The organism is Lentilactobacillus buchneri (genome assembly GCF_018314255.1).
Classification (GTDB): Bacteria; Bacillota; Bacilli; order Lactobacillales; family Lactobacillaceae; genus Lentilactobacillus; species Lentilactobacillus buchneri.
In genome coordinates this window covers 288357-346027 of sequence record NZ_CP073066.1, presented here as the reverse complement: position 1 = coordinate 346027, position 57671 = coordinate 288357, and the positions used below count along the sequence as shown (strand labels likewise).

General features: G+C 39.2%; 56 protein-coding genes, 4 tRNA genes, 3 rRNA genes and 2 pseudogenes (2 of these 65 cut by a window edge). 56 read left to right on the top strand and 9 right to left on the bottom strand.

Going from position 1 to position 57671, the window contains the following annotated elements:
• The 7 genes from dusB to KE627_RS01810 all read left to right on the top strand — a co-directional run.
• Nucleotides 1-808, top strand: partial view of a tRNA dihydrouridine synthase DusB gene (gene dusB, locus KE627_RS01840; protein ID WP_014940228.1) — the 3' portion only. Its footprint begins 200 nt before the window's first position; only the last 808 of its 1008 coding nucleotides appear in the window; its start codon lies beyond the left edge, outside the window; it ends in the stop codon at nt 806-808.
• Nucleotides 809-867: 59 nt separating this feature from the next.
• A complete protein-coding gene (lysS, locus tag KE627_RS01835) occupies nt 868-2373 on the top strand; it encodes a lysine--tRNA ligase (RefSeq protein WP_013728339.1) in 1506 nt (501 codons plus the stop codon).
• 446 nt (nt 2374-2819) lie between these two features.
• Nucleotides 2820-4394 (top strand): 16S ribosomal RNA (locus KE627_RS01830).
• 225 nt (nt 4395-4619) lie between these two features.
• Nucleotides 4620-7540, top strand: a 23S ribosomal RNA gene (locus tag KE627_RS01825).
• A gap of 75 nt (nt 7541-7615) precedes the next feature.
• Nucleotides 7616-7732 (top strand): 5S ribosomal RNA (gene rrf / locus KE627_RS01820).
• The 16S, 23S and 5S rRNA genes sit together here with 2 tRNA genes alongside, the layout of an rRNA operon.
• A gap of 6 nt (nt 7733-7738) precedes the next feature.
• Nucleotides 7739-7811 (top strand) — tRNA-Asn (locus KE627_RS01815).
• 50 nt (nt 7812-7861) lie between these two features.
• Nucleotides 7862-7934: transfer RNA gene (locus tag KE627_RS01810), tRNA-Thr, on the top strand.
• A 189-nt stretch (nt 7935-8123) separates the two neighbouring features.
• On the opposite strand, the gene KE627_RS01805 is transcribed toward KE627_RS01810, so the two are convergent.
• Nucleotides 8124-9257 (bottom strand): site-specific integrase, encoded by a 1134-nt coding sequence (locus KE627_RS01805; RefSeq protein ID WP_014940227.1) that lies wholly within the window; start codon nt 9255-9257, stop codon nt 8124-8126.
• Between the two features lie 235 nt (nt 9258-9492).
• On the opposite strand from KE627_RS01805, the gene KE627_RS01800 reads away from it, so the two are divergent.
• A complete protein-coding gene (locus tag KE627_RS01800) occupies nt 9493-11076 on the top strand; it encodes a GW dipeptide domain-containing protein (RefSeq protein ID WP_082602332.1) in 1584 nt (527 codons plus the stop codon).
• 96 nt (nt 11077-11172) lie between these two features.
• Here KE627_RS01800 and KE627_RS01795 read toward each other — a convergent pair whose 3' ends face one another.
• The 3 genes from KE627_RS01795 to KE627_RS01785 all read right to left on the bottom strand — a co-directional run bounded on the left by KE627_RS01795 (nt 11173) and on the right by KE627_RS01785 (nt 14670).
• A complete protein-coding gene (locus KE627_RS01795; RefSeq protein ID WP_211772862.1) occupies nt 11173-12444 on the bottom strand; it encodes an ISL3 family transposase in 1272 nt (423 codons plus the stop codon).
• Nucleotides 12445-12835: 391 nt separating this feature from the next.
• Nucleotides 12836-13465 carry a hypothetical protein gene (locus KE627_RS01790; RefSeq protein WP_136861323.1) on the bottom strand — a complete coding sequence of 210 codons (630 nt, stop codon included), beginning with the start codon at nt 13463-13465 and terminating at the stop codon, nt 12836-12838.
• Nucleotides 13466-13962: 497 nt separating this feature from the next.
• A complete protein-coding gene (locus KE627_RS01785) occupies nt 13963-14670 on the bottom strand; it encodes a LexA family transcriptional regulator (protein ID WP_133286499.1) in 708 nt (235 codons plus the stop codon).
• A 189-nt stretch (nt 14671-14859) separates the two neighbouring features.
• On the opposite strand from KE627_RS01785, the gene KE627_RS01780 reads away from it, so the two are divergent.
• The 3 genes from KE627_RS01780 (at nt 14860) to KE627_RS01770 (ending at nt 16066) form a co-directional block, all read left to right on the top strand.
• Nucleotides 14860-15075, top strand: coding sequence for a helix-turn-helix transcriptional regulator (locus KE627_RS01780; protein WP_056939053.1), 216 nt, complete (start codon nt 14860-14862; stop codon nt 15073-15075).
• 553 nt (nt 15076-15628) lie between these two features.
• Entirely contained in the window at nt 15629-15829 is a 201-nt protein-coding gene (locus KE627_RS01775) for a hypothetical protein (RefSeq protein ID WP_008213892.1), read from the top strand.
• Between the two features lie 39 nt (nt 15830-15868).
• Nucleotides 15869-16066, top strand: a complete 198-nt coding sequence (locus KE627_RS01770; RefSeq protein WP_013728334.1) for a hypothetical protein — start codon at nt 15869-15871, stop codon at nt 16064-16066.
• Here the strand turns inward: KE627_RS01770 and KE627_RS01765 are convergent.
• Nucleotides 16041-16481 (bottom strand): hypothetical protein, encoded by a 441-nt coding sequence (locus KE627_RS01765; RefSeq protein WP_014940219.1) that lies wholly within the window; start codon nt 16479-16481, stop codon nt 16041-16043. The two genes, KE627_RS01770 and KE627_RS01765, sit on opposite strands and share 26 nt — an antisense overlap.
• Nucleotides 16482-16538: 57 nt before the next feature.
• Between KE627_RS01765 and KE627_RS01760 the strand changes: the two genes are divergently transcribed.
• The gene (locus KE627_RS01760) at nt 16539-16865 is read left to right on the top strand and encodes a DUF771 domain-containing protein (protein WP_056939052.1); all 327 of its coding nucleotides are present in this window, start codon (nt 16539-16541) and stop codon (nt 16863-16865) included.
• A gap of 5 nt (nt 16866-16870) precedes the next feature.
• Here KE627_RS01760 and KE627_RS01755 read toward each other — a convergent pair whose 3' ends face one another.
• Together KE627_RS01755 and KE627_RS01750 are read right to left on the bottom strand one after the other, a co-directional pair.
• On the bottom strand, nt 16871-17146 hold the full coding sequence (locus tag KE627_RS01755) for a hypothetical protein (RefSeq protein ID WP_013728332.1): 276 nt from the start codon (nt 17144-17146) through the stop codon (nt 16871-16873).
• 333 nt (nt 17147-17479) lie between these two features.
• Nucleotides 17480-17692 (bottom strand): YozE family protein, encoded by a 213-nt coding sequence (locus KE627_RS01750; RefSeq protein WP_008213902.1) that lies wholly within the window; start codon nt 17690-17692, stop codon nt 17480-17482.
• 108 nt (nt 17693-17800) lie between these two features.
• Between KE627_RS01750 and KE627_RS01745 the strand changes: the two genes are divergently transcribed.
• The 44 genes and pseudogenes from KE627_RS01745 to KE627_RS01535 all read left to right on the top strand — a co-directional run bounded on the left by KE627_RS01745 (nt 17801) and on the right by KE627_RS01535 (nt 56503).
• Nucleotides 17801-17959 carry a hypothetical protein gene (locus KE627_RS01745; protein ID WP_008213905.1) on the top strand — a complete coding sequence of 53 codons (159 nt, stop codon included), beginning with the start codon at nt 17801-17803 and terminating at the stop codon, nt 17957-17959.
• 288 nt (nt 17960-18247) lie between these two features.
• Nucleotides 18248-19105: a DUF1351 domain-containing protein gene (locus tag KE627_RS01740; protein ID WP_056939051.1), complete on the top strand. Its 858-nt coding sequence runs from the start codon at nt 18248-18250 to the stop codon at nt 19103-19105.
• Between the two features lie 2 nt (nt 19106-19107).
• On the top strand, nt 19108-19803 hold the full coding sequence (locus KE627_RS01735; protein WP_013728329.1) for an AAA family ATPase: 696 nt from the start codon (nt 19108-19110) through the stop codon (nt 19801-19803).
• A complete protein-coding gene (locus tag KE627_RS01730) occupies nt 19787-20482 on the top strand; it encodes a Pathogenesis-related transcriptional factor and ERF protein (protein ID WP_013728328.1) in 696 nt (231 codons plus the stop codon). Before KE627_RS01735 ends, KE627_RS01730 begins: the two co-directional genes overlap by 17 nt.
• The gene (locus tag KE627_RS01725; protein ID WP_146971957.1) at nt 20472-21827 is read left to right on the top strand and encodes a DEAD/DEAH box helicase; all 1356 of its coding nucleotides are present in this window, start codon (nt 20472-20474) and stop codon (nt 21825-21827) included. The genes KE627_RS01730 and KE627_RS01725 overlap by 11 nt, the downstream gene beginning before the upstream one ends.
• 16 nt (nt 21828-21843) lie before the next feature.
• The gene (locus KE627_RS01720) at nt 21844-22437 is read left to right on the top strand and encodes a DUF669 domain-containing protein (protein ID WP_056939050.1); all 594 of its coding nucleotides are present in this window, start codon (nt 21844-21846) and stop codon (nt 22435-22437) included.
• Nucleotides 22438-22448: 11 nt separating this feature from the next.
• Nucleotides 22449-24752 (top strand): annotated as a pseudogene (locus tag KE627_RS01715) (phage/plasmid primase, P4 family).
• 270 nt (nt 24753-25022) lie between these two features.
• On the top strand, nt 25023-25343 hold the full coding sequence (locus tag KE627_RS01710; RefSeq protein ID WP_056939049.1) for a VRR-NUC domain-containing protein: 321 nt from the start codon (nt 25023-25025) through the stop codon (nt 25341-25343).
• Between the two features lies 1 nt (nt 25344).
• A complete protein-coding gene (locus tag KE627_RS01705) occupies nt 25345-25758 on the top strand; it encodes a hypothetical protein (protein ID WP_056939048.1) in 414 nt (137 codons plus the stop codon).
• 93 nt (nt 25759-25851) lie between these two features.
• Nucleotides 25852-26043 carry a hypothetical protein gene (locus KE627_RS01700; protein WP_056939047.1) on the top strand — a complete coding sequence of 64 codons (192 nt, stop codon included), beginning with the start codon at nt 25852-25854 and terminating at the stop codon, nt 26041-26043.
• Between the two features lie 58 nt (nt 26044-26101).
• Nucleotides 26102-26998 (top strand): hypothetical protein, encoded by an 897-nt coding sequence (locus KE627_RS01695; RefSeq protein ID WP_056939046.1) that lies wholly within the window; start codon nt 26102-26104, stop codon nt 26996-26998.
• Nucleotides 26976-27074, top strand: a pseudogene (locus KE627_RS12530) (HNH endonuclease); the annotation flags it as partial. The gene KE627_RS01695 and the pseudogene KE627_RS12530, both read left to right, overlap by 23 nt.
• Nucleotides 27075-27110: 36 nt before the next feature.
• Nucleotides 27111-27431: an HNH endonuclease gene (locus KE627_RS01690; protein WP_225352719.1), complete on the top strand. Its 321-nt coding sequence runs from the start codon at nt 27111-27113 to the stop codon at nt 27429-27431.
• A 626-nt stretch (nt 27432-28057) separates the two neighbouring features.
• Nucleotides 28058-28576 carry a phage terminase small subunit P27 family gene (locus KE627_RS01685; RefSeq protein ID WP_003636406.1) on the top strand — a complete coding sequence of 173 codons (519 nt, stop codon included), beginning with the start codon at nt 28058-28060 and terminating at the stop codon, nt 28574-28576.
• Nucleotides 28576-30471: a terminase large subunit gene (locus KE627_RS01680; RefSeq protein WP_056939045.1), complete on the top strand. Its 1896-nt coding sequence runs from the start codon at nt 28576-28578 to the stop codon at nt 30469-30471. The genes KE627_RS01685 and KE627_RS01680 overlap by 1 nt, the downstream gene beginning before the upstream one ends.
• Nucleotides 30472-30531: 60 nt before the next feature.
• A complete protein-coding gene (locus KE627_RS01675; protein ID WP_008214368.1) occupies nt 30532-30696 on the top strand; it encodes a hypothetical protein in 165 nt (54 codons plus the stop codon).
• Nucleotides 30697-30733: 37 nt separating this feature from the next.
• Entirely contained in the window at nt 30734-31858 is a 1125-nt protein-coding gene (locus KE627_RS01670) for a phage portal protein (RefSeq protein WP_240034481.1), read from the top strand.
• Nucleotides 31839-32540: a head maturation protease, ClpP-related gene (locus KE627_RS01665; protein WP_056939043.1), complete on the top strand. Its 702-nt coding sequence runs from the start codon at nt 31839-31841 to the stop codon at nt 32538-32540. Before KE627_RS01670 ends, KE627_RS01665 begins: the two co-directional genes overlap by 20 nt.
• Nucleotides 32541-32543: 3 nt before the next feature.
• Nucleotides 32544-33785 carry a phage major capsid protein gene (locus KE627_RS01660; protein WP_056939042.1) on the top strand — a complete coding sequence of 414 codons (1242 nt, stop codon included), beginning with the start codon at nt 32544-32546 and terminating at the stop codon, nt 33783-33785.
• A gap of 63 nt (nt 33786-33848) precedes the next feature.
• Entirely contained in the window at nt 33849-34139 is a 291-nt protein-coding gene (locus KE627_RS01655; RefSeq protein ID WP_013728310.1) for a head-tail connector protein, read from the top strand.
• A complete protein-coding gene (locus KE627_RS01650; RefSeq protein ID WP_056939041.1) occupies nt 34129-34491 on the top strand; it encodes a phage head closure protein in 363 nt (120 codons plus the stop codon). Before KE627_RS01655 ends, KE627_RS01650 begins: the two co-directional genes overlap by 11 nt.
• Before the next feature lies 1 nt (nt 34492).
• Nucleotides 34493-34882, top strand: coding sequence for an HK97 gp10 family phage protein (locus KE627_RS01645; RefSeq protein WP_225430518.1), 390 nt, complete (start codon nt 34493-34495; stop codon nt 34880-34882).
• Nucleotides 34882-35271 carry a DUF806 family protein gene (locus tag KE627_RS01640; protein ID WP_056939039.1) on the top strand — a complete coding sequence of 130 codons (390 nt, stop codon included), beginning with the start codon at nt 34882-34884 and terminating at the stop codon, nt 35269-35271. The genes KE627_RS01645 and KE627_RS01640 overlap by 1 nt, the downstream gene beginning before the upstream one ends.
• On the top strand, nt 35272-35958 hold the full coding sequence (locus KE627_RS01635) for a phage tail protein (protein ID WP_056939038.1): 687 nt from the start codon (nt 35272-35274) through the stop codon (nt 35956-35958). It abuts the gene before it with no gap.
• Nucleotides 35959-36016: 58 nt separating this feature from the next.
• Complete coding sequence (locus KE627_RS01630; RefSeq protein ID WP_056939037.1) at nt 36017-36394, top strand: phage tail assembly chaperone; 378 nt, start codon at nt 36017-36019, stop codon at nt 36392-36394.
• A gap of 65 nt (nt 36395-36459) precedes the next feature.
• A complete protein-coding gene (locus KE627_RS01625) occupies nt 36460-36603 on the top strand; it encodes a hypothetical protein (RefSeq protein ID WP_169300818.1) in 144 nt (47 codons plus the stop codon).
• Nucleotides 36603-42179 carry a phage tail tape measure protein gene (locus tag KE627_RS01620; protein WP_146971955.1) on the top strand — a complete coding sequence of 1859 codons (5577 nt, stop codon included), beginning with the start codon at nt 36603-36605 and terminating at the stop codon, nt 42177-42179. The genes KE627_RS01625 and KE627_RS01620 overlap by 1 nt, the downstream gene beginning before the upstream one ends.
• A complete protein-coding gene (locus KE627_RS01615) occupies nt 42172-43401 on the top strand; it encodes a distal tail protein Dit (RefSeq protein ID WP_056939034.1) in 1230 nt (409 codons plus the stop codon). Before KE627_RS01620 ends, KE627_RS01615 begins: the two co-directional genes overlap by 8 nt.
• Before the next feature lie 77 nt (nt 43402-43478).
• A complete protein-coding gene (locus KE627_RS01610; protein ID WP_240034482.1) occupies nt 43479-44156 on the top strand; it encodes a phage tail family protein in 678 nt (225 codons plus the stop codon).
• A gap of 48 nt (nt 44157-44204) precedes the next feature.
• Nucleotides 44205-46787 carry a phage tail spike protein gene (locus KE627_RS01605; RefSeq protein WP_056939032.1) on the top strand — a complete coding sequence of 861 codons (2583 nt, stop codon included), beginning with the start codon at nt 44205-44207 and terminating at the stop codon, nt 46785-46787.
• On the top strand, nt 46784-47617 hold the full coding sequence (locus tag KE627_RS01600; protein WP_056939031.1) for a hypothetical protein: 834 nt from the start codon (nt 46784-46786) through the stop codon (nt 47615-47617). Before KE627_RS01605 ends, KE627_RS01600 begins: the two co-directional genes overlap by 4 nt.
• Nucleotides 47618-47626: 9 nt before the next feature.
• A complete protein-coding gene (locus KE627_RS01595) occupies nt 47627-47767 on the top strand; it encodes a hypothetical protein (RefSeq protein ID WP_008214398.1) in 141 nt (46 codons plus the stop codon).
• Nucleotides 47760-49724 (top strand): hypothetical protein, encoded by a 1965-nt coding sequence (locus tag KE627_RS01590; protein WP_056939030.1) that lies wholly within the window; start codon nt 47760-47762, stop codon nt 49722-49724. The genes KE627_RS01595 and KE627_RS01590 overlap by 8 nt, the downstream gene beginning before the upstream one ends.
• Nucleotides 49725-49958: 234 nt before the next feature.
• Nucleotides 49959-50369: a hypothetical protein gene (locus tag KE627_RS01585; RefSeq protein ID WP_056939029.1), complete on the top strand. Its 411-nt coding sequence runs from the start codon at nt 49959-49961 to the stop codon at nt 50367-50369.
• A 17-nt stretch (nt 50370-50386) separates the two neighbouring features.
• Complete coding sequence (locus KE627_RS01580; RefSeq protein ID WP_008857027.1) at nt 50387-50560, top strand: XkdX family protein; 174 nt, start codon at nt 50387-50389, stop codon at nt 50558-50560.
• Nucleotides 50561-50953: 393 nt separating this feature from the next.
• Nucleotides 50954-51421, top strand: coding sequence for a hypothetical protein (locus KE627_RS01575; protein WP_056939028.1), 468 nt, complete (start codon nt 50954-50956; stop codon nt 51419-51421).
• Between the two features lie 12 nt (nt 51422-51433).
• Nucleotides 51434-52258 carry a GH25 family lysozyme gene (locus KE627_RS01570; RefSeq protein ID WP_056939027.1) on the top strand — a complete coding sequence of 275 codons (825 nt, stop codon included), beginning with the start codon at nt 51434-51436 and terminating at the stop codon, nt 52256-52258.
• Nucleotides 52258-52509 carry a hemolysin XhlA family protein gene (locus KE627_RS01565; RefSeq protein WP_056939026.1) on the top strand — a complete coding sequence of 84 codons (252 nt, stop codon included), beginning with the start codon at nt 52258-52260 and terminating at the stop codon, nt 52507-52509. The genes KE627_RS01570 and KE627_RS01565 overlap by 1 nt, the downstream gene beginning before the upstream one ends.
• A 511-nt stretch (nt 52510-53020) precedes the next feature.
• The gene (locus KE627_RS01560) at nt 53021-53338 is read left to right on the top strand and encodes a PTS sugar transporter subunit IIB (RefSeq protein ID WP_136861308.1); all 318 of its coding nucleotides are present in this window, start codon (nt 53021-53023) and stop codon (nt 53336-53338) included.
• A gap of 1 nt (nt 53339) precedes the next feature.
• Nucleotides 53340-53648, top strand: a complete 309-nt coding sequence (locus KE627_RS01555; RefSeq protein ID WP_013728295.1) for a PTS sugar transporter subunit IIA — start codon at nt 53340-53342, stop codon at nt 53646-53648.
• A gap of 239 nt (nt 53649-53887) precedes the next feature.
• Nucleotides 53888-55381: a peptide MFS transporter gene (locus KE627_RS01550; protein WP_056939024.1), complete on the top strand. Its 1494-nt coding sequence runs from the start codon at nt 53888-53890 to the stop codon at nt 55379-55381.
• A gap of 67 nt (nt 55382-55448) precedes the next feature.
• Nucleotides 55449-56270: a metallophosphoesterase gene (locus tag KE627_RS01545; protein ID WP_056939023.1), complete on the top strand. Its 822-nt coding sequence runs from the start codon at nt 55449-55451 to the stop codon at nt 56268-56270.
• 70 nt (nt 56271-56340) lie between these two features.
• Nucleotides 56341-56423: transfer RNA gene (locus tag KE627_RS01540), tRNA-Tyr, on the top strand.
• A gap of 8 nt (nt 56424-56431) precedes the next feature.
• A tRNA-Gln gene (locus KE627_RS01535) sits at nt 56432-56503 on the top strand.
• A gap of 171 nt (nt 56504-56674) precedes the next feature.
• Here the strand turns inward: KE627_RS01535 and KE627_RS01530 are convergent.
• Entirely contained in the window at nt 56675-56950 is a 276-nt protein-coding gene (locus KE627_RS01530; protein WP_225424231.1) for a tyrosine-type recombinase/integrase, read from the bottom strand.
• Nucleotides 56951-56986: 36 nt separating this feature from the next.
• Nucleotides 56987-57671 carry the 3' portion of an IS30-like element ISLpl1 family transposase gene (locus KE627_RS01525; protein ID WP_146971951.1) on the bottom strand. It continues 245 nt past the right edge of the window, so 685 of the gene's 930 nt are visible here — the last part of the coding sequence; its start codon lies off the right edge, out of view — the gene reads right to left on this strand; the stop codon is at nt 56987-56989.

The window sequence follows — 57671 nt, the reverse complement described above, 5'->3', positions numbered from 1 at the left end:
CCCGATGAGTATCCAAATTTTTGGCGGAACCAAGGAAACGTTGGTTCAGGCCGCTAAATTTGTCGATCAAAATACTGCTGCCGATATCATTGATATCAACATGGGATGCCCTGTGAATAAGGTTGTCAAAACTGATGCCGGTGCTCGTTGGCTGCTGGACCCAAAGAAAGTCTACGAGATGGTTTCTTATGTAACTGATGCCGTTAAAAAGCCGGTGACCGTTAAGATGAGAACCGGTTGGGATGAAGATCATATTTATGCGGTTGAGAACGCTTTAGCGGCTGAAAGAGCCGGTGCTTCAGCTTTGGCGATGCATGGGCGAACCCGGAAACAAATGTATGAGGGGCATGCGGACTGGGGCATTTTGAAGCAGGTTGCGCAGGAGATTCACATCCCATTTATGGGAAATGGCGATGTCAGAACACCGCAAGATGCCAAAAAGATGTTAACTGAAGTTGGCACCGATGCTGTTATGATGGGCCGTGCGGTCGAAGGTAATCCGTGGATCTTAAAGCAGACGCAGCATTATTTGGAAACCGGCGAGCTGTTAGCTGAGCCGACACCTGAGGAAAAGGTGGTTACTGCCAAGGAACATTTGCATCGTTTGGTAGAATTGAAAGGTGATTATATCGGTTCCCACGAATTTCGCGGTCAAGCCGGCTATTACTTAAAGGGAATTCCTCATTCAGCTCGAACCAAGGTTGCCTTGACGAACGCATCCGGCGAATCAGCGATGGATGATATTTTTGATGAATTTTTGGAGAAAAACGAACAGCGAAAAGCACGTCAGCACCGGATAGCACAATAAATTCGGCGCTTTTTGTGTTATGATTATTAATAGTAAATTTTCATTTAGGAGGTTTCACAGTGGCCAAAGACAAAGAAATGAATGACCAAATGATCGTCCGTCGCCAGAAGATGGACGAATTACGCAAGGAAGGAATCGATCCATTTGGACATCGATTCGTGCGTACATATCTTGCTGAACAACTGCATCATGATTTTGATGATGAAGATAAAGATGAATTAATGGAAAAGGACAAGAAAGTTACCATTGCCGGCAGAATGATTGCTAAGCGGGGTAAAGGTAAGGTCGGTTTTGCCGATTTAAAGGATCGAACTGGAAAAATCCAGATATATGTTCGTAAGGATATTGTCGGTGATGACATTTACCATATTTTTAAACGATCCGACATTGGTGATCACCTCGGAATTTCCGGCCAAATTATCAAAACAGACATGGGTGAACTGACTGTTCGTGCAGAGTCAGTTACTTTCCTGTCAAAGGCGCTGCGGCCGCTACCAGATAAATTTCATGGCTTAAAGGACAAGGAACAGCGTTATCGTCAGCGCTACCTTGATCTCATTTCCAACCAGGACAGCTTCGATCGTTTTGTTAAGCGCACGAAGATTGTTTCTGCTGTCCGTAAGTATTTGGATTCAAACGATTATCAAGAAGTAGAAACCCCAGTTCTGCATAATTCTGCGGGTGGTGCGAATGCCCGTCCCTTTATTACCCATCACAATGCTTTGAATATCGACTTGTATTTAAGAATTGCGCTTGAACTGCATTTGAAGCGATTGATTGTGGGTGGACTGGAACGGGTCTATGAAATTGGCCGGGTCTTCAGAAATGAAGGAATGGATACCCGTCATAATCCGGAGTTCACGATGCTTGAATCCTATGTTGCCTATTATGACTTCCATGATGTGATGGATGAAACTGAGGGCATCTTTAAGGCAGCAGCAGCTGCTGTTACGGATGATAATGTTGTGACTTATCAAGGCCACACCGTTGACTTGAACAAACCGTTTAAACGACAGCATATGGTTGATGCAATTAAGGAATATACCGGAATTGATTTTTGGCAACCAATGTCTGATGATGACGCTAAAAAATTGGCTGATGAACACCATATTCATTACGAACCATGGTGGAAGACCGGCCATATTATTAATGCATTTTTTGAGGAGCTCGTTCAACCTAAGCTGGAGCAGCCAACATTTATTTATGGGCATCCGGTTGAGATTTCACCACTGGCCAAGAAGAACCATGATGATCCAAGATTTACCGATCGTTTTGAGTTATACATTTTGACTAACGAGTTCGCCAATGCATTTTCTGAATTGAATGACCCAATTGATCAGCGTCAACGATTTGAGGCTCAAGTTGCTGAACGTAAAGCTGGTAACGAAGAGGCTGAAGGAATTGATGAAGACTACATTGAAGCCCTTGAGTATGGCATGCCGCCAACGGGTGGACTTGGAATCGGCATTGATCGACTGGTTATGTTATTGACCGATGCACCATCTATTCGTGACGTGATTCTGTTCCCAACAATGCGTCCCGAGGATAATACGAATAACGATTAATTTTTTTAAAGCAATCCAACTTGGATTGCTTTTTGTTTTGGTGATTTTTTTGAAGAAGCTTCAAACTTTTTAGTCGTAACCTTCACGTAGACCACTTTGAATTGTGATTGCAAATTAACTTTCGATTTTTACTTGACGAATCGGTGAGAATCAGATATATTTATATATGCTGATTTGAACGGAATACACAACAAAGCGTGTTAATCAAAAAAGTTTTTGTTGACTCTGAGCAATCAGCGTGGTATATTTAAATAGTTGTCGCGAGAGATGATTCATCTCACCCGCAACCAAGTAGACCTTTGAAAACTGAACAAAATTTTCGACAAACAAATGTGCAGGGCGTTTCAATTCTTCGGAATTGGAACCAAACATTTGCGAAGTCAATTCGTAAAACAAATAATAAATTTAAATCATGAGCTATCACAGGCTTATCATTTTAAACAATTTAAGATGAGAGTTTGATCCTGGCTCAGGACGAACGCTGGCGGCGTGCCTAATACATGCAAGTCGAACGCGTCTCCGTTGATGATTTCAGGTGCTTGCACCTGAAAGATTTAACATTGAGACGAGTGGCGAACTGGTGAGTAACACGTGGGTAACCTGCCCTTGAAGTAGGGGATAACACTTGGAAACAGGTGCTAATACCGTATAACAACCAAAACCACCTGGTTTTGGTTTAAAAGACGGCTTCGGCTGTCACTTTAGGATGGACCCGCGGCGTATTAGCTTGTTGGTAAGGTAACGGCTTACCAAGGCGATGATACGTAGCCGACCTGAGAGGGTAATCGGCCACATTGGGACTGAGACACGGCCCAAACTCCTACGGGAGGCAGCAGTAGGGAATCTTCCACAATGGACGAAAGTCTGATGGAGCAACGCCGCGTGAGTGATGAAGGGTTTCGGCTCGTAAAACTCTGTTGTTGGAGAAGAACAGGTGTCAGAGTAACTGTTGACATCTTGACGGTATCCAACCAGAAAGCCACGGCTAACTACGTGCCAGCAGCCGCGGTAATACGTAGGTGGCAAGCGTTGTCCGGATTTATTGGGCGTAAAGCGAGCGCAGGCGGTTTTTTAGGTCTGATGTGAAAGCCTTCGGCTTAACCGGAGAAGTGCATCGGAAACCGGGAGACTTGAGTGCAGAAGAGGACAGTGGAACTCCATGTGTAGCGGTGAAATGCGTAGATATATGGAAGAACACCAGTGGCGAAGGCGGCTGTCTGGTCTGTAACTGACGCTGAGGCTCGAAAGCATGGGTAGCGAACAGGATTAGATACCCTGGTAGTCCATGCCGTAAACGATGAGTGCTAAGTGTTGGAGGGTTTCCGCCCTTCAGTGCTGCAGCTAACGCATTAAGCACTCCGCCTGGGGAGTACGACCGCAAGGTTGAAACTCAAAGGAATTGACGGGGGCCCGCACAAGCGGTGGAGCATGTGGTTTAATTCGATGCTACGCGAAGAACCTTACCAGGTCTTGACATCTTCTGCCAACCTAAGAGATTAGGCGTTCCCTTCGGGGACAGAATGACAGGTGGTGCATGGTTGTCGTCAGCTCGTGTCGTGAGATGTTGGGTTAAGTCCCGCAACGAGCGCAACCCTTATTGTTAGTTGCCAGCATTCAGTTGGGCACTCTAGCAAGACTGCCGGTGACAAACCGGAGGAAGGTGGGGATGACGTCAAATCATCATGCCCCTTATGACCTGGGCTACACACGTGCTACAATGGACGGTACAACGAGTCGCGAAACCGCGAGGTCAAGCTAATCTCTTAAAGCCGTTCTCAGTTCGGATTGTAGGCTGCAACTCGCCTACATGAAGTTGGAATCGCTAGTAATCGTGGATCAGCATGCCACGGTGAATACGTTCCCGGGCCTTGTACACACCGCCCGTCACACCATGAGAGTTTGTAACACCCAAAGCCGGTGAGGTAACCTTCGGGGACCAGCCGTCTAAGGTGGGACAGATGATTAGGGTGAAGTCGTAACAAGGTAGCCGTAGGAGAACCTGCGGCTGGATCACCTCCTTTCTAAGGAAAAACGGAATCCTGCACATTGTCGAAAGTTTTGTTTAGTTTTGAGAGGTCTACTCTCAATTCGTTCTTTGAAAACTAGATAATATTAATTTTCTGTAATAATTTTTTTGAAATTGTATTTTATATAATTTCAACCGAGAACACCGCGTTATTTTGAGTTTGTTAACTAGAAAAAAATCGCAAATACTCAATTAACTTTGCATCACGTCGTGATGTACAGGTTAAGTTAAAAAGGGCGCATGGTGGATGCCTTGGCACTGGAAGCCGATGAAGGACGGGACTAACACCGATATGCTTCGGGGAGCTGTACGTAAGCTTTGATCCGGAGATTTCCGAATGGGGAAACCCAGCAGTTTTAATCGACTGTTACTATATAGTGAATTCATAGCTGTATAGAGGTAGACGTGGGGAACTGAAACATCTCAGTACCCACAGGAGCAGAAAGAAATTTTCGATTCCCTCAGTAGCGGCGAGCGAACGGGGAACAGCCCAAACCAATGAGCTTGCTCATTGGGGTTGTAGGACTGAACATTTGAGTTACCAAAGTTGTTGATAATCGAACAATCTGGGAAGGTTGGCGAAACAGGGTGATAGCCCCGTAGGTGAAATCAATGACCCTCAGTTCAGGATCCTGAGTACGGCGACACACGTGAAACGTCGTCGGAATCCGGGAGGACCATCTCCCAAGGCTAAATACTCTCTAGTGACCGATAGTGAACCAGTACCGTGAGGGAAAGGTGAAAAGCACCCCGGAAGGGGAGTGAAATAGTTCCTGAAACCATGTGCCTACAAGCAGTTAGAGCCCGTTAATGGGTGATAGCGTGCCTCTTGTAGAATGAACCGGCGAGTTACGGTAACATGCCAGGTTAAGGTTTAAAAGCCGGAGCCGCAGCGAAAGCGAGTCTGAAATGGGCGTTTTAGTATGTTGCTGTAGACCCGAAACCAGGTGATCTACCCATGTCCAGGGTGAAGGTGCGGTAAAACGCACTGGAGGCCCGAACCCGTGTACGTTGAAAAGTGCTGGGATGAGGTGTGGGTAGCGGTGAAATTCCAAACGAACTTGGAGATAGCTGGTTCTCTCCGAAATAGCTTTAGGGCTAGCCTCGGACGTAGAATCATGGAGGTAGAGCCACTGTTTGGATGAGGGGCCCGTCATGGGTTACTAAGTTCAGATAAACTCCGAATACCATTGATTTTTATCCGGGAGTCAGACGGTGAGTGATAAGATCCATCGTCAAAAGGGGAACAGCCCAGACCACCAGTTAAGGTCCCTAAATATATGCTAAGTGGAAAAGGATGTGGAGTTGCATAGACAACTAGGATGTTGGCTCAGAAGCAGCCATCATTTAAAGAGTGCGTAATAGCTCACTAGTCGAGTGATTCCGCGCCGAAAATTTACCGGGGCTAAGCATATTACCGAGACTGTGGACTTGACCTTTGGTCAAGTGATAGGAGAGCGTTCTAAGGGCAATGAAGCTAGACCGTAAGGACTGGTGGAGCGCTTAGAAGTGAGAATGCCGGTATGAGTAGCGAAAGATCAGTGAGAATCTGATCCACCGAATGACTAAGGTTTCCTGGGGAAGGCTCGTCCTCCCAGGGTTAGTCGGGACCTAAGCCGAGGCCGAAAGGCGTAGGCGATGGATAACAGGTTGAGATTCCTGTACTAGTTGATGATGTTTGAGCGATGGAGGGACGCAGGAGGCTAAGTTGTGCATCCAGTTGGAAAGGGATGTTCAAGCCACAAGTCAGTCAAAGAGTCAAATGCTTTTTGGCGGGTTGACAAGTGGTGATGAGGACCGAAATTTAAGTAGGGAAGCAACCAACGTCACACTGCCGAGAAAAGCTTCTAGTGAGTCATCAACTACCCGTACCGCAAACCGACACAGGTAGTCGAGGAGAGAATCCTCAGGTGAGCGAGTGAACTCTCGTTAAGGAACTCGGCAAAATGACCCCGTAACTTCGGGAGAAGGGGTGCTGTGCGCAAGCACAGCCGCAGTGAAAAGGCCCAGGCGACTGTTTATCAAAAACACAGGTTTCTGCAAAATCGTAAGATGACGTATAGGGGCTGACGCCTGCCCGGTGCTGGAAGGTTAAGTGGATGAGTTAGCTTCGGCGAAGCCCAGAAATGAAGCCCCAGTAAACGGCGGCCGTAACTATAACGGTCCTAAGGTAGCGAAATTCCTTGTCGGGTAAGTTCCGACCCGCACGAAAGGCGTAACGATCTGGGCACTGTCTCAACGAGAGACTCGGTGAAATTAAGATACCTGTGAAGAAGCAGGTTACCCGCGACAGGACGGAAAGACCCCATGGAGCTTTACTGTAGCTTGATATTGGGTGTTGACACAGCTTGTACAGGATAGGTAGGAGCCATTGAAGCCGGAACGCTAGTTTCGGCAGAGGCGTTGGTGGGATACTACCCTCGCTGTGTGAACACTCTAACCCGCGCCACTTAGCGTGGCGGGAGACAGTGTCAGGTAGGCAGTTTGACTGGGGCGGTCGCCTCCCAAACAGTAACGGAGGCGCCCAAAGGTTCCCTCAGAATGGTTGGAAATCATTCAACGAGTGTAAAGGCAGAAGGGAGCTTGACTGCGAGACAGACAGGTCGAGCAGGGACGAAAGTCGGGCTTAGTGATCCGGTGGTACCGTATGGAAGGGCCATCGCTCAACGGATAAAAGCTACCCTGGGGATAACAGGCTTATCTCCCCCAAGAGTCCACATCGACGGGGAGGTTTGGCACCTCGATGTCGGCTCATCGCATCCTGGGGCTGTAGTCGGTCCCAAGGGTTGGGCTGTTCGCCCATTAAAGCGGTACGCGAGCTGGGTTCAGAACGTCGTGAGACAGTTCGGTCCCTATCCGTCGCGGGCGTAGGAAATTTGAGAGGAGCTGTCCTTAGTACGAGAGGACCGGGATGGACATACCGCTGGTGTACCAGTTGCGCCGCCAGGCGCACCGCTGGGTAGCTACGTATGGATGAGATAAACGCTGAAAGCATCTAAGTGTGAAACTCACCTCAAGATGAGATTTCCCATTCCTATATGGAAGTAAGACCCCTGAGAGATGATCAGGTAGATAGGTTGGAAGTGGAAGTGCAGTGATGTACGGAGCGGACCAATACTAATCGGTCGAGGACTTAACCAAGTAGAAATGGTGTTCAAGGGCAGAAAATTAATATTAGCTAGTTTTGAGAGAACGAAGTTCTTTCAAGGAAAATAGTGTGGTGGCGATAGCCAGAAGGATACACCTGTTCCCATGCCGAACACAGAAGTTAAGCTTCTGCACGCCAAGAGTAGTTGGGGGATCGCCCCCTGCGAGGGTAGGACGTTGCCACGCGATTATTCCGGCATAGCTCAGTTGGTAGAGCACCTGACTGTTAATCAGGTTGTCGACGGTTCGAGCCCGCCTGCCGGAGCTTTGTCGAAATGCTAACTTAATTGTTAGCATTTTTTGTACAATGGATTTGCCGACTTAGCTCAGTTGGTAGAGCATCGGTATCGTAAACCGAGGGTCACAGGTTCGACTCCTGCAGTCGGCATAATTATACAAATTAGAAGAAATATTAAAATTAGGAATGCTGTTAAATAGGCATTCTTAATTTTTTTAATTTATAAAAGCGTACTAGAAAGTATTAAAATATAAATAATAACGGGCAAATAACGGCCAAACGGGCAGAAAAAGTTTAACCTGATACAGAGTAAAATAACCAAATAAAAACGGAACCTTATTAAAGGTTCCGCTTGATTGGTATAGTTTCATCATGAGAGGAAAGGTTATCTAACTCTTCACGAATCTGTTGATCGTTTTTTGCTTTATATTCATCCATTAAATAGGAATAAATCTTTGTTGTTGTGGATACGTCAGCATGGCCTAAACGCTTAGAAATGATGTAAATGTCAATTCCTCGAGATAGTAGGTAAGCTACATGTGAGTGTCGTAAAGAATGAAAGTGAAAGCCTTGCTTTTTAATTCCTAAGTCTTTTAGTATAGAACGCAACTTTTTATTAACGGCAGAGGATGATGGAATGGATTTATATTGATTAACAAAAATTAGTTCTCCATTATTGTGATCCTTCAAGATCTTTAATGATTTCAGCAATTCGTCATTAACTGCAATGATTCGATTTGAACCAGCCGTCTTGGTATCTTTGAATCCACCGCCTTCGGATGAATTCCAAGATTTAGTAATGCTAATCGTTTTAAAATTAAAATTAACGTCATTCCAAGTTAATGCTTGAATTTCCCCCAAGCGAGCACCAGTTAAAACGGCCGTCAGGATCATAAAAGTGGAGGTAAAGTGATAGTTTAAGTGATTCTCCAAATAAGCGATGAGACGCTTAATCTCAGCCACGTTGAGGTATTCCACATGCTTATCACGTGACTTGTCATAAATAAGACTGACTCGCTGGGTGAAATCTTTATGAATCAGATCGTCAAGAATGGCATTTTGAACGGTTGCTCTAATCAGTGAATTAACTTTATAAACAGTATCTTTTGCATGAGAATGACCATAGAAGTTAATAAATGCTTGATATTGTGGTCGGTCAATACTTTTTAAAGTAACATCACCGAAATAATTATGTAATACTCGACTAGTTATTTTATAGCGATTCTTAGTCTGATTCTCAATTTTGGGTTCTTTGTACGTGTGATAAAAATAGTCAAAATAGTCAGCAAACTTAGGATCTTTAGGAACGAGATCCAAACCATTGTGGATATCGATTTCCAATTGACTCGCAAATAGCTTTGCAGCTGATTTAGTTCTAAAGCCGCTCTTAGTTTTCTCGTGTTCCTGACCATTGGCATCATAATAGTAGTATCTTACTTGGTATCCATGACCATGCTTACGTATTGATGGCATTATTATTCTCCTTTGGGTAATATACTAACACATAGTGGGGAATCTACTTAATAGAGCGATCATTTATTAATTATCATGGCATATAGATTACAAAAAAATGTTAAAGCCTTTACAACTCCTGTTTTCTTTTGCATTCAACCTTGATTATGTTATACTATTTACAGCAAGTTAATTGAAGCATGTTTTTGCATGTCTAGGTAACTTGAAAAAACAATTTTTTGGGAGGAAATTACACATGAAAAAGTCATTGAAAAAGACTCTTTTTGCTGGCGTAGCTGCATTATCATTTGTAGCTGTTGCCGGTGTATCTAGCACAAATGCTAGTGCAAAATCATATGCCAAAGTTACATCAAATAAGGCATTAACTTCTGACGCTACTACTCGTAACGTTACATTTAATGGTACTAACGCTCTTTATACAAAGGCTGGTACTTTGAAGGGTGCCAAGACCGTTGCAACTAAGACTACTACCAAAGCATTAGCTAATGCACAAACTGGCAAGGCTAATTTACGTGCTTACCGTGTTGCTACTACTAACCGTGGCTCAGTTTACTACAAGGTTGTATCATTCGATAAACAATATCGTGGCTGGATTTATGGTGGTAAGAGTGCCTCAGCATTTGCTGGTGGTGTAGCTTCATACGCTACTACTAAGGATGCTACTGCTCCTGCATCAACTAACACTTATAAGTTAAGCTCAACTAGCACAACTGCTAATACTACTTTATTCAAAGCTCCAGCATGGACTCAATATAAAGTTGGCCGTGCTAAGGATGCAAGTGGTAAGGTAATTACTTCTACTGACGCTTATAAAAATGCAACATTTACTGTAAGCAAGGCTGTTACTACTTCACGTGAGGGTGACCTTTGGTATCAAATTAGTTCATCAAACTCCGACCTTAATGGCGCTTGGGTAAAGGCATCTGATGTCACTGTTGCTAATCCAATTGCAGATAATGCAGTTCGTATTGTATTAGTAGATCCTAGTGGAAATACTGTAAAGACTCTTGATTATACTAAGTCGGGTGCTCAGAAAGATGCAACCTTAGGCACTCTTTCAGCTAACGGAAATGTTTATTCTTGGACTTTAGCTGGTTCTGATACTGATGCATTGAATTCACAAATTGCATCGGCATTAAAAGGAACTGGCTATCCATTTAGTAACTTAACTGATGCACAAAAGGCTACTTTAGCTCAGGCTAAGTTTGGATCATCAGTTAGTCTTGTAGTTAATAAGGGAAATGTAGTTTACACGACATTTAAAGCTAATTCACGAGATTCAGAACAAGCTTCAAGTGCTGCTCAACCTATGACGTCGCAACCAACAACTAGTACTAATGGGGTTCCGGCAAATGCTTTGACTGGAGTAGTTAGCCCACTTACAGATGATTTAAGTGCTTTATTTGGGGACAAGAAGTCTGATTTGGTAAGTCAGGTTACGAAATTGAGTTCCGATGAACTTTCAACACTTAATAATGACATTTCTAAAGCCGCTGCAAAAACTTTCATTCAACCTAAGTCTATTGCAATCACAGATTTGTTTAGCGGGGCTCAAGATGCCACGTTTACTTCTGATCAGGCTTTGAACTATCTTAAGGGTAACAGTGAGTTGAATTCACTTAAATCAGCTGTTTATCCACAATTTGATACAAATGGCAATGTTACTTGGAAACAATTGACATATACTCCATCTTCAGCCGATGCAGGTACTTTTGGTACTCAAGTCAATGCTGTATTCTCATATAACTTGAGCGATGCTGCGACTGTTTCTGCACCTACTACGGGTGAAAATGGTGGTCAAGTTTCTCCTCTTGCTTAAATTAAGTAATATCCATTTTAATTGGGTATTATGAACTAATGTGTTATTGGGGTTCTTCGTCAACTGTTGTTGGTGAACAAAATATTGGAGTTCTAATCACTTGGTGATTAGAGCTCTTTTTGTATGAACTCGAAAAGCGAACAGCACTCTTAGCAGGAATCTGAAGAAGTTTTGGTAACCAAATCCAGTGCGTTTAATGACTTTAATCTTGTTGTTTGAACCTTCTAAGGGCCCGTTGGTGTAATGGTGAGTAAAGGTATTGCCAATTTCATCATGATGAGTCGCTAGGGTCTGGAGGGTTGCCAACATCTCTTCCGAGCAGCCCTCTAAGTGATGGAATACTTGATTATAGTTGGGCCAATCACGGTTTTTGATGGTTTCACGTAACCGATTCATCACGTCGTAAGTTTGCTTGAGCTCGGGATCAATGTCCAATAAAGCATCAACCACATCAGTGGCAGTCGCTGGATAAGGGAAGTTTGTCCACTTACGGAAAGCTTCGTAGTTGAGGTGATTTTCCGGCGTTAATAATAGTTTCCAATAGCGTTTTAGGGCGTGATACTCGCGTGAGGAAGTCGCCAGGGTTTTCATGAGGCGCACCCGCGTCTTATTAAAAGCTCGATTTAAAGCGTTAACCAAGTGGAACGGATCGATGACAACGATGGCGTTCGGAAAGATCTGCCCCACCAATTTGGGATAGGTATAGTTCATATCGGTGACGATAATTTTCACATTTTCTCGCGCAGCCTGGTCGTAATGCTGGAAATACTTTTGAAGCTGATAGATGGTCCTAAAGGGTAACAGGTCGATCAATTCGTGGGTTTCCGCATCCATAAATTCAAAGCTCATCGCGTCGGTGGCGCTCTTAGTGCTTTTAACTTCGTCCATGAGGAGAACTTTTGGTAAATAGTGCCAGTTGGTTTGAAAGTCCCGTTCAGCGCGCAAGAGCTGCCGACCAACGAATGAATCCGAAGTGGATAACTCATCGGCAATGTGTTTGAGCGAAACCGGTTCGGTCAGTTTTTCTAAGCATTGTTTGCGGGTCGTATTTGAAATCGTGCAGTGTTTCGGCACCGCATTCGTCTGCGCCAGGAAATTGGTATGACAAGCCTTACAGTGAAAGTTTCGCCGATTGAGACACAGGATAACGGTGCTGCCCAATGTTTTTGCGAATCTAATGGTGGTCTTCCGCCAACCATAGCCAATAATTTGGTGATCATTGATAATCCCACAATTGCGGCATGCCTTGGGGGTGTAGTTTAGGGACCCCACCAATCGAATCACTCCATCATCACCCACTTGTCCTTCCTCAATTATTAAGTGTTCATCATCTATTCCTAACAACATTTTCGTAGTATCATTTGACATAGGGCATTTCCTTTCTTGACTTAATTCTGTGGTGGGAGCAAGTTAACGGACGGGAGATGTCCGCTTTTTTATTCTAATGATAAACAAAAAATCTGTCATCAGTAATAGATAAAAATCTATTACCAACAACAGATATTGTAGAACCGTTATTGGTATTTTTGGGCAAACCCCCTACGGGTTTGCTTTTTCTTTTACATTCATTAAGTTCGGTAATTAATGCAATTTAAAACCTAGTTCGATAAAAAATTTAGATAACTGTAAAAGTTTTTGTATGCAAAAAAGGTTAATACCGTAAGGTATCAACCTCAAAAATTTTACATTCTCATTTTTTGCTAAATATCTTAAGCGAACTTTCTATGTGGTGAATCTGAAACATTTTAAACACATTATTCTAGAGTTGAACTTTACCATTATATTGTTGCATTGATTTATAAATATAAGCTTGGCGCTGATAGTAGAGTAATCCTAAAGGATTAGAATCGGCCTTTATTTGAGCTTTTAGATTATTATATTGATCTTCATAAGCTTCAGCATTTCCATTAGCTTGCTGCAAAGCAGTTTGGTAATCTGATGAAGTAGGATCATCATTCTCTAAAGCATTGATAAAGGGCTCCATGGCTTGCACTTGTTGTCTTAATGGCTTTACTTGATTTTTAATAGCCTTTATTTGGTTAGTAATCTGTTTTATCTTAGCATCATAATCGATTCTTTTAACAATAATTTTAAGGTTGATTTTTTTAGATGTATAACCCTTTTTGGTTGCTAAAAGGTGATATTTGTTTTTAAAATTAAGCGGTTTGGTAACTTTTATGGAAAAGTTACCGCTGCTTTTTTTCTTAGCAATAGTTTTTCGACCTTCATAAAGTGTTACCTTTGTTCCCTTAGTCGTCTTACCAGTAATAGTTTTAGCTTGATCATTAATAGGGTTAATTTTAACGGTTAATTTGTGTGAAGAAGCATTCGCTGACGATAAAAACATAAATGGTAATGATAAGCCTAAAATGAGATTAATTTTTTTCACAATAAATTCCTCCTATATATTAAAGGGTACATTAATTGAAAGTTGTGTTCAATGCATAATGTTGATTTTCTCACATGTTTGAAAAAAGCTTTTTTGTAAAATGTGAAATTCGTTTAATTTTGACGAATGCTTGCATATAAAATTCTCCCCTTTATAGTATTCACTTTGCTTATTCAAATTCTATCTCAACAACAGATTCTTCCAATTGATCAAGCATTTCGTTAACTGAAATAAAGTGTCGCCATTTATTAGGATCATGTTTAGCAAGTCCTTTAAAATTGCTACTGATTTTATCGTGGATGTTTACTAGAAATTTGTAATACATATTAGCTGCTTCACGATCGATTCTTTCCTGTGGCCAACGTTTATCCAGAGAACGTTGGTTATTTTTTTCGGTTAAATATTGACTATTTAGGACTCGAACCTAAGCAAACCACCTGGTTAGTCGAAACATATGTTCTTTTAAAACTTTAAATGAAGCCCCCACATTTGGGAGCTCATAAGATCACTTTACCGATTACATTAACTTCATCACAATCAAACACCATGTCATCGTATGCCTTGTTAATTGATTTTAAGGTAACGGTATTATCCTCATTTACATAAAACTTTTTACAAGTAACACCAACATCACGAATGTGGACGATCGCAATTTCACCATTCTCAACTTCTGGCTGATAGTGAATGAACACCTGACTACCCTTTTTTAGCAATGGTTCCATTGAGTCACCATCCACAGTAACTAATTCATCAGCACCAGCGGGGACCTTCTCACCAGCAATAAGCTTGTGGATTAATTGGGTATCTTGATCCTCACCATTAATAGGGGAACCGGCAGCAGTTGAACGACCAGCAGGAATTTCAATCATTGGCTTGTGGTCAAACATTGAAGATATTTTTTCATTATTCTGTTCGTCTAATTGGTCACTAGCATAATTGTAAACTTTCTCTTGGCGTGAAGGGTGGAGCTGAAGCATTATTTTATTGGTATCACTAACGACTGAACTTTCTAACTTGACAATGTCTTCTGGTTTGATTCCCAATCCATCACATATTTTTATTATATTTTCCATTTTAGCATTCATAATGCCGCGATCCAGAATAGATCGGATAGTTGTATAAGCCATGCCTATAGAATCGGCAAAAGCTTTAACGTTACCAGATTTTATTTCTATTAAATCTTTTAAATAATCTTCCTTGTTCATGCTTACTTCCTCCTTTAACATGTTTTATTATATCATGCGAAAAATCGTATGTAAATGAACGAATTTAAAGAAATACGAATTTTGGTATTGACTAAATACGAAAATTCGTATATTATAAAAATGTGCTCATGAAGAGCCATTATTTTTTAAACTAATATACGAAAATTCGTATTAGGAAGGAGTCATATTATGTTAAATAATTTAGAAGAAATTCGAAAGAAGAAAAATGTAACTTTAGTTGATATGGCAGATCTATTGAATGTTCGTTACCAGACTATCGCTGACAAAATTAATGGAACGTCATCATTCAAATTCAGTGAAGCTTTAAAAATTCAAGAAAGCTTTTTTCCTGAATATGAACTCAAGTTTTTATTTACTCCAGATACGTACACACAGCCAGCATAGAAAGGAGGTGAGTTAAATGGAAAAAGGCAAACTGCATCAGTACTTTGATAGTAATATTCAGCCTATTTTAAATATGGCGATAGGAGTTCTATTTATGACAATTGGTTACTTACTTGGTCATATGTTCTAGAAAGAAGCCAAGTGATCGTCAATGAATAGTTGAAAGGAGGTGAATAAAGTGAACCAAGACGCAGAAAAAACACCCCGAGCCATTTGTGGTAGCAAGGAGTGCAATAAGGAAAAAATCGTGCCAATGACAAAAGAATCGCGTAAAAGAGCATTTAATCTTTTATCAAAAATTCTTTCAGAGCTATACGAACCAAATTGTTAGTTCGTTCATTCTCATACTGCTGAATAAATTTAAACATTTTGTTTGTCCAGTCGTCATTGGGATTGCCATTTTTGGCATCTTCACGTATCCGCTCAATGTTCTCTTCATCATCAAACATGTCGTCAAACTTGTTTAAAATTCATCGCTTGTCACAATTTTCACCTCGATTAATTGAATTAATTAAATTATACGTCAGTAAATAATAGAAGGAAGTAATAAAAAATGGCAAAACCACGTTTAGTTTTAGAAAAGAAAGCACCAGAACCACGAGTATCACGATTGATTAGCATTAACACTGATTTGTATAACCAGTTAATGGACATTAAGCACGAAACTGGATTAACTGTCACAGCGGTAGTTAATAAGTTTATCGCTTATGGAGTGAAGAATGTAGAAATTGAAGACAACAAAAACGACGATTAATTAATCCACGTCAGATCTTATCAAAAGGAAGTGAGAAAGATGATCGATAAGAACACCAGTTTTGAATTAAAACAAATTGATTTATTAGATCAGGCAAAAAGCACAAATATTTCTCTCATCTTGGAGAATGGAAGTATTCTTCTTTCAGAAATAAAAAAAGCTCAGCAGCTAAGTGCTGAGCTAGGAGATGTGCTGAATCATATCAAGCACTTTAATCCCGAGTTTCGGATGAAGTGATTGATACAATCTTAAAATCTGCATCTTTAGGGAAAAGATAAAAATCTAAGTTATCTATGTTTTTCCCAAGAAATGAAACGTTTTTAGCCAGAAAAAAATCAGTCAAAGTATATTGAGAATTATCAAGATCGACAACGAACGTTGATAACGTGTTAATTAATAACGGAAAATTTCGTTGAAATTTACCAAGTGAATCCCCATGAGAAGTATTGAGCTTTAGAGCATCTTCTTTCAATCGGTCGTTGAAAAGTTGCTTGCTAAATTCATCTCCACTAAATAGAGTACTGTCGTGAAAAGTAGCGGTCAATAACTGCCCATTAAATTCCCATATACATTTTTTGGCTTCTGCATTGTGAATCTTACTCAAGAAATATTCAAAGCTATATTCAAATAGGGCTGCTTGTTTTAAATTCATATTTATCATCTCGATTAATTGGAATAAATAAATTATACAACTAAAGGAAGTGACAAAATGTCTCAAGTCATTAGTGCTAAAGTATCAATTCAAATTCCTGATAATTTTGAATTGATAAATAAGGAAGATTACCAAAAGTTAAAACGGGAATCAACCTTTGGACGGACTTGGAATTTAAACGATCTTCGTAAATGGTGTGGGAACAAATCACCACAATGGTTAAGAGAAAATTTCTTGGAGAATCCAAAATATTCACGGGAAATGCAAGCCTTAATGGATGATAGGTATTTAGTTCATCGTGGCAGTAAAGGTAGTCCCTGGTTGTTTAAAGCTACCAAAATGCAGCAGTTCCTGGAGGATCATTGGAGTGAATTCAATTGGTAAAAACATTAAATTCTTGGCAAATCTAATAATCGATCGTGACGATTTGAGGAATTCTTGGTTTTAATATATAAAGCATTGTCATGATTGTAATCATAAGTGATTTCATAGGTACCATTACCGAGAATGTAAAAGTAGTGATCACCACGAATAATATTGGCTGCTGTGGCTTGAATAAGTTCAATTTTCCCACTGGCCTGTTTTATTAAATCAATATTTTCTGGTGATGCTTGCTTTCCCTTGGAATAAGTTCGTAATCGAATAGCAACAATTTGATGAATCATACGACTTAGCCTCCTTAATGGGTTGAATTCAAAATTCTACAAATATTAAAAAGGAGTGATTTGATTAATGGAATCATTGGAAGTACTAGTTTTATTGTTCTTAGCAGCCCTGGTCATTGAATACTTTATACCAACTGGGCGTCACTAAAAAATAGAAAGGAATCATATCGATGAATAAATTGCAAAAGTATTCGACATCTGAATTAATAGGTGAATTAAGAAAAAGAAAGGAAGCCCAACTGTTCCATGGTGGCCTTTATGCCAATACTGAAATACGAGGCAAATATGGCCAAGAAAATATGAAGCTTCCAAATGATTACTGGATTTTATTAATTAGCGACTTTTCTCCGCTAAATAATAGTTGAAGACGTTTTTAACAATTTCTAATTTGGAATCTGAAAAACCAATTGACTTAAGATATTCTTTTAAATGTTTCCAATCTAAATTTCCCTTAGGAAACGATCTATCAGATCTTATTTCTCTTGCTACATCACCAACTGGTAAGCTAACGTCTTTAAAGCGCATTAACCAATTGTAAAAATCCATAAGAATTCACCACCTTAATTATATGCACTAAATAGCCCACTACAGCAAATGGGTGGGCCAGCTAACAACTATAACTACTAATATTATAACACCTGGAGGGTCATCAGAATGAAAACATTAACAATACAGAACCGTATCAAACGTTTGAATATGATTATTGGACGCACACCCGTGGAAAACGATCATAGCTTGTTGGCATATTTCTTTGTCCTAGATAAAGAAAAGCAACGACTATCTGAATATATTTTACATCACGAGGTGGAATAATGACTAAATTTTGGAAAGCAGTTGGTGTAATGGACTCCCAAATATTAGAAACTGGTGTCTCTCGTGCCGACGTTATGCGAAAGCTCAGCATAAAGTATCCGACTTACGTCGTAACTGGGACCGACAAGGATTTTATGAAGAAGCGGAAAGAACGAGTCCCAATTTATCCCGAACCAATTAGATTGATCTGCGGTAGAATCACAAAATCTAAAAGAAAAGAGATTGCAGAAATGAAGAATTCAATTGATCAACGACACTATTTACATTAAAAGATGGAGGTAAATATAAATGGCAAATGAATTATCCCTACCAGAATACACGATTGACTATCGGCCAACCGTTATTACAATTAATAATTTTGATCGATTAAAGGCAGCTGTAGAAGCATATGCCAATAAATATCAAGGAATGGCAGTAACAGCTTCCACAGAAAAAGAATCAAAGTCTAGCCGGGCAGAGCTTCGGAAATTGAAGCAAGCTCTTGATGATAAACGTAAGGAAATTAGAAAAAAATATGCTGAACCATATCAACGGTTTGCAGCTCAAATTAAAGACTTGGAAATGACCCTGGATAGTTCGATTAACCCAATTGACGCTGGGCTAAAAGAATTGGAAGAGCAGCAGCGTCAGCTTCGTTTGAAGCATGTTAATGCTTTGATTGCTGAAATGGCACCTAATTACCATGTGGAACCAGGTGAGGTTGAAATTGATCCTACTTGGTTAAATAAAACCACCACCAAGAAGAAAGTAACCGAAGGAATTGCTGATGTGATGGGTTACATTAAAAAGCAACATGATGATTTAAAAACCGGTATCAGTACTATTACCAAATATGCTCAAGCTTATCACATTGATCCAGCTGGTTGGATCGACCAGTTGAAGCAAGGCCAAGATGTTAATTATTTGCTTCAAGCAATTGATAATCAGGTCAAACTAAATAAACAAAAACAGCAGACTCTGGAAGCACAAGCAGCGGAAGCACAAACACATCAAATTCAGCAGAAAGATAAAACGATTGATACTAATACTGGCGAAGTTGTTTCCCATTCAGTGTCTTTAAAAATAACGGCAACAATTCCACAAATGAAACTGTTGAGGGCTTTCATGGATAGTAACCAAATTCGTTATCAAAGAGTGGGTGCTTAATCATGAAGACGATTGAAGCTAAAGATTTGCAGCGAACCTTGAATTGGCGAGTCATTCTATATGCTAAACCCGGAACTGGGAAAACAACTTGTGTTAAATATTTACCTGGTAAAACTAGAATTTTTGATTTGGATAACTCCGCTAAAGTATTAGCTGGCATTAGCAACGTTACAGTCGATGAAATGGATCGAACTCACCCCGAAGAAGACATGAAGCAGTATCTTGAACAGGCATCAGAATTGATTGTTGGTTACGACAATTTAGTTATTGATAATGTATCAAGTTTTGAAAAAGATTGGTTTGTGGAAAAGGGGAAGGGTAGTCATAACGGCATCTCAAATGAATTGCAGGATTATTCACAGTGGACTAATTATTTTTCTAGAGTAATGACTGCTATCTACGCGTTGCCAGTTAATGTGCTAACCACAGCTTGGGAGACACAACGCCAAATTACTACTGAAAATGGTCAGCAATTTAATCAATATGCACCCGAAATTCGTCAAAGCGTGATGGATGGAATGCTGGGATTATGTGATGTGGTTGGTCGGTTGATTATTAATCCGAAGACTAACGGTCGTGGCGTTATGCTGCAAGGAAATGACTCGATTTATGCCAAAAATCGTTTGGACAATCGAACCATGTGTGCTGCTAAGGATCTGTTTAAGTTTGGGAGTGGCAACGATGACAAAACTAATTGATATTACGGGTAAGAAATTCGGAAGGCTGACAGCAGTTTGCATTGATAATTCTCAACGTCCTAAAGGATCTACCCGTGCTTATTGGAGATTTAAATGTGACTGCGGAAATGTCACTTATGCTTCAGGAATCGATGTTCGAAAGGGGAAAATACAATCTTGTGGTTGTCTACACGATGAACTCGCTAGTAAAAGGTTTAGAAAACACGGTCATTCAAATACGAAACTTTATTTTGTTTGGGAGTCTATGAAGCAAAGATGTTTCAACCCGAATAATAAAAGCTTTTCCGATTATGGTGGTCGAGGTGTATCTATCTGTAATCAATGGAAAAATAGTTTTTATGCTTTTGAAAGATGGTCTATTCAAAATGGATATGAAAGTGGAAAATCCATTGATCGAATTGATGTAGATGGTAATTATTGCCCATCTAATTGCCGTTGGACTGATTGGAAAACCCAGGCCAACAATAGGCGTAAACGAAACTCTCCAGTGACTAATAGATTGCGGGCAGACAATATCAGCGGTGTACGTGGTGTTTCTTTTGATAAAAGCAAAAATAAATGGGTCGCTAAAATGATGTATCGAAACCGAATCATATTGGATAGGTCATTTACAAGCTATGAGGAAGCAGTAAAAGAACGTCACCTTGCAGAAATCCGGTGTCAAAAAAATGCCATTTAAATTATTTGATTATCAACAACGAATTGTGGATGAAACTCGCCAAAAAATTGGCCAAGGCAATAATGGGGTACTAATTGTTTCCCCACCAGGTAGTGGGAAATCAGTTATTATAGCTGAAATTGCGAGATTAACAGTTTCAAAGGGTGGTAGAATTTTGTTCTTCGTTCACCGTCAAGAATTAGTTAACCAGATCGTAAAATCATTTCAAAAGCAAGATGTTGATTTGATGAATTGCACAATCATGACAGTGGGCAAAGTTGCTAATCGATTAGATCACTTGCCTAAACCAAACTTAATTATTTGCGATGAATCGCAACATAGTCGGGCAAAAACATATTTAAAAATTTTTAAATACTATTCGGATGTTCCTAGGCTTGGATTCTCAGGCAGTCCGTGGCGAATGAACGGAGCAGGGTTTGACGATATTTATTCTGCTATGGTCAAAGGCCCCACGGTTAAGTGGTTAATTGAACACAAAAAGCTAAGCCCATATAAATACTACAGTGTGACATTGTTTAATGACGAAAAGCTAAAGAAATCAAGCACTGGCGATTATACCAATCAATCTGTTAGTGATTCAGCAAAGCCCACTCTGTATGGCGATATTGTTAAAACTTGGATGGATAAAGCATTTGGACAGCGAACCATTGTTTATGCTCATGATACTCAACATAGCAAACAAATTGCGGCTGAATTTAGAAAAGCGGGTATCAGTGCAAAACATTGTGATTCTAAAACTCCTAGTGACGAAAGAAAACGTATTATGAGTGATTTTAGAAAGGGAAAGATCACTGTTCTATGTAACTTTGGATTGGTTGATGAAGGATATGACGTCAAAGAGTGTACGTGTTGTGTAATCGCACGGCCAACTGAAAGCTTGGTATTTGATATTCAAGCAACAATGCGTTGTATGCGATATTTGCCAAATAAAATGGCCACTATCATTGATCATGCAGCTAACTATACCCGTTTTGGTCTGCCTGATACTCCACGACAATGGAGCCTTGAAGGACGACCTAAGAAAAAACGGCAGAATAACACAAAATCAATTCCGGTCAAAACTTGTCCAAATTGTTTTGCTGTGGTACCGACACAATGCCGTGTTTGCCCACAGTGTGGTAATGAGATTAAATATGACGCTGACGGAATGGAAATTGATGAAACGGCCAGTATTGAAAAAAATGGGGAATTTAAACTGACTACTGATTATTCAAAAATCCAGACGGCAAGAAAAAAGCCGGAAGATGCACAAAGTTACAAAGAGTTACTAGAAATCGCTAAAGCCCGTGGGTATAAAGCTGGTTGGGCCTATGTACAAGCTAAACGACTAAAAATGGTTAACTAATGGAGGAATTTTAAAAATGGCATTTATGCAAGCAAATTACAAGAACAATGAACACAAAGATTTTTCAGCTTTACCAAGTGGAAATTACGAGATGATTATTAAATCTGCCCAGGAGAAGGCAACTAAGAACGGGGCAGAATCACTGCAATTGGATTTAGTGGTTCGAAATGACTTAGATGGGGTTACTGGATTAAAAAATACCAATGCCAAGTATCATAATCGCCATGTCTTTATGGACAATTGGAAACGCAAAACTACTAATCAGTACGATTTGGATAGTTTCCAATATATTCTTGAAGCTGTTCAAATTCCGGAAGGAACACCATTGAATACAATTAATGATTTTACTAAAGCAGTTGCTAACAAGCCAGCCAAAGTGTATGTCAAAAAAACGGTTGATGATTATGGCGGTGAAAAGAAAGACATCAATCAGATTGCCCCTTGGAATTTTAGCAAGAGCGATTATCCACAAGTGCAGCATGTATGGAAAGACCAAAAGGACGGTAAAAACCCATTTACTGGTAATCAACCAGCATCAGCACCGGCCGATGATCCATTTGCCAATTCTGGAGATTCAATTGATATTTCAGACGATCAGTTACCGTTCTAGGAGGGTAAACAGTGGCATATGAGAACATTCCAAATGAATTACGGGCCTTAAAACAATGGGGACTGTTTCAGAAAATCTGGCAACCTGAACGAAATAAGTACACCAAAATACCACACAATGCACTTGATGGTGGGGCTGGACGCACGAACGATCCAAGCACCTGGACTGATTATCAAACAGCCTTAGAAGCACTCAAAACGTATAAAATGGACGGTCTCGCGTTTTACTTTGCTAATGGTTATGTCGGTTTAGACATTGATCATATTGGAGACGAGCTGGAAAGATACGCCGCACAGGATTATCAATAAAATGAAGTTCAAGATGTATTAACGATGACTAAATCTTATGTGGAAATTAGTTTATCCGGTAAAGGGATTCATGCCATTTTTAAGGGCAAGATTCCTGGTGATCGACGCCGTAAAGGTAACGTTGAAATGTATGAGTCCGGACGTTTCTTCGCGTTAACTGGGAAAACCATTGGTCCATATAGTGATCGAATAAACACACCACAACCGCAAGTAATGAAACTTATTTATAAACACTATTTTGGTGAAAGTAATGTGGTAAAACTTCCCAATCAGGCACCAATCAGGCCTAATGATTTAAGTGTTGATGAGATTGTTAAACGCGCGGAACTTTCAAGGACCGGTAAACGTTTCAAGATGTTTATGCGCGGTGGTTGGGAGGGCTTCTACACTTCACATTCAGAAGCTGATCTAGCCTTTTCCAATGATTTGGCTTTTTGGACGGGCCGTGATTTCAATAAAATGGATGAAATATTTCGAAAATCTAGCCTTATGCGACCGAAATATGATGAAAAACATGGGAAAACCACTTATGGAGTTTCACTTCTTAACAAATCTATCAACGAAACACGGGAAACCTTTAATCCACAGCAGCATCCCTTGCATAAATATAATCTTAAATTCCTACAATCTAAGCCTAAAAAGAAATTACCACCTAGAAGTTGGGATGACACTGGGAATGCTGATCGATTTATTGATGTTTTTGGAAATTTAGTTAAATATTCCTATGTTGATAAGTCCTGGTATTTCTATAATGGCAGTTATTGGGAAATGGACGATCAGGGAAAAGCAGCTCAATTCGTTGATATGACTGTGGATAATATGAAGAATGAGAAGTTGCATGTTGCTGCCGGCGTGGATCCTGAAAAGGCTAAAGTAGCTTGGGAAAAGTTTTTGAAGAAGTCGCGTAGTCATGCTGCCAAGCAAGCCATGATAAGTGAAGTGCAACATCGGGTTCCAGTATTGCATGGGCAGTTTGATCAAGACAAAACTTTATTGAACACGGTTAATGGTTATATTGATTTAACTTCGGGTATCTTAAAAGACCACGATATTAAGAAAATGTTCAGTCATCAGACAAGCGTGGAATATACCGACAAAATTGATTGTCCAGAATGGGATGAATTTTTAAATCAAATTTTTGCTGGTGATCAGGAATTAATCCATTACATTCAAAAAGCGGTTGGATACTCTGCCACAGGAAGTATTAAGGAACAAGTGATGTTTATTCTGTATGGAAATGGTCGCAATGGTAAATCAATTTTCATCGATACAATTTCTGATATTCTGGGAACTTATGCCAAGTCAATGCAGGCCGATTCAATTATGGTACGACAAAACAAATCGGGAGCCAACTCAGATATTGCCCGGTTGGAAAGTGCCCGATTAGTTACCTCAAGCGAACCTAATGAGGGTGTGAGATTGGACGAGGGATTGGTTAAACAATTAACCGGTGGCGATAAAGTAACCGCAAGGTATTTATATGGTAAGGAATTTGAGTTTAAACCACAGTTTAAGCTGTGGTTAGCCACTAACCACAAGCCAATCATTCGTGGTACTGACGACGGAATTTGGCGACGGCTGATGCTAGTTCCTTTTAAAGTAAAAATACCAGATGGTCAAGTTGATAAAAACTTAAAGGATAAATTAAAACGTGAATCCGTGGGAATCCTTAATTGGATCGTTGAAGGTTCTTTATTATGGCAACGAGAAGGTTTGAATCCACCAATAAGCGTTACTCGTGCTAGTCGACAATATCGTGAGGAAATGGATGTTATTAGTTTATTCGTGGATGATTGTTGCGAAGTGGGTGATAGTTACCGAGCACCTGCAGGAGAACTTTTTAAGAAATATCAATCCTGGGCAAAAGATAATTCCGAATACTCTATGAGTAAGCAAAAGTTTAGTCGCGAAATGAAGCAGAAGTATGAATTTAAAAAAACAATGAAAGGACGTTTTTACGAAGGATTAAAAATAAAAACGGATCCTAGATTGAATTGGGTTAAATAATATGACGGATAAATGACGGATAAATGACGGATAAAAAAATCGCTCAATCCCTTGGTACCATTAGTATTATTACTCTTTATTATCTATATGACGGATAAATTAATAAAAGTATATAAGATAAAAGAGTAAAAAAGATGTATAAATAAAGGTTTGTTGAAAAGATCCGTCATATTAGCAAAAAATGTAGCTTGTTCTTAGAGCGACAAGGAATACAGAAGCTTAATCATCCGTCATGTTATCCGTCATATCCGTCATAATTAATGGAGGCGTATGACAATTAAATCAGAACATGAAATTCAAACAGAAATTCTTTTAGCATTATCTCGACATGATTGCACCGTTTGTCGCAGTAATGCTGGCAAGATTAAAACTGATGATGGCAGACGAATTATGTTATTTCCGAGAGGTTGGCCGGATATTACCGGTTTTGAACATCATAGTGGAAAAATGATTTTGATTGAAGTTAAAAATGAACGAGGCAAGTTACGTGAAGATCAGAAGCGGTTTGCCAAATTTATTAAGCAATATCCAGTGTTATATGGTGTTTGTCGTTCTGTAGATGACGCGTTAAAAATTATTGGAGGGAAATAAAATGACAGTAAAAATTGCTGACGAAGAATTATTTGATGAGTATCAAACTGTAATGGCGGAAAATATTTCTGATTGGAAGCGAATAGCTAAATTCGCCAAATTCATTGATAAATATGCCGATGATGAAACTATTTCTAACCGTGATGATTTAGCCAGTGTTATAGATGCAATTTTAAATCATGAAACAGTGAAATTGTCTGTACCTATGTATCGGTTGAAGATGAATGGCATGGTTGGTAGTGATGGGCAACAGTATGTATCTCGACGAGTAGATGATCGTGGTGGGTATTTCATCTGTGGAGTACGTAACCCACACGTTGATCGAGGCAAAATCACACAACAATTTACACGTGATGAAGCTGAATTTCTGAAGGATTTATTAAATAACTCAAGTATCCAAAGTGTGGAGGAGTGAAATTAAAACCATAAGACTTATGAAAGCTTGCCAATTAGCTGTTAAATGTGCACAATAAGTATATGTAATATTATTTGATTAGAGGAATTTTATATGACGTATGTGATAACAAAGCGAGGGAAAGTTCATAAACTGAAAGAGTTTCGCAGCATTCAAGCAGTTTTGAAAGCAGAAACCGGTTTGCCAATCAAAACCTGGATGGTTGAAAAATCTGTTCAGCATCATCAAACCATCTGTGGATGGACAATTTCTGAAATAAACGCAAAGAAATCCGTTAATAATTAGTTTCTCCTTATCGTCAATGTCTAGCTGTAAGTAAACCAAGTTTAAAGGCGGTGAAAAAATGGGAAATGAAAACTTAGTAAAAGCAATTACTGAGAGCCGGAATTTTGAAAATGGCATTAACCGTATTCATTATTCAATTCATTGTTCAAAAGACGATGCTTTTAGTCTATTAATTGAGCAAGTATTAAGACGAATTCATTTTTGGAATTCTAACAATGCTAATACCTTGATTAAGGCATTCAGCGATCATAGCAATCCAGATTTTAAGAATAAGCAATGGGCAATTACCTATGCTGCTAAAGATGTGGTTGAAGATTATTATGGTCACAAGACGTTATTGGTAGAGAATTTTGATAAATCTGATGAACTTGGACAATTGGCGCCTATAAATTGTAAAAGTTCAGTGTCGGTTGAGAATTCATTAGTGAATAAAGTTATTTCATTATTCCCGACTGATAAAACCAAACTGTTTGTAAAAAGCCTGCTTAAATATGGAAAAATAGCTACAATGGATATTTTTTCAATGACTGATAAAAAGTTTGAACATGCATTGTATGATCGTATAGCTTACGTTAAATCAAATGCACAAATGTTTACTGAACAGTTAAGTGGTTTCGATCATCAGGATACGTTAGATAAGCTAAAGGTATTAGGTGATTTTGAATATTGCCTTAATAAATACGCTGATCCAATGACGTTAAACAGTGAAGTTCACACCTTATTTATCAGCAATAGCGACTTGTTCAATGATATATTCGATTACGCAACTAAAGTATATGGAATGAAATATCAAGGCATTGTTTGGAAATCGTTTGGTTTAATTAATGATCATCAATTGAAACTGGATGAATACAAATTAATTGATTCAATCATTGATTTACAGCAGGAATTAAGTAAACAGTTCGTACCGAAAGAAGGACAGGTGAGCTTATATGAAGCTACATATCTGTCATGAGGTTGGCTGTCAAGCATTGATACCAATGGGACAAAGGTATTGCAGTGAGCACGTTACACAGCACCAGAAGCCCAACCATGCAGTCAGTTCTGCACGAAACCGAGAGTACAATATGTACTATCGTGATCAAACAGCGAATCAGTTTTATCACTCAAAGGAATGGAAAAAGATTCGGCAATTTGTTGCTGCACGAGATTATTATTTAGATGCAGTCACTGGCTTGCCAGTCTCAAACGATAAGATTATTGTTGACCACATTGTGCCTAGACGTGTACTATCTGTTGATAAATGGTTAGACATGGATAACTTATGGTGCTTGTCACCGACTACGCATAATACGAAAACCAAGATTGAACAATCACTCAATCAAAACCAACTCAAACACTGCAGCAAACGTTGGTGGATTAAAGTATTATCTGAACGCACGAAATAAACATCCCTGATGTAGGAAACTCCTGCCAGCTTGGATGGTAATAATTTCAGGGGTAGGTACCGTTTCTTGGATGGTGGGGATCTTCATCAACAAAATTAAAAAAAGATGTCTTTGTGAAACGACAAAGTGTTTTTCAGGTGGTATCATGTAGGTAATCGGAATAAATATTTCTGATGAGGTTTACTTATTAAAAACAATTTTTTCAACCTCCTCTGGGTGATATAGATATAAAGAAAAAATTGTTTAAAGCTTACTGTTTGAATCTTACAAAAAAATATACAATTTAGGTGAATGTTTAAACACCCCCGGGGTGGTGAAAGCCTAGGGGAGCGCACGCCCAGCAGTAGCGCACGTTAAAAGTTGTAAATTCAAAACTTTTTTATGGGCTTACTATAACTGGGTGCACGCAATTTCACAAATTGCTTATATGAATAACCCTACTATAATGACTATGTATATTTACCTCCTAAAAGTTAATATAATTAGACGTTTTTTTCACGATTGTAGGGTGTATACGTTCGAACAGTGTGTTTAATGATTTTTTTGTGATTCATTAGTCTAAATGAATCAGATTGAAAGAGTCCCTATTGGGGGCTCTTTTTTATTGCTTGGAGGTGAACTAAAAAATGCCAAAACAAATGAAACTAACTACAGACAAGCATGCTCGCAAGGATCAGCGAGTTAGAACTCAAAAACTAATAACGGAAACTTCTGGAATGGATTTGATTCAAAAGAGTTGTCCAAAATATCTGTCAAGTTATGCGCGAGCAATGTGGACGAAACTTGTACCAATTTTGCAAGCATCAGGATATGTTAAACAGGCCGACAAGGGAACAATTGAAGCGTTTTGTATTAACTATCAATTATTGCGGAAAGGCTATGACTCAATTAAAACAGATGGTGTTGTCACCAAGGTTTCTAAGACTGTGGTCAATCAACGAACTGGAGAAACATATGAAGACAACGCAGGCTGGAAACGTAATCCGGCATCACAAATTATTGATTCTGCTACGGCAAAATTAAACAGCTTAGCACACGAATTAGGCTTAACACCATCTGCACGAGCCTCATTACTGCAACTCTCAGATGACAACGATGAGGAACCCAATATTAAAGAGATGTTAAATGGGGGAAGTGAGTTTTAGTGGTACAGGAATTTGATTTTACTCAAAGAAATATTGACTTGGATAAAATCTTTCAGCGACTTGATGGTGAAGGTTATTTTGATGAAATTAAAAGGAAATACCGTGATCCGGCCACTGTTTATTGTTACCGGGTATTAACTGGTCAACAGTTAGCCTGCAAAACAATTAAACTAGCAGCGTTTAGACATTTGAATGATTTAAAGCGATCCACGGAAGGTAATTTTCCGTATTACTATGATTTGGATAAATGCCGAAATATCTGTAACTTCGCACGCATGTGCCCTGATGTTTCTCAAAACAAGCCAATACCACTGATGATTTGGCAACAAGCAATCTTGTGCCTTTCTCAGGGATGGCGAACAAAGGAAGACAAGCAAAAGCGATTTGAGCGATGTATGGTTTCAGTGGCTCGGACTAATGGCAAGTCATATTTATTGAATATCTTGATACTTTACGCTTACTTGGTCGAGGCTAGTGACCAGTTTAACGCTGATTTGTGTTACTTGGCACCAGTTGATAAGCAGTCTAAGAAGTCTTGGCGTTACATTAAACAGACTTTTAACAGCTTACAAGAAATGCCTGGCTTTCGTAAATTAATCAAGGATCAGAATATTGCGATTAATGATGATGTTTTGAAATCCACGAAGACTCAAAACCAGATATTACGAATGACAGCTGGTAGTGCACAATTAGATGCCTTTCATTTCCTCTTTGCTACTGTGGATGAATACGGGGATGAAAACTTTAATTCAGATGTGATTTCTAAGGTCACTTCTGGACAAGTTCAAACCAGTAACCGACAAACATTTTTTATCAGTACGGCATACAGTAACCCTAAAGTCCCGATGTATAGTGATGTTAGACGACTCACTAAGGTAATGGAAAAAGATTCTAACCGAACGGAAGATTCAACGTTGGCATTAATTTGGCAGCAGGATGATCAAGATGAAGTTGAGAACCCCGAAACATGGGTGAAAAGTAATCCATTACTAGATTTACCGGCTAAGCATGATACCCTACTGAAAGGGTTAATTAGTGAACGTGATTCTAAGCTAGAAGACGGCACATTAAATGATTTCATTAACCGTAACCTCAATATGTGGTTGCAGACTGCTAAAGATAAATATTTGAAATTAGAGGATATACAAAAGTCAGTTGTTTCTGATTTCGAAATTGATAATCAAGATTGCTATGTGGGTTTTGATTTATCACATGCTTCAGATGATACGGCTTATAGTTTTGTTTTCCCACATTTGAATGGCGAACAAAAGAAATATTTCATCTTGCAGCATTCATTTGTTCCGTTAGCCCGAGCAGATAATTCCATTATTGTGAAAGAAAAACAAGATGGAATTAATTACTCAAACGCAGAAAAGCTAGGCTTTTGTGATATTTCGCAAAATTCTTATGGCTTAATTGATGAAGATTTTGTTGGGCGCTGGTTCCTGGATTTTGTTAACGATCATCATTTGAGAGTCAAAGCGTTTATTTATGATCCTTATCAAGCTAGCGCAATTACTGATTGGTTGGATAATAATATGCCAGAAGTGCCTTTTATTACTTTAAAGCAAGGGACGGTTAGTTTGAGCTCGCCCACAGTATTTTTGAGAAATCAGTTTATTGCGGGAAATATTGAGATGCTGGCTGATCCGATTTTGCAGACCTGCTTGGCTAACGCTGTAACAGTGGCTAATCCATATGGTATTAAAATTGATCGAACGGCGTTGACTTCGAAAATTGATTGTGCCGATGCCACTATCGATGCCATGTCTCAAGCCCTTTTTTATTTTGAAAATCCTAATCATGGCCTTAAAGAAGATAAAAAGAATCCATTTAATGGAATGAGTAATGAGGAGGTCAACGAATTCTTTACCAGTGATCATTTTAGTTTTTAATATTTTCAACACTTGTTGGGTGATATATGTAGTGAATAAATTATTAGGGAGGCAGATTAGTTGAATCTGAAACAACTATGGACAGGTTTAATCACTAACCTGTCTTTTATATTATTTTTATTTGGGTTAATTGCATTTGTGGTTGCCGCAAGCCTTATTAATTTTATTGTAGGTTGGGTAGTGGCCGGGATTGCTTTAATCGTTTTAGCCTATGTCATTTCGTGAAAGGAGGCGTTGAATGCTGAACCCCTTTAAAAATTTTATGTCAAAACAAACACAAACAATTAGTACCACCGGGTATTCACCATTTATGTTAAATGGTACATTGTTATCCACTAACACTGTGGATGCAGACGGAGCACTGCAAAACAGTGATATTTATGCGGTGATTAATCGAATTGCAGGTGATGTGGCCAGCTGTGAATTTAAAACAGACCAATATAGCAACATGCTAAATCAGCCCAGCACATTATTGAGTGCTTATAATTTTTGGCAAGCAGTTAGTGCTCAAATGATGTTAACTGGCAACGCCTTTGCTCTAATTCAGCGAAATGGCAATGGAAGTCCAGCAGGGTTGACCTTAATCCCGTTCTACCAGGTCAGCATTACTTTAGATAATCAACAAAATGTTCTTTATTACACAGTTAATTACGGTGATGACCGAGGGCAGGTGACATATTTAGCTGCCGATATTTTACATTTTCGCTTGTTTGTTTCTGGTCAAGTTGCCACTGAACTAGTGGGGAGCAGTCCGCTAAACAGTTTAGCTAAAGAAATTAACATCCAGAACTATAGTAATCAATTGTCACTGAGCAGTTTAAAGAATGCAATTGCGCCTAGTTATACGATTACGGTTCCGGCGGCCAAATTGGAACCGGAAGCTAAAGAAAATATTAGAAAATCGTTTGAGAATCAGAATTCTGGTTCGAATGCTGGTCGACCAATTGTTTTGGATCAATCTGCTCAGCTTGATTCCTTACAGATTAATCCGGATATAGCTAAATTATTAAATAATGCCACGTTTAGTCAGACCCAGATTGCCAAGGCTTTTTGTGTTCCAGATAGTTATTTAAATGGTCAAGGTGACGAACAATCATCAATTGAGATGATTCGTTCTTTGTATCAAAATAGTTTGAGCCTATATATTCGGCCAATTGAATCAGAATTGTCTTTAAAGTTGGGAATCGACATTAAAATGGATATTAATTCGGCTATTGATGTTGATCATCAGCAATTAATTAGTAATATTACTAAATTAAGTACTGGTCAGTCACCAGCATTAACGCCGCAACAAGCGCAAACAATTCTGAAACAAGCGGGAGTTTTTCCTGATTTGAAAGTTTCAGCAGTGGAAGGAGGTGATGATAATGACAACAGTACCAATTAAAGGTGTTGTATCTAGTGATGATGATGCTGAAGTATATGAATTCTTTGGCTATTCAACAGTTACTCCTTCCGCAGTTAAAGATGCGTTAAACACTGCAAATGGTCAAAATATTGTTGCCGAAATTAATTCACCTGGTGGCGATGTGTTTGCGGGTTCTGAAATATATACCGCATTCAAGAATTATACTGGCAATGTGGAGGTTGATATTGTCGGACTAGCTGCCAGCGCAGCAAGCGTCATTGCAATGGCGGGTGATACGATTAAGATTTCACCAACTGCTCAATTAATGATTCATCGGGCTTCCACCGTATCTCAAGGCAATGCAGACAATTTATCCAGCGATTTGCAGGGGTTGAACTCGACTGATCAATCAATTGCAAATGTTTATGTGCAACGAACGGGTTTGGATCCGCAAACAGTCATGCAAATGATGGCCAAGGAAACTTATATCAATGCAAAAGATGCCGTTGAACAAGGATTTGCAGATGAAATTATGTTTGACGATCAACCAGCCAAAGTTACTAATATGCTCTCGCCGGTTATGTTGAGTAATCAGGCAATTAGTAAAATTAAATCATTGTTAACCAAAGTAAAAGAAAAGCCTAAAGAAACTAATAGCCAAACTAGTGACCAATTGCGATCACATAAGTTGGCTATTTTATTTAAGAAAGAAGGAAATTAAATTATGGATTTAAATAAGCTGCACGATGCTTGGCTTGAAGCTGGTCAAAAAGTAACGGACCTTCAAGAAAAGCGTAATCAAATGGCAGTTGAACTGAACGATTCTCCTGAAAAATATTCAGATGAGGATCTAACTAAAATTGCTGATTCAATTGATAAAGCAAAGAAGACCCGAGATTTTGCTAAAGGTGCATATGATGATGCCCTGGCAACTGCTAAATTAGTAAAGCCTGATAAACCAGCTGCAGGTGGTCAAAAAGATGTTACGCCAAAAGACAAGCCTAAGTTTATTAATATTGTCAAGGGAGCCTTAAAGGGTGATCCAAAGTTTTTGAATTTGATGTCTAGTGGACTTGATGCCAACGGAAATGGTGTTGGTTTAACTATTCCGGCAGATATTCAAACAGCCATCAACACTTTAAAACAAACCTTTACATCATTGGAGCCACTAGTAACTGTGGAAGGAGTTAGCGCACCATCTGGTTCACGAGTTATTGAACCACGTCAGTCAGTAACTCCATTTGCTAATTTGGACGATGAAACAGCGCAAATTGGTAATAACGATGAGCCGGCAGCCTTTAAGCCATTAACTTACAAAATCCATCGATATGCAGGAATTTCCAGTATTACCAACACTTTGATGAATGACAGTGATGCAAACCTCTTAGCATATTTGGAAAATTGGATTGCTAAGAAGGATGTTATTACCCGAAACAGTGAAATTTTGCAAGCATTGGCTAAGTTACCAAGCGCACAAAAGACCACAGTTGATAGTTTTGACGCCATTAAGGATATTTACAACAAGGAATTGGATCCACTGATTTGGAATGAATCTGCATTTGTTACTAACCAATCAGGCTTTGCTGTTCTGGATAAAGTCAAGGATAATAACGGACAATACGTCATTCAACCTAACCCGCTTAATCCATCACAAAAAATGTTGGCTGGTAAGACAATTACAGTTATTGCCGATGCCTTTCTGCCCAATGATGGAAACAGTTTCCCACTTTACATTGGTGCTTTGACGGAAGCTGTTCGTCTATTCGACCTTCAGCAGATGTCTTTGTTGGCCACCAACATTGGCGCCGGTTCTTTCGAAAATGACTTGACTAAGATTCGTGCCATTGATCGCTTTGACGTCGAGTTGTGGGATACTGAATCGGTCATTTATGCACCATTTACCGGATTAGCAGATTTAACTCCTGCTGCAAAGACTAGTGGGACTACTAGTTCAACTGGCAAGTAATTTAAATAAGTCGCCAATGAAATAAACAATACAGTGATGGGCGGCTGTTAGGAGGGGTGTCATGTGACGGTTAATCCGACAGAATTAATGGATGAGTTGCATATTGACCAAAGTCCGACTGAATTAACGACTGTTACCAATTTGATTAATGAGGCAACTGAGATTGTCAATCATTCAGTCAGTTCAACTGAAACCCAATATCAAGCCTCATCAATTTACGACCTAGCAATAAAAACACTGGCAACTCAATTATATTATGATCGGGAATTATCTAAAGGGATGTCAGCTGGTTTGTTGATGATGCTAGATCAACTCCAAGGAATGGTTTCAGGAAGTGATCCGGATGGCACTTAATAAATTTAGTCCGGAGCAGTTTAATCGGCAAGCCCAGTTTGGAACGGCTTTACCAACAATTAATCCTAATACTGGTGCATCAGGAACGCAATTTAAACCACAGTTCGTGTTATGGTGCATGCCTTATACGCGAACTAACACACAGAACGTTTCGCTTTTGGGAACAGATTTTGAAGATACTATTCAAATTGTTATTCGACACAATCCGTTAATTGACAAAGGTCTGCTAGTTCAATATCAAGACCAACTATATCAAATCGTTAATTTGAGTTTAGATGATAGCAATCAAATTGTGACTTATGACATTTTGACTCTACAGATTAATGAGAGGGTTGGTAAAAAACATGGTTAGTATGGCCGAACAATTAGACGATTATTTAGCGAAAATAAAGCGATTGGTTCCCAAACGCACGGAAACAATTTTAATTACTAAAGCAGGCGCTGATGTTTTACAAAAGAAATTGACTAATAAAACTAAGCAGCTACATTACACTAATCGAATTGCCTCAGAAAAGGATCCACATTTAGCTGATAGTGTGCTAGTTAGTATGACAAACGTTGATGGTGATGTGGATGGGACTTCCACAGTTGGTTGGGTAAAGAAAAAAGCGGTGATTGCCCGCTGGTTAAATGATGGTACTGTTTATATCACTGGGGATCACTTTGTAGAAAAGGCACGTGAAGAAACCCACTCTGATATATTAAAAGCTGAATATATTAAATGGAAGGAGTTGGGGCACTAATGGAATTACCAGTTATGACTGTTTATCAGTTAATTCAATCTTTGCACTATGGTTGGATTGACCAGCTTTATTCCATGAACATTCCTCCTGGGGCTGATACTTCTGGAAAGCAGACCATTGTATTAGTTACTTCAGTTAATGAACCGTTGGGTGGATATAGAAACGATCGATTTAGTAATTTACAGGCTAACATTCAGATTCAAATATTTTGGAAAAAAGAAACACAAGAAAATATTTTTAACAATGAAGTTGCCCTAATGAATGATTTGGAAAATCAGGATTGGCTGGTTAGCTCACATGAGCCTAACACTGTGGATCCAGACACCGATCAAGTTACGGCAACTTTTTCAGTTACTAAAACAATTATAGTAAAGAAAGAAGGACTTTAAATGTCAACACATGGTATTAAAGATGTCACCTTTGGTTTGGTTGATGCGACTGGCAAATTGCTCACTGGTGATGCAGGAGTAGGAACTAACGGCATCTATTTAGTCGATGGTGACGAAAAAGGTGCTACGACAGCTACAGTTTCTGGCTTGGAAGCCGCGGGTACTGTCGCCTATGCTAATGATGAAGCAAAACGAGTTTCAAATGGTCAGGCACAACCAGAGGTCGCATTGGAATTCTTGGATATTGATTTTGACGAGTTGCAAAAACTCAAAGGATATATTCAAGATACAGTCAATAGTGGTTGGACACGTCAATTGCCCAAACCACATGTAGCAATGTTGTTACATTTTCGTTCATACACGAATATTGATATGTACGAAGGCTTTGCTAATGGTCAACTAATTGAAACTGGTAGTTCTCATGCAACGGATAATAATGCCGAAACTGATGCCAATACGGCGTTAACTTACCAAGCATTAACACCAGCTGACAATACCATCTTCAATGGAGAACCGTACAAGATTTGGATGTCTCAAGATACTGGATTTGATAAAGCTAAAATGTTGGCCGAAGTCTTTGGTGGTTATTCAGCTACTACCGGTAGTAGCACGACTGGTTCAACCACTGGATCGACTACGGGTAGCACAACTGGCTCAACGACTGGCGGTACAACACCAGGAAAATAAATTAAGGCGGGGATTGTTCCCCGTATACATAACTAAATAAAATAAAGGAGTTTTGATCATGAAAATTAATATTACTCGATTAGGTTTACGTAAAAAGTCAGCTGAAGTTAAAACCACTGTGGGTGTTATTGAGAAAGCCCAAAATTTACAAATTCAATTGTTGAAATCAGATGCAGTTGATTTTACTAATGATGACCCACTAGCAGTTTTGGAAACGCAAAAGAAAATGGTTCAAGGATTATTGCAATTTATGATTGATATTTTTAAGCTATCCGACAAAGAAGTTGAAAAGATTAAATCCACTTTGGATTTTACGGATTTTCAAAATTTCATGGCCTATGTATTATTCCGGTTTCAAGGTATGAGCGATGAAGATTGGGAGACTGTTACTAAACAACAAACTGAGGAATCAGCAGACCCAAAAGAAAGCAATTAAGATTAGCCAAATTAATTAATGACTTAAGCATATCCCAACAAGATATGCTTTTTTTTAAACAACAAATGATGAAGCAGGGAATCTTACCAGATGAATTAAATCGACAAGATTACTTTGAGTTTATGGCAGTCTTAAATGCTAAAGATAAGAAGAAACAAGTAACAGATCCGGTTGTCGAGTTATTAAATAAACGAAAGGGGACTGACTAATGGCTACTATTAATGATGTAATGAGTACTTCAATTCGCTTGGATGCAGTACAACCAGCACGGTCATTAAAGACTTTAACCAATTACATTAAAGCTAATACCAATGCATGGCGTTCTCAGGAGGTGGCTTTAAAGTCTTCTGGAGATAAACTAGATGCTTTAAAAACTAGGTATCAAGGAATATCAGAAGAAATTAAAGGTTATAACTTAAAAATTGATGAGTTGAAGCGTCGACAGTCAGGCCTCGATCAAACGACCAATCAAGGTTCAGAAAAATATGCCAAATATGCTAATCAGATTGCTAAAGCACAAGAGAAGATTGCTGGATTAAATGATCAACAGTCTAAGGCGGAAAAGCAATTTGAATACCTTAATTCAGGACTATCTGGATTACAGCGCAACTATCATAACCTTAATCAGGTAACTAATTCTTATGTGGATGCGCTAAAGGCTCAAGGAAAGATTAACCAGGCTGGTCAAGTAAAGCTTAAAGGCCTTAAGGAAGGATTGAATAGCTTATCTGATCAGTACAGATTACAAAATAGTGAACTCAGTAAAAACTCACAGGCTTATAAACAAGCCCAGTTGGCCTATGAAAAACAACAAAATGTTGTTAACCGCCTCGCCAATGATACCCACAAGAATGCGGATGAATATGTTCAAGAAAAGGAAAAACTTAATCAATTAAAAGGTAGCTTGGACATTGCTAACGAAGCTTTTAACACCCAACAAGTACGAGTCAACAAAACAGCCACTTCACTGGCCAATGTGCGTTCTGATGTGGTCAAGTACGATTTACAAGTCGGTCACATGAGTGATGCCATGGCTCGGATGGGTGACAAAGCCAACGTTGCTAAGAATAAGATTAAGAATTCATTTGGATCAATTAAAGGTAGTTTACTAGGTGCTAGCGTAGCGATGGGGACATTGGGAGCAGCTGCATTTTCTGGTGCTAAAAAAGCGACTGAACTTCAAAATGTTTATAAAGTAAACCGGAACTTGTTAGTTACGGGTGGTGATAAGACTAAAACTGCCATTAAGACCGTCACCGAAATGCAAAAAGATGGGACTAAGTACGCTCTCAAATATGGGGTTAGTCAAAAAGAAATTGCTGATCAATACCAGGATTTAATCAAGCGTGGTCATACAGGAGCTGAGTCGTTAGCGGTTATGAAAACTGAGCTACAGGCCAGTGTGGCTTCAGGTGACGACTTTAAAGATGTGGTTAAAGTATCAAGCCAGGCGATTGAAGCATTTGGCATGAAAACCAATAATACGGCAAAAATGATGCACAACACCAGGCGTGTAGTTAATGCATTGGCTTATTCTGCTGATATGACCGCCACTGACTTTCACAGTCTAGGCAAAGGTATGGAGTATGTAGGTGATTCAGCTAATAATGCGGGGTTTAGTATCGAGCAAACTTCTGCTGCTTTAGGTGAATTAAGTAACCACGGTTTGGAAGCTGATAAAGCCGGAACGGGTCTACGAAAAATTATTACTAGTTTAGCAGCACCAACTAATTCAGCTATGGGTGCTTTGAATGACATTGGGATTAAATCAACTAAAATATTCCAGACTGCCAATGGTAATTTCAAAACATTGCCTGCAATTTTTAAAATTATCGAAGAACATACTAAAAAACTTGGTGGAGCTGATACAGCACGCATCTTTAAAAATGTTTTTGGTCCAACCGGCATGCAAGCAGCTCAAATCTTAGCTAAATATAATGGCCAATTGGCTGATTTAACCAACAATGTTTCTAAAGCAAGCAAAGCTGGGACTTACGTTCAAAGATTAGCTAACAAAAATGCTCAAACTGCCCAAATGTCTCAGAAACGATTTAAGCAAGCCTGGGATCAATTATCAATTATGTTTGGGTCTAAGTTGTTGCCGTATATGACAAAAGCAGCTAATCAAATGACCAAGCTTTTTGGTGAAAAAGGATTTCAGAAAGATATTGGTAAAACGGCTACTTTAACTGCACATGTGGCAGGAGGAATTGCCAATATTGGTATTTTTGCTGTTAAGCATTATGAAGGCGTCAAACATTTTGGTGAAGCATTAGCTGCAATTTGGGCAGTTGGTAAAGTTTATAAATATTTTAAAATATTTAGTGATATTACCTCTGTCTTTGGCGGTCAAAAGCTAAAGGTGAACCGATTGACATCAGCATATGATGATCAAACTCTAGCTATTGAACGTAACACTAAGGCTAAAGAAGCTAATGTGGATGCCGGAAATGGTACCAGTGCAATTGATGATATTGCTGATAACTCTGGTGGCGAAGGTAAGGTTGCCGAAGGTGCCGAAAAAGATGGTAAAACGGCCATCCACGATATAGATGATACAAGTAAAGTTGCCGAAGACTCCGGAAAAGTTGGCCGATTAGCTAAATTAGCTGATAAGTTTAAAGGCGTTAGTAAATTTGGCAAGGTTGCGGCTGGTTCTGTCGGTGTCTTAGATGTCTTAAATTCGGCAACTGATTTAATTGGCATGAAAAAGAAGACTGCCGGTTCACACATCGGCGCTGCTACTGGATCTCTAGGTGGTACTGCAGCAGGTGCAGCAATCGGGACAGCTATTCTTCCTGGAATTGGCACAGCTGTTGGCGCTGGATTGGGTGGCTTGGTTGGTGAAGGTGTTGGTCGTAAGTTTGGTAAAGCTATTCAAAAAGGACTTTCAGCACAAAAAATCCATACACCTAAATTATCTACTAAGTCTTCTTTCAAGAAACTTTCTGATGAAGCGACAAGCTATTATAAAAACCGTGAAGCTCAGGACAAGAAGAACTTACAATTACTTTATAAAAACGGGGACATTACTAAAAAAGAGTACGAAAAACGCCTACAAATTATTAAGGGTGAAGGATCTAAAGCCAACCGATTAACTCTGATGAGTCAGAAAGATCAGCAAGCAATTGCCAAATATTATGCACAATCACGTCAACGATTAACCGAATCGTGGAATAAAAAGATTCTAAAAGCTGAGAATAAATACGGTAAAGGGTCCGTTCAAGTTAAAAAAATGCAGAAGGAAAAGAAAGAAGCACTTGAGAAACAACATCTTAAATTTGCTACTCAAGTGACTGCTAAAGAAGCCAAACTGCATACAACCTTAGCTGGTCAGATTAAACTGTCTACTAATAAGATTGCTAAAGATTATAAAACGCTCACTGAAAAGAGTAAAAAATATTCCAAAGAAAAAATGATTAAATTGGTGGCAAACGCTGATGAAGAACAAAAGTCTGTCAGCAAAAAAGCTAACGATGAATATCATAGTGTTTATAAAGCGGCTTGGAAGAAATATAAAAATACAGTTAAAGCAGCAGACGAAGAGTATAAGGGAAATAGTTCAGCTGCCAAAGCTCAACGCCAAAAGATTATTGAAGAAGCTCGTAAACAAAGAATTGGTGTTATTCATCACGCTGATAAGCAAAAAAATGATTCAATCACCAAAGCAAAGCAGCAGTCTGATAAGGTGTACGATTATGCACATAATCAAAATCATAAAGTAACGGATCAAGCTGTTTCTCAATATGAGAACATCAAGAAAAACAATTCCAAAACTAAATATAATTACAGTCTTTCCTGGCATGGAATTTGGAAGTCAGTTGGTAATTGGATTGGCAAATTAGTCAACGGGATGAATAAAAATGCCATTTCAGCTCAGAACAAAGTCTTTAAACAATACGGTGGTTCACAAACTTTAGATCCGATACCAACAGTAGCGTGGGCAACAGGTACCGGATTGTTGAAAAATGGCTTATTAACCAAACCAGTTTTGGCTAAGCTTAATGATGGCCACGATTCACCAGAAACACATAATAAGGAAATCATTGTCCACGCAGATGGACAATTAGAACCAGTTGAAGGTAAAGATACTCACCGGGTTCTAGAAGCTGGTTCCGGAGTTTTAAATGCTACAGAGTCTAAGATGTTAATGGCTTTAAATGGCATGCAGCACTTTGCGTCAGGTACTGGTTTATTTGGTGGTATCGGGAAACTCTTTAAAGGCATTTGGGGTTCTTTAAAACAGAAGTTGTCGGCACTATCACACATTGCTAATCATTCTGATGCAACTTTCAAACAAGTTTTTCAACCTAATTTTGGCGATATAAAGGGAACAGTTGGAGAGAACTTTGCCAATATGTTTGGCAAACGCGACAAGCAACAGGGTTCGGTTTGGTGGGATACTGCCTGGAATATGCTACATGGCATGGTTTCCGAAGGCGGCGGTCAGACTGATTCAGCATTTTTGAATGAAGCTAAGAAATTGGCAAATCGTGCCCATCACCGATATTCTGAAGGCTCTAATGTCCGCTTAGGACCGAATTATTATGATTGTTCTGGCTTAGTTTATGAGACTTTGAAACACATGGGAATTACAGTTCCTGGTGGCTCGACTACTGTCCCTGAATACAACTTTTCTAAGCCTGTATCTTGGAAGAATGCGAAGACTGGTGATTTAGCGTTCTTCGGTCGTGGAGGAAGCCAACACGTTGGTATTGTGGTCGATAACAGTGGTTCTGGACATATGTTCAGTGCCGAAAATCCAAAGGACGGGATTAAATATTCTACCATCAAGGGATTCGGTGATTTTGTTGGGATCCGAAGAGTACCTGGATTAATTGACAAAGTTAAAAAGTCAACTAAATCTCATAAACAAAGCTCCGGATTACAAGCACTAGTAAAGTCACAATTAAAGAATTCTGGAGTTTGGGGTTGGGTATCAAAAAACTTAAAACCATTATGGCAAAAACTGTTTGGTAGTTTAAGTAGTTTTGGATTAAGTGGCGATGTGGCGGCTAGAGCCAAAACCTTAGAAAAAGCGTTGAAAAAACTAGATCCACGCGCAACCAAGGCAGGAATTGCTGCAATCCTTGGCAATTGGGAATTTGAGTCGGGATTAAATCCTAATGCAAGAAATTCATCTGGTGGAGCCTCCGGTCTTGGACAGTGGTTGGGTGGTAGATTGAATCATTTGAAATCATATGCTCATCGTCATGGTGAAAACTGGCGCAATGCAGCTACCCAATTAAAGTTTGCGTTAAGCGATGACAGTTCTGATTCTTCTGTATTTAAACGAATCCTGGAAGGCCACGGTTCGATCGCTTCGTTAGCCAGTCAGTTTTCTGAAGATTGGGAACGTGGCGGTTATACGGGGCAGCATGTTAATGGTGCGAAGAAAGTTGCTAATTATTTAGGATATGCGAATGGTGGCTTAGTTGATCAAGAACAGTTAATTAAAGTGGCCGAACGTAATAAACCAGAAACCATCATTCCGTGGGATATTAACAAACGGGGACGAGCCTATGAATTGTTAGCCGATACCATGGCTCATTTTAAGCAAACAGATCAGCATACCAACCAATCAAGCAATTCGGATGGTCAGGCTGTCAAAAGACTTGAAGCAAAGTTTGATACAATGATTAAACTTATGAGTCAATTGGTCGATGGCCAAAACAATCCGATTCCGGCAGTAGTGACTGACAAGCAAGTTGTTCAGGCAGTCAATAAGCATAACAAACGAACAACGGCTAAGAATAATTGGGGAAGAGGTGTAACCTTTGGCTAACAATGATAATTATGATGTGAACACGTTTGATTTTGCGTTTGATGAAAACGGAAATGATGGCTTTAATTCACAAGATGATTTAGGAATCTTTTTGAATCATGTATCGAAACCGTTAGCACCTAGCATTACTGAGTCGTTTCAAGATGTTCCTAAACGTTATGGTGGTGTGTACTTGGGAACAGACTACGGTGAAAAAGAATTTGACATTCCAATTACCTGTTTCTGTACTACTCGTGACGAATATAATGAGCGCATTAAAACATTGACTAACGTTTTAGTTAATACCAGCAGTGATGCGGATACTGAATATCCGCTGAGGTTTAATGACGATCCAGATGTAACTTATTATGGACACTTTACGAGCATTCCAACACCGACGTTTATTAATGAAGGTGTCCAGGACTTTCAAACTACGTTAGTCTTCATGCTGGCAGATCCACGTGGATTTCTACCACAGAAGGAAATAAAAATTACAGACAATGATCAGCAAATTATTCCTGAAGGAAATACTGAAGTTGATCCAATTATTCATATTATTCCGAAAACCGATCTTTATTATGTGGGTTATGAAACAAATGATGATTATGTAGCAGTTGGATATAATGTTGATGACGGTGATACGACTACGGATAGTGATGGCAACATTACAGTCATGGGACAATCCCAAACTCAACAGGTTGACGACCCATGTAACTCATTAGCAACGTGGATTCAATGTAGTGAAAATACGCAAGCCTTTCCAATTTATAAAGGCGATATAGATGGAAACTCAGCAGCCACTGGTACTTCAATTATGGTGGCTAAAGATAAAGATGATCATTACGAATGGGGATCTCGTGGGAAACACAAGAATTTTTACGGACCAGCGGTTATGCATAATGGTCTACCGAAAATTACTCCCTATTGGAAAGTTTCGGTACGCTTACATCATGTTAAACGAATGAAAAATGAGCGGGCGATGGGAAAAATCGAAGCTTATTTATTGGACAATAACGGTAATGTTTGTGGCAGGATGGGCATTGAAGATTATTCGATGGGCCGTTACCCACGGGCGTTTATTCAATTAGGTAATAATTTTGATAGTAGTAACTCTGATAGTTATTTGACATTGCTATTTGATGAAGGTAATGGACAACAGAAGCAAAACGAGGCTACAAAACATGTTAAAGTAGCATACACCAAAACGGTCACCGTTAAGAAGAAGACTAAAAAGAAGAAGTGATATAAATGAATCTACAATTCTTTGCGCGGAAGAAACGAAAAACTCGTAAGAAGACTAAGACTAAAAAGAAACGAGTTGTGAAATCTAAAAAGGGTGGCAAGAAGAGTAGTAGTAAAGGGGGTAAAAAAACATCAGCTCCCAAAGCTACAACGAAAAAGAAAAAGGAAAAAGAATATGTAACTGAAACTTCGTATATGAATAGGGATGCTTACTCGAATTTTTATGGTGAATTTATTCTTGAACGACAGAAGAAATCGGATAAGTCTGGTAATGTTTACGATAACTGGGTAGCAGAAATTAACCAGTGGGATCCTAAAACTGGTGAACCATATAGTGTTAATAATACCCATAAAACTCATATGCATAAGGAAAAATTGGATAAGTCCGGTAAGTTTGGCTTCGCCTTGGCAAATTTAGGCGTTTTCTTTGGCAAACATGATATTAAAGAGGACTTGGTTAATCCGCTGGTAGCATACAAATCAGATTATGAAGCCTTAACCAATTATGAGGAGTGGCGCAGTGATGGCTCTACAGATCCAGATGACACTCCACATATTATCGCCAAGGCTGGTCAAGAAATTATTATTGATACGGCTAACAATAAAGTTACCATTGATGGGAAATCGGCCGATAAATACGTTTCGTGGTTATCGACTTTTCCTAAATTAACTGGTGGAGTTCCACAAACTCTACACTTTTTCCCGGATCCCAAAAATGCTGATGTAACAATTGAATATCGACCAGCAATTAAGTAGTCACGAAAGCGACTACTTTTTTTATACATAAATAAGGAGGTTAGAGATTTGTATATTATCCTGGATAAAAATTTAAAGCGAGTTGCCACGTTATCGACTAATTCAGACGCCAACCCGTTTTGGGGTGAAGTAGTTGAACGCCAAATTGCCGATGATAACAGTAACTCGGATGATGGCATTACTGGCGTTAGCACTTTTAATAGTACGGATCCGAATGCTAACTCCAAAAGTTGGAATGATACATTAACAGGACTAACGATGTTACAAAGTGCTCCTGCAGCTCAATACTTAACGGTTGGTAATAGCGTTGCGGTGTATGATGATGTGCATAATCATTGGCGTATTTATCGAATCTATCAGGTTGATGAAACTATTGATGCCACTAGCGGAGCTCATTTAGTAACGGTGGATGCTATTAACCTAGCAATCTATAAACTTAATAAGACCATTCCACCACAAAAAGAAATTAAAGATTGTAAATTAGATCAAGCCATGCAGTGGATCATGGCTGATACCGGTTGGGATTTACAAAATAATTGTTCTTCGGGCTTGTTTGCTGATATTAACTTTGATGGTACGGCTTCTAGTCAATCTGTCTTGCAGACGGTTCTATCAACTTACGATGCGGAAGCTGATGCTTATTGCCATATTGACTCCAACGGTATTGTGACTGATCTAATTTTAGAATTAGCTGATCAATTGGGAGAAGATGAAGGTAAGTCAATTACCTATGGGCAAAACATGTTATCTGTCCAACGAGAAACAGTTGATACTAATTTAGTAACCAAGCTTTACATTGTGGGCGCAAATAATGCTTCAATTGCCTCGGTTAATAACGGCAAGAATTATATTACTGACGTTTCAGCAAATTCTCTTTATAACAATGATAGCAATACCTGGCTAGAAGGGACCATCACGAGTGATACCATTACTGAACCTAAAGCATTACTTGATTGGGGATTACGTGAATTAAGATTGTACAATCATCCACGAATTAACTATGCCGTGGAGGTAACTCAAGATTTTCAAGCTAACTTGGGCGATACTATTAAGGTGATTGATTTATCTATGAACCCGATTTTAACCACGGAGGCAAGAGTCATTCAGCAAACTACCTCAGAAAGTGACCCAAGTCAAAATAAAGTTGTATTAGGTGAGTTCAGTACAGTTAAAGTAATTACGCCGGCATTTATTCGCAATATGGAACAGCGTTGGAATGATCACGTTAAGAAACTATTTGAAGAAGCCCGAGAGAATGCCAATGCAGCCACAGTCAGTTTGATTACGCCGTTAGGTTCAACTTGGTATAACACGGATACTTCCAAACGGGTGATTGCAAGACTATTTATTGAAGGTGAGAATGTAACCTCTTATCTGTCACCACAAGCGTTTAATTGGCAAAAAATTAATATGGACGGCACCCGTGATATTGGGTGGGAAGCTGATCATGCAAAAGATGGTTATCAGGTTACTATCGAACCACCATTTGTCGGGACACTATTAGTCACCATTGATGATACTTATGTGAAAGATGAGGCAGAGATGTGGATTGATACCAGCAATTCAGCTGATGGTTCCTGGAATAAACTTTGGGAAACTAAAGATGCCGCCAACAAAGATTTTAATGGCGATCAGCATATTGGGGCCTTACAATTTTCATATTTATTGAGTGATGGTTCGGTGTTGTCTAGTTATCACTATTCTAAAGACAAAAACCATTCAGATTGTGAATTTATTAAATGGAACGCTGATGGAACATTACAGAGCATGATGTTTGTAACTGGTGGTGGCCATTGTGGATCGTTCGGCTATGATGAAAGTTCCAATACGATTTATACAGAAATAAAAGATCCAATTGATGGGAAATATTATTTGGTAACAATGGCATACCAAGCCAATACAAGTGCTAGTAATATAACTAAGTGGTGCCAAGTAAAACAATATTTTCGAGTTGCAGTTGATTTGAAAAATAATCTATGGCTGGGAAGCACGACGAGTGGGAAAGTGTATGTTTGTCAGATAAGCGATTTACAGACAGGAAACTTCAAACCAATCATTGAATTTAAATTGCAAGATTTTAAATGGAAGCCATTACCAGCTGGAACCACTAATAATGGCGCTTATAACACTCTTCAGGCAAATGGGATTAGTTATCCATTTGCTTTTTTTACGGCGGGTGATGCTAACAATGCTGATGACAAACATGTTATGTGTATTAACTTAATTACACAGTCAATGGTATTTGATTATGTGGTGGAACCAATGCAGGATATTAAGTTAACAGTGCCGTTGGAAAATGGCGGTCATTTGGAGCCGGAGGGCATATATGAAGATGTTAATAATTCTAGGTTAATTGTTGGCTTTAACGTTTCTGAATATAGGGATGATGCACACACTGTGTCTATTGCTCATAGTGCATTATATACGGCTCCACTTAAAATCCGTGATGATTCTAAAGACTTAGTTGTTGAATATCCTGAACAAGATGAAGGCGAGAATGATGAAGCTGAACAACCAGTAATTACCGGAAATGATAATGCTGATGATTCAGATGATAGTTCTGATAGTGATGAAGATGGGGATGAATCAACTGGTGAAGGAACCGAAATTGAGGATGGTGATAGCAATTGATTATTGCAACGGGAACATTGAATATTGATGAAAATGCTAAGCTTGCTCAACAAGCCTCTGACGATGCAAAAAATGCTGTAAATTCTGCGGCTGATGAAGCGGGTAAGATTAAAACATCGTTGGATGGGAAAATTACTGTTTCATCGCAAGAGCCTTTTGATGATGGGAAAAGTCATGATGAAGGTGATATTTGGTACGTCCAAGACAGTAACCATATAACTAGTGAAATGTACACCTATGATGGATCTGATTGGGTTAAGACTAAGATGTCCCAAACAGCCTTGTCAGTTGGCCAACTTTCAGCGTTATCTGCTGATTTAGGAACCATTGAAGCCGGATATTTGAACTCTGTAGAAATTGATTCATCAACCATTAAAGCTGCCAAAATTGATGCAACTTCGACAATTACAGGGGCATCAATTGAAGAAGATGGCAGTAATGGCAAAATAACATTAGACACAAACGGTTTTTGCGCCATTAGCAATGGGAAATATCTTCAATTTGTATCTGGAAATAGTAATGGATATACTCAAATTCGCGGTGGCTTGGATGTTGATTCAATTAACGTTGGGTCCTCAATCATTGAAGGACAAACTTTTCAAGCATATGGCGGCAACAATACTCATATTGGTAGTGAAAATGCATGGACCTATTTGGCAGAAGGAATTAAATGTGGTCCTGGAGGTTATATTTCATCAGTTTCAGGAACTGATATTTATTTCCACAATGAAGCTGGATCGACAATTGATCTTCATGCTGGTGATGTCATTTCACATGGAACTAATTTACTTGATGAAATTAATGGGATTAAAAAGAAATTGAAGATGTAAGGTGATCTGATGAATGATATTAACGCACAAGATTTAATTAACCAATTGGTTAATGAGTACAGTCAAGATATGGCAGCAAAAAATCAACAAATTGCGTTATTAAAAATTGAAAATAATCAGCTTAGAAAGAAGGTGAAAACTAATGAGTAAGGAACTCGCATTCACGGATGATAATGATGTGGTTAAATATTTAGATACAACCACTGCTTTTAATCTGGCACTCACGGCCGACGGGGTGGCCTTTGATTTAACTAATGCTAAGTCAATTCTGGTAAAAATAGCTAATGACGATGGATATATCATGCAAGAAGCTATTGATTTAACCACTGTAACTAGTCCGCTTGGTGGAACACTAAGCTTTCCAATTAATCAGGATATCATGAACACATTGGTTCCAGATGATTATGATATTGAAGTTTGGGTTACTATGAATGATGGTACGCAGGCTATTTTTCCAAGTGATGGAACGTTAGGATTTTCAATTGAAGAGAACCTCATGAGTGATACTGGTGAAGTAATTCCGACAGTCACTTTGAATGATTTTCAGCAACAATTTGATGATTTGAGTAATCAAATGGAGAATGCGGTTCATAATGTACAGAAGGGTGACCAAGGTGACCCTGGTAATGGTATTAAGTCTGCCAACAATCAGTATCAGTTAAGTGATTCACCAGTTACAGTTCCCACAGGGGGCTGGTCAGATACTATTTTGGCGACAACCGATCAGCTTCCCTATCTGTGGACTAAAATTATTTTTACCTACGATGACGGAACAACTAAAGAAACTAATTTTGTTTCTAGCCGAGGTGACACCGGTAGCCAAGGTCCAATTGGCCCGGAAGGGCCGCAAGGGAAACAAGGAAATGGCTTGGTGGTTAGAGGGAAAGCTGATAAAGAGGAAAATTTACCCACAACGGGTAACAACCAGGGTGATGGCTACTTAGTCGGAACGGACTTATATATCTGGATAGATGGTTCATGGCAAAATATGGGAAGCATTACGCCTGATTTAGCTGATTATGTAAAAGTGGTTGATATGAACAATGCTTTAAACACTAAAGTTAATATTGCTGATATGCGTAAACCTGCTAGTGATGTAGCTGGAATTGAAGAGGTTAACGCCAAACAAGATAAAATTGGGTATACGCCTGCTGACGATAGTAAAGTTGTTCATGATAATCATGATGGAACGATAACTGCTAATGGAACTGTCTTCAACCTTTTAAAATCTTTAAGTGCTTCCTCAATCCCTCAAGACCCAACTAAAGACTACAATACTCTTCCACAAGGACTTGCTTTGATGTCGGAAGTTAACGGAGAACCGGCTAATATGCCTCCGGTTAAATCAACCTATTTAACGCTGACAATTGCTTCCAGCTTTGCAACTGGACGTAAGCGTCAAATGGCGTGGTTAGACGCAGGTGCTAATTCGTCTAACAACAATTTCACCTACATTAGATATTGTGTTGGAAGTACTTGGTCATCATGGGATTCAATTCCAACAAGTACTCAAATAAGTAGTTTGATTCCGGCTACCATCGCAGATACGACTAAGGATGCCAATTTTACAGGAAAACTTCAAAAGTCTGGAATTGATGTGGCAACTACAACTGATGTTAAAAATGCTGTTAATACAGCTACTGCAAACATGGTTGATTCCAGCAAGCCTACTAACTTTACAGCAGGCTTGCAGTCAGGAGGTGTTTCAGTCGCTACTAGCGACGATTTGAAAAGCGTTGAAAACTCGGCTTGGCATCAGCTAGATGAGAAAAAAATACCCATAGGAGGCACTCTTCTCTACAAGATTGATGAAAACTCAAAAATAATATATATGTCATACTCACACTCATTACAATATGCTTACTTTATAAGTAGTGGCGATACCGCTACTGTAGCTGATTTTTCATCAATAGTAAAAAACATTAAAACTGTTTCAGGGAAAATCTATTGCAAAAATATAGGCAATTCAGATAGTTCAATTCAAGGGTCAGCCGTTGATTTGTCAATTAGTAGTCCTGCATCTATTGTGTTTGGTGGCACTAGTGGTGGTATTGATTATTTTAGCTTTTATGAAGGAGCTTACTTCACTTATGATTCTCTCCAGTAATTAGAAAGATGGATATTTTTACGACTTATTATGTAACACTGATATAGCCAATTAAATTTGGTGGTTTCAGTTGTATCACGTTTTTAAACTTGTACTACAAGAGTGTTACGGGCGATAACTTCCTTCCGAAGTTTATCAATTGTGTCCTAGAAATATATTTTGTTCGAGGTATATCCACACCCAATTATGATTATTTATATACCCCATAAACGATAAAAAAGGAGATAATAAACAATGTTTATTTATGTTAAGTTTGATTCAAATGGTTTTGTCACCGATTATAAAAAAGTCGAGACCGATGGTTATACAAAGGTGTTCGTCTTAGATTCATGGATTAATCAGTTCGCTCAATATCCAGATAAATTCCGATATGATGCAACAAATCAAAAATTGCTTAATCCAGGTAACTTACCGAGTGTTTCATTGAACCAAGTAAGTACAGATGTAACAACCTTACAAACTCAGTTACAATCTTTGCAATCAACAGGTACGCAAACTGATTCACAATTGGGAGCTTTGGTAAGTAACATTTCAGTGGTTCAAGGACAAATCCTCGGAGAACTACAAAATATTCAAACTCAATTAAATGCTTCTGAAAAAGCAACTGCTGTACCGGCAGCAAATACAACTAATTCACCAGCTTAATAAAAGGAGGTAATACAATGTTTAATATTGATTGGCACGGAATGCTTAAAATTGAATATGATAACGGTTGGTTATCTTATGATAAATTGAAACTGTTCGTTGGTTGGAATGAATTAACAAAAGATCAGTTTACTGATATTACTGGTAAGAATTATGACACAGGGGTGGAAAATTCATCAACTGCTTCTTAATTGACGGTCAGTTGAGTACACTCACATGTAGACGTTTTTTGGAATGCAAGTTTAATTAAATTAAAGTCCGTCACTTTTTTGAAACAGTGGTATAATCATTTTCGTAGGCATTAACCCCTTTGGTGCCTACGCATTCGAATATTCATCTGAGCATTTATGAATGCCCCATGCTCATACATTCCCCTCAATGTATGTGATGTATACACGCCCGTCATAAGATGGGCGTGTTTGTTTTTAATAATTAGTTGTTACGACTATATAATCGTGATACAATGCGTTTGTGGAATTCCATTCCTCCAAGAAGGAATTTCATGTTCTTCAATATGATATGAATTGAGGACGCCCTTTAAAGCGGGGCGTTTTCTTTTACACAAATTTTATGGAGGTTGTCTTATGTATACACAAATATTAAATGTTTTAAATTCCTTTAAAGCAACCGGATTGGTTGCTTTTTTAATTGCTGTAATTCCAGCAACTTACAAATTGGTTAAACCGTTGATTGAAGCTAAAATTAAAACTGAAAAGAATACCCATATTAAGCAAGGAATGGAATTAGGCTTGAAGTTTGCTAATGCATTTGTTCCACTGGTGGCAAGTATGCCAGCTTTAAGTAATTCTGATCGTAAAAAAGTGGTCAATCAATTTGTTGATTCTGGCTTAAAAGAGTCCGGCTTTAATTTTAAAGCAGAAACAATTGAAGGATTAGCAGAACAAGCTTACCAGTATTATAAACACACTCTAAAGGGAGATAATCACAAAGCACCTGTTACTCCGGCGCCTACAAATGACGTTACACCCGACGTTCCAGTCGATGACGATCCGGAAGTATTTAACGAACCCCAATCATCTGAACAAAAGTAGGAAGTGACGAAAATGACAAAAAAGGTTGCTGATTTATCTGCTTACCAAGGCAGTTCTGAGACCTACATGAAATTTTTAAAAAGTCACGGAATTGATACCACGGTGGTTAAATTGACGGAAGGCACTGGATACATTAACCCTAAAGCTAGAGAACAAGTGGCTAACGGATTCAAAGTATTTGGTACTGTGAGTGTTTATCATTTCTTTCATGGTCATGGTTCATCAGAAGCTAAGTATTTCTTAGCTTGGGTAAAAAGCTTTGGGTTGGATAAATCCACAGTCTTGGCCCTAGATGTGGAAGCACAAGACCTTCCTTGGAAGACCACAGCTGAAGTAAATGCCTTTTTAAAGGAGTTAAAAGCCAACGGATTTACCAACGTTATTACTTATGGATCCGGTTCATGGTTTGCTGAAAAGCGAATTGATCGAGCGAAACTTATTGATAAGCATATTTGGGTAGCGGCGTATGGTGTTAGTCAACCGGGAATTGATAATGTGAATGCCTGGCAATATACCGATAACTATGATGGATTAAAGGTTGACGCCAGCTTAGATTTTGATGGTTCACTGTCCGGAAGTGGGGTAGTTATTAAACCTGCTAAACCGGAATATTATCAAACTCCAGGCCTATACGAAGCAACACAAAGCGTAATTCACCAATTTAACGATGCTGAATTCAAGTCTAAACGGCATACTCGTCTGATTAAAGGAAGTCGATTCTATGCTACCCCAATAAAATATGGTAAAATTTATCGACTTTCTACACCGACTGGTTACTATACAGCAAACAAAGATAAAGTTAAATTTATTTTTGCAGTAAAGGCTGGTGATAAGTAATGGTGGAAGTTCCTGATGAAATTAACATGACTAAAATGCTTATTGGTATTAAAGAAGATATTTCTTCCATTAAACAACAGCTGAATGATCAGGCTGATTTGAATGCCAAAACAGATAAAGCTTTAGCCAAATCCATTGAAAACGAACATCGAATTGATAACCTTACACATATTAACTATGCATTAATTTCTTTAGTGGCAACGGGAATTATTGTACCGTTGATTATTTATTTAATTGAGAAATTTATGTGAGATGAATCCCCCTTGAATGATTATGGGGGGGAATACATATATTGGTATATATTAATTAATATTATTTTTTGCTTTTGATAATATTATGTATATATTAGCTTTTGGTTATTGAACTATCACTTTTATCGGTGAATTAACAAATAACGGGCAAATGACGGCCAATTAAAATTATAAATGCCTTTATATCAACGTTTTTAAGGGGCACTTGTGCCTGCAGTCGGCATAGCATTTCGCAAAAATAGGGAAACCAACGAATGACAATTTGTTGGGTTCCCTATTTTTGTATTCCTGCTTGTAATATCTCCATGAAACACCATCATAAAGTCTGCGGACGATGTCAGACGAGAATTGGTATACAAGAAATATCACAGATTGGTATATGATAATAATATTTTGAAATAGCCTGACGTAACGGTACCCGATTGGATAATCAGGAAAAATCGGGCTTGTGGTATACATTGTTTTGCGTTATGCTGTACTGGTAAATACAAATTGTTTGGGAGTGAACAAAATGAAAAAAGTATTATTAATTTGCGAGAGTGGAATTTCCAGCAACTTTCTCGCGAAATCGGCTAGGCCCTTTATTGAACTGTATGATGCAAAGATTGAACTGATTCCAACTAACATTAACAATGCGGACACATATTTGGGTGATCCAATTGACTTAGTGCTCGTTGCTCCTCAAGCCAGTTATCACAAAAAAGAACTTGAATTGTTTGACCGCGCAACGCAAATTAAAACAATTCCTGACGAGATTTATGGTTGGGCAAACGGGGAGAAGCTCGTTAAGTTCATCATGGCCCAATTATCTCCGATTGGGGCAGCTTAAAATGACTGATGAGCAGTTAAACGGGATCGCCATGAAAATGCTGACTTATTCTGGCAAAGCAAAGAGCATCTTATCGGACTTGATGGATCATCTCAACTCATCAAGTCATGATAGTGATATTGATGCCCAATTAAACGAAGCTCATCAGTGGTTGGTCCAGGCACATCAGCAACAAAATTTGGTGATTGCCGAAGCTGAGACAGTTGGATACTCATTGCTCTTCACGCATGCCCAAGACACACTCATGAATACGGAAACAATTGAATTTGTGATTAGAAAGTCTATCGCTGCATTTACAAATCATTCATAAGTTCAATCCGGCATCTGGTTATTAATTTGATACTACTTACGAAATAGGTCTTGCCTAATTTTGCTGTGTATATAACTTGTCGTGACCTCCGATTCTGTTGAATTAAAATTCAATCTGGCCTATAATGGTCTGTATGATTTATTCTTGTAATGAACTTCAGGAGTAATTTAAAATCAAAAATCTAATCTGATTAACTTGTTTTGTTAATAAGATTAGATTTATTTTTTGGAGGGTATCACATGCAACAACAAGATCAAACAGACCAGGAACGTCGCGCAGATGCCTCTTTCTTTGGCCAGCCTCGGGGACTCTCAACCCTGTTCTTCACGGAAATGTGGGAACGGTTCAGTTACTACGGAATGCGTGCTATTCTTCTTTACTACATGTATTATAGTGTAACTAAAGGCGGCCTTGGGTTTGATAAGCCATTAGCTGCGTCTGTTATGTCGATTTATGGCTCGTTAGTCTACTTAACCTCGGTTATCGGTGGCTTTGTGAGTGACCGAATCCTGGGTAGTCGCCGGACCGTGTTCTATGGCGGTGTTCTGATTATGTTTGGGCACATCGCGCTGTCGTTGCCAATGGGTGCGCCGGCATTATTCACCTCAATTGTCCTGATCACGATTGGGACTGGACTATTAAAGCCAAACATTTCTGAAATGGTTGGTGGGTTATATACCGAGTATGATACACGGCGCGATTCCGGATTCACAATTTTCGTATTCGGAATTAATTTGGGATCATTCATTGCGCCGCTGCTGGTTAGTTGGCTCGGATTCAACGTCAACTTCCACCTTGGCTTCTCACTGGCTGCTATTGGGATGTTCTTTGGATTACTGCAATATATTCGCGGTGGTAAAAAACATTTGCCTAGTGCCAGCTTGTATCCAAGCGATCCATTAGAACCCAACGATGCCAAGAAATTGACTATCCGGGTTGGTTTGGGAGTGGTTGTCTTCGGCTTGATCCTGTTGCTCATGCAGGTCATGGGGGCATTATCACTCAGCTCATTTATTACCTTGCTGAGTATCATTGCCGTGGCCACACCAATTATTTACTTTGTCGTCATTATTTCCAGCAAAAAAATCTCTTCCACCGAACGCTCAAGAGTTGTTGCCTATATTCCACTGTTTATCGCAGCTGCGATTTTCTGGGCAATTGAAGAGCAGGGATCCGTTGTTTTGGCACTATTTGCCGGAACCCAAACGAATAATAATGTTGGCGGTATTTTTAATATTTCGCCAGGTTGGTATCAATCGTTGAACCCACTGTTTATTATGCTGTACACGCCATTCTTTGCTTGGATGTGGATTAAACTTGGCAAAAAGCAGCCGAGCTCACCATCCAAATTTTCACTGGGATTAGGTATTGCCGGATTATCCTATCTGTTTATGGTGATTCCAGTTGCCTTATTTGGCGCACAAGCAAAAGTGAGTCCACTATGGCTGCTCGGAAGCTGGGCCATTGTGGAAATTGCTGAACTGTTAATTTCACCAATTGGACTCTCTGTTACGACCAAGCTGGCACCAAAAGCCTTTGAATCTCAGATGATGAGTATGTGGTTCTTAGCCGATTCAGCTGGTCAAGCGGTCAACTCACAAATTGTTAAATACTATACACCGGACAATGAAATTAATTACTTCTTGATCGTTGGTCTGGTTGCAATTGTCGCCGGAGTTTTGTTGGCATTCCTGGTTAAACCAATTAAGCGGTTAATGGAAGGTGTCAATTAGATTCAAGAACGACCGAATGTGTTATCCTAATTTGGATAGCACATTTTTATTTTGGGGAGAAAACGTGATGGTAAAGATTGCCGTAACCAGTGATAATCACCTTGATTTGAACAAGGTAGCACTGGCCGATACAATTAAACAGCAGGCGACTTTTTTGCAGGACCAAGGGGTAGACGATTACCTGATTGCCGGCGATCTATTCAATGATTTTCAGAAGTCGGTGGATTACGTTCAGCAGCTGTCAGCAGCCGTTGCTCCAATCCGAGTTTTTTTCATTGCCGGCAACCACGACATGATCAAAGGTGTCAGTTATGACGAGTTGGAAAATGGCCAGTGGCCGGGGTATCTGAACAACCAATTCTTTGACGTCCCTCAAACCGACTACCGAATTATTGGCATGAACGGCTGGTATGACTACACTTTTGCCGTGAATGAAGATAAAACTGAAGATGAATTTCATCGTTGGAAAATGGCCTACTGGATAGACGGGCTGATTTCGCAGCCTATGAGCGATCCTGAACGTGAGCAGATAGTCCTTTCGGAATTGACCCAACAGCTCCAGAACGCGCAATCAGCGGGCAAGAAAGTGATTTTGATGACTCACTTTGTTCCCAACCAACACTTCATTCATTATACGAATGATTTTCGCTTCTGGAATATGGCCAATGCCATGATGGGCAGTCTGCATTTTCAAAAATTGATTGAGGACTATCAGGTTGAACGGGTCGTTTTCGGGCATATTCATCAACGACTGGTGCCTATTAGGCTTAAGGCGACGACATACTATAATGCAGCGGTGGGATACCACAACCATCGTCACAATGAGTGGCAGACGAATGATTTCATAGCTGAATGGGCAAAACAGTTGAAAATGTTCCAAATTTTTTGATGATTGCGCTTGACGGAATCACTAAAATTTTGTATTATTATATTCGTTGGTTTGATAGCAACACTCTTTTGGAGGGGTAGCGAAGTCTGGCTAAACGCGGCGGACTGTAAATCCGCTCCTTCGGGTTCGGTGGTTCGAATCCACTCCCCTCCATTTATTTTTGGGCTATAGCCAAGTGGTAAGGCAACGGGTTTTGATCCCGTGATGCGCTGGTTCGAACCCAGCTAGCCCAATAATTGATTGTTACCCGTTTTCATAGGTTGTCAAAAGCCTGTGAGGACGGTTTTTTCTTTGCTCTCGATTGTCATGAGGTGTCACTAATTGTCAGTGAAATGGTATTCAATATGGTATTCAATTTTGAGTGATAGGAGTAGATCCTTCAAAATTACCTAAATTGGTCTACTCTAAAAGTTTAGATATTTTGCGAGCTTCTCAGTTGCCTCGTTCGATTCTTTGCGCGTAGTGGCCGTGTAGATGTCCATAGTAGTTTTATAGGACGAATGCCCTAACTGTTCCTGAACTGCTTTCACAGACGCCCCAGACTCGAATGAGAGGGTAGCATAGGTATGCCTGAATGCATGGACGGTGACTTTCTTCAAGTCGTAATTACCAATCACATGCTTTAGCCACACTTGCGGCTTAACTGGCTGGAACATTTCGTTTTTTTCATTAGCAAAAATGAGGTTATCTCCGATAGGAAATGGTAGATTGCAAATTTAATCCGAATTTTTTGACAAATTGGTCAGCATGACCTGATAAGGTGTTTGCCAGTCAAGTATTTTAAGTGGTCTCTGATTAATTTCGAGTAAGGTGGTTTTCAAGCCTTGAGCACTAATGTGCTCAAAATAAGTCCCCTTAGGATAAAAATAGCGTAAGTTCCGATTAAATCGTTCATTACTGCCGCGCTCAGCTGGCGTATAAGCATGGCAGTAATAGGTCTTAATACCATATTGTGATTCAAGTGATACTAGCCCACTAAACTCAGTGCCACGGTCCACAGTAAAGCTGTGCACCGGACCATTAAAAGTGGTTAGGAACTTAGTTAGTGCTTCATTAACAGTCGCTGTCGTCCGATCTTTTAACCGGTATGCCCAAAGGAACCGTGATTTGCGATCGATTAAAGTTAATAAAACTGCCTTACTATGCCCACGAGGACCAACGACTGTATCTAGTTCAAAATCGCCGATGCGATTACGTTGATTAATCATCATGGGACGCTGTTCAATTGATCGCCCCAAAGATTGATTATATTTGGATCGTTGGTCAACGTTACGCCGTTGGCGTACGCCATGTTCAGGTAGATCATTCAAGGAGAAATCAATTCTCCCCTGATTTAGCCAATTATAAATAGATTTAGTAGCTAGTTTAAATTCGTGAGCAATCATTCCTGGTGACCAGCTT

Coding starts and splice junctions, on each gene's coding strand:
- KE627_RS01550 (WP_056939024.1), top strand. CDS start 53,888: ATGCAACAACAAGATCAAACAGACCAGGAACGTCGCGCAGATGCCTCT.
- KE627_RS01705 (WP_056939048.1), top strand. CDS start 25,345: ATGACAGTAAAAATTGCTGACGAAGAATTATTTGATGAGTATCAAACT.
- KE627_RS01805 (WP_014940227.1), bottom strand. CDS start 9,257: ATGCCATCAATACGTAAGCATGGTCATGGATACCAAGTAAGATACTAC.
- KE627_RS01760 (WP_056939052.1), top strand. CDS start 16,539: ATGTCTCAAGTCATTAGTGCTAAAGTATCAATTCAAATTCCTGATAAT.
- KE627_RS01710 (WP_056939049.1), top strand. CDS start 25,023: ATGACAATTAAATCAGAACATGAAATTCAAACAGAAATTCTTTTAGCA.
- KE627_RS01575 (WP_056939028.1), top strand. CDS start 50,954: ATGTATACACAAATATTAAATGTTTTAAATTCCTTTAAAGCAACCGGA.
- KE627_RS01620 (WP_146971955.1), top strand. CDS start 36,603: ATGGCTACTATTAATGATGTAATGAGTACTTCAATTCGCTTGGATGCA.
- KE627_RS01660 (WP_056939042.1), top strand. CDS start 32,544: ATGGATTTAAATAAGCTGCACGATGCTTGGCTTGAAGCTGGTCAAAAA.
- KE627_RS01735 (WP_013728329.1), top strand. CDS start 19,108: ATGAAGACGATTGAAGCTAAAGATTTGCAGCGAACCTTGAATTGGCGA.
- KE627_RS01650 (WP_056939041.1), top strand. CDS start 34,129: ATGGCACTTAATAAATTTAGTCCGGAGCAGTTTAATCGGCAAGCCCAG.
- KE627_RS01725 (WP_146971957.1), top strand. CDS start 20,472: ATGCCATTTAAATTATTTGATTATCAACAACGAATTGTGGATGAAACT.
- KE627_RS01590 (WP_056939030.1), top strand. CDS start 47,760: ATGAGTAAGGAACTCGCATTCACGGATGATAATGATGTGGTTAAATAT.
- KE627_RS01720 (WP_056939050.1), top strand. CDS start 21,844: ATGGCATTTATGCAAGCAAATTACAAGAACAATGAACACAAAGATTTT.
- KE627_RS01630 (WP_056939037.1), top strand. CDS start 36,017: ATGAAAATTAATATTACTCGATTAGGTTTACGTAAAAAGTCAGCTGAA.
- KE627_RS01745 (WP_008213905.1), top strand. CDS start 17,801: ATGAAAACATTAACAATACAGAACCGTATCAAACGTTTGAATATGATT.
- KE627_RS01795 (WP_211772862.1), bottom strand. CDS start 12,444: ATGTCAAATGATACTACGAAAATGTTGTTAGGAATAGATGATGAACAC.
- KE627_RS01585 (WP_056939029.1), top strand. CDS start 49,959: ATGTTTATTTATGTTAAGTTTGATTCAAATGGTTTTGTCACCGATTAT.
- KE627_RS01685 (WP_003636406.1), top strand. CDS start 28,058: ATGCCAAAACAAATGAAACTAACTACAGACAAGCATGCTCGCAAGGAT.
- KE627_RS01645 (WP_225430518.1), top strand. CDS start 34,493: ATGGCCGAACAATTAGACGATTATTTAGCGAAAATAAAGCGATTGGTT.
- KE627_RS01640 (WP_056939039.1), top strand. CDS start 34,882: ATGGAATTACCAGTTATGACTGTTTATCAGTTAATTCAATCTTTGCAC.
- KE627_RS01625 (WP_169300818.1), top strand. CDS start 36,460: ATGATGAAGCAGGGAATCTTACCAGATGAATTAAATCGACAAGATTAC.
- KE627_RS01730 (WP_013728328.1), top strand. CDS start 19,787: ATGACAAAACTAATTGATATTACGGGTAAGAAATTCGGAAGGCTGACA.
- KE627_RS01770 (WP_013728334.1), top strand. CDS start 15,869: ATGATCGATAAGAACACCAGTTTTGAATTAAAACAAATTGATTTATTA.
- KE627_RS01665 (WP_056939043.1), top strand. CDS start 31,839: ATGACAACAGTACCAATTAAAGGTGTTGTATCTAGTGATGATGATGCT.
- KE627_RS01545 (WP_056939023.1), top strand. CDS start 55,449: ATGGTAAAGATTGCCGTAACCAGTGATAATCACCTTGATTTGAACAAG.
- KE627_RS01785 (WP_133286499.1), bottom strand. CDS start 14,670: ATGAACAAGGAAGATTATTTAAAAGATTTAATAGAAATAAAATCTGGT.
- KE627_RS01695 (WP_056939046.1), top strand. CDS start 26,102: ATGGGAAATGAAAACTTAGTAAAAGCAATTACTGAGAGCCGGAATTTT.
- KE627_RS01700 (WP_056939047.1), top strand. CDS start 25,852: ATGACGTATGTGATAACAAAGCGAGGGAAAGTTCATAAACTGAAAGAG.
- KE627_RS01755 (WP_013728332.1), bottom strand. CDS start 17,146: ATGATTCATCAAATTGTTGCTATTCGATTACGAACTTATTCCAAGGGA.
- KE627_RS01800 (WP_082602332.1), top strand. CDS start 9,493: ATGAAAAAGTCATTGAAAAAGACTCTTTTTGCTGGCGTAGCTGCATTA.
- KE627_RS01555 (WP_013728295.1), top strand. CDS start 53,340: ATGACTGATGAGCAGTTAAACGGGATCGCCATGAAAATGCTGACTTAT.
- KE627_RS01780 (WP_056939053.1), top strand. CDS start 14,860: ATGTTAAATAATTTAGAAGAAATTCGAAAGAAGAAAAATGTAACTTTA.
- KE627_RS01580 (WP_008857027.1), top strand. CDS start 50,387: ATGTTTAATATTGATTGGCACGGAATGCTTAAAATTGAATATGATAAC.
- KE627_RS01670 (WP_240034481.1), top strand. CDS start 30,734: ATGTCAAAACAAACACAAACAATTAGTACCACCGGGTATTCACCATTT.
- KE627_RS01560 (WP_136861308.1), top strand. CDS start 53,021: ATGAAAAAAGTATTATTAATTTGCGAGAGTGGAATTTCCAGCAACTTT.
- KE627_RS01775 (WP_008213892.1), top strand. CDS start 15,629: ATGGCAAAACCACGTTTAGTTTTAGAAAAGAAAGCACCAGAACCACGA.
- KE627_RS01570 (WP_056939027.1), top strand. CDS start 51,434: ATGACAAAAAAGGTTGCTGATTTATCTGCTTACCAAGGCAGTTCTGAG.
- KE627_RS01690 (WP_225352719.1), top strand. CDS start 27,111: ATGTACTATCGTGATCAAACAGCGAATCAGTTTTATCACTCAAAGGAA.
- KE627_RS01595 (WP_008214398.1), top strand. CDS start 47,627: ATGAATGATATTAACGCACAAGATTTAATTAACCAATTGGTTAATGAG.
- KE627_RS01765 (WP_014940219.1), bottom strand. CDS start 16,481: ATGAATTTAAAACAAGCAGCCCTATTTGAATATAGCTTTGAATATTTC.
- KE627_RS01740 (WP_056939051.1), top strand. CDS start 18,248: ATGGCAAATGAATTATCCCTACCAGAATACACGATTGACTATCGGCCA.
- KE627_RS01635 (WP_056939038.1), top strand. CDS start 35,272: ATGTCAACACATGGTATTAAAGATGTCACCTTTGGTTTGGTTGATGCG.
- KE627_RS01565 (WP_056939026.1), top strand. CDS start 52,258: ATGGTGGAAGTTCCTGATGAAATTAACATGACTAAAATGCTTATTGGT.
- KE627_RS01750 (WP_008213902.1), bottom strand. CDS start 17,692: ATGGATTTTTACAATTGGTTAATGCGCTTTAAAGACGTTAGCTTACCA.